Genomic DNA, 57136 nt, shown 5'->3' with positions numbered 1-57136 from the left:
CGAAAGGCTGAATTTTCAGCACCGCCACCAGAATGCCGTTCCAGAGGCCTGCCAGCACGCCGACGCCGAGCGACGCCAGAATCACGACGGCGAGACTGTGCCCGCCCACGGTCAGCGTCGCGGCGGTCGCGCCCGCAATCGCCATCACCGCGCCGACGGAAAGGTCAATCCCGCCGGTGGCGATGACCAGCGTCATGCCGATCGCGAGCAGCGCCACGGGCGCGGCGCGGTTGAGGATATCTATCGGGCTGCCGAAGAGCCGCCCGTCCTGAAGCACTATCTGGAAAAAGTGGTCCGCCACCAGGCCGTCGACCAGCAGCACCAGCATCAGCGCCGCGATTTGCGGCATGCCGGGCGGAAAGCGCAAGCGCCGCTTCGGCGCGCCCGTATCCGGTAATGAACGAGGCATCACGCGTAGCTCCTTATGCCGCAATGGCATTCATAATGGCGCCGACCGAGAGATCCTCAAGCGGGATCTCCGCCACCTGCTGGCGGTCGCGCAGAATAATCACCCGGTCGGCGTAGCCCACCAGCTCTTCCAGCTCAGACGAGATGACCAGCAGGGCCAGCCCGTCGGCGCACAGGGTTTCGATAAGCCGGATGATCTCCGCATGGGCGCCGACGTCGATGCCGCGCGTCGGCTCGTCGAGGATCAGGAACTGCGGTTTCGTCAGCAACCAGCGTGAGAGCAGGACTTTTTGCTGGTTGCCGCCGGAGAGGAATTCAATCGGCTGCTCCGGGCCCGGCGTGCGAATGCCGAGCTGACGGATAAAGCGGGCGGCAATTTCATCCTGCTCGCGCCGCGGGATCGGACGCAGCCAGCCGCGCTGGGCCTGTAGCGCCAGAATGATATTTTCGCGAACTGAAGCGGCGCCGATGATGCCATCGGTTTTCCTGTCTTCAGGGCAAAAGCCGATTCCAAGCCGTGACGCCTGCTGCGGCGAGCGCAGCGTCTGCGGTTTGCCTTTAATGGTGGCGGTGCCGCTGTCTGCCGGGTGGATGCCGAAGATGACTTCCGCCGTTTCGGTGCGTCCTGAGCCGAGCAGGCCCGCCAGGCCGACGATTTCGCCGGGGCGCACCTCAAACGTAAACGGCGCGATAACGCCTTTTTTGCCGTAGTCCTGGAATGCCGCGACCGGTTTTTCACTCAGCAGCGTGCGCCCGGCGCGCTGCAGCGCGTTACTGTCAAGTTCGCGCCCCAGCATCATTTTCACCAGTTCGATTTGCGGCAGCTCGGCGGTGTCGCGCGTGCCGACAAATTTCCCGTTACGCAGCACCGTGATGCGATCCGTAACGTCATAGACCTGATCGAGAAAATGCGTGACGAAGATAAGACTGACGCCCTGCGCGCGTAGCTGGCGCATCAGGGTAAAGAGCATCTCGACCTCTTTGGCGTCGAGGCTGGCGGTGGGTTCATCGAGGATCAGCACGCGCGCCGAGAGATCGATGGCGCGGCAGATAGCGACGATCTGCTGCATGGCGACCGAAAAGCGGTTCAGCGGCTCACGAACGTCAAGATGAAACCCGTAGGATTCGAGCAGCGCCGTGGCGCGCTTTTCCATCTCTTTACGGCGCAGCAGGCCAAAGCGGCGCGGCTCACGGCCAATAAACAGGTTGTCCGCCACCGACATGTTGGGCAGCAGGTTAACTTCCTGGTATACGGTGCCAATGCCGAGCTGTTGCGCGTGTGCGGTGTTGCGCGGCCGCACGGCCTCGCCGCCGAGATAAATGGTGCCGCCATCGGGCTGGTAAACGCCGGTCAGCGCTTTAATCAGCGTCGATTTACCGGCGCCGTTTTCGCCGAGCAGCGCCATGATTTCCCCGCGACGCAGGCTGAAATCGACATGGTCGAGGGCCTTTACGCCAGGAAACGTTTTGCTTAAGCCTTCCGTTCGCAGGATTTCCTGATGGTTATCGTTATTCATGGTCGGACTCTCCTGTCGCCTCAGGATGGCGGGTTGTTGGTTCACATGGCGTTGGTTGGGGCGCGGCGGGTGCGCTGCGCTTACCCGCCCTACAAGTTCCTATAGCGCTGGTTGGGCACGGCGGGTGCGCTACGCTTACCCGCCCTACAGGTCAAAAAGCGGGCCATATGTAGGGCGGGTAAGCCACGCGCACCCGCCGTCAGGGCCGTAAGAAGCGCATCACGCCGGTGAATCAATACCCCATCGTTTTCTTCTTCTCTAACATCTCTTTGGCGGTATCCGGCAGATACAGCACCGACTGGGTAATGGTCAGCTTCGGAGGCTGGGTACCGTCCTTCTTGAATTTCTCCAGCGCGTCAAACGCCGGACCCGCCATGTTCGGGGTCAGCTCCACGCTCGCGTTCGCCTCGCCGTCCACCATCGCTTTGAAAATATCCGGTACGCCGTCGATAGAGCCCGTCAGGATATCTTTGCCCGGTTTCAGCCCGGCCTCTTTAATGGCCTGAATGGCGCCGATCGCCATGTCGTCGTTATGGGCGTAAACCATGCAGATGTTTTTGCCGTTGTTCTCGGCCTTGATAAAGCTCTCCATGACTTCTTTACCTTTCGAGCGAGTAAAGTCGCCGGACTGAGAACGGATAATCTTGATGTTCGGCGCTTTGGAAATCGCCTCGGCAAACCCTTTCTTACGATCGATAGCCACGCTCGCGCCAACGGTGCCCTGCAACTCCACCACGTTGCACGGTTTGCCCGCGGCAGTTTTCACCAGCCAGTCGCCGATAAGCTTGCCTTCCAGCACGTTGTCGGCGGTGACGGTGGTCATGTAGAGCGACTTATCTTTCACATCAATGGAGCGGTCCAGCAGCATCACCGGGATCTCCGCGTCTTTCGCCTCTTTCAGCACCGGCTCCCAGCCCGTCGCCACCACCGGCGCGATAAAAATCGCGTCCACGCCCTGGGCGATAAACGAACGTACCGCTTTAATCTGGTTCTCCTGCTTCTGCTGACCATCGGCGACTTTCAGCGTGATGCCGCGTTTTTGCGCCTCGCTTTTCGCAACGCTGGTTTCCGCCGCGCGCCAGCCCGATTCAGAGCCGACCTGTGAAAATCCCACGGTTAACGGGGCAGCCAATGCCATAGACGACATGGCTGCCGAAACTGCTGTGACAACAAGTAAGCGCTTCCACATAAGGGTATCCTCGTAAGGTTATTGTTGGGTAAGAGTCCACCTCAGGCGAAACTATAGACAAGCGTGGATGTAACTGAATGCGTTACATCACAATTCAAAAAAGTAACGAAAAAGTTAAAAATCAGAAGACACGGGATTCCACGCCAGCCGTTATGCGGCGCGGCAAGCGCCAGCACGGCCCTGGACAAAAATTTTTAGCGTAAAAACGCCCGGAAATAGCGCTTTGTAAACGTTTTCAGTAATTTATTGAGGATGTAGCTGGCTTTATGGATTAACGTGTCATGGGAAAACGCTGAAAGCAGCAGCAGGCGCGCAGGCGAAAGAAAAGAGTCCACGACATTCCAGTGCAGTTGGCTATAATACCTGGCACTTGTTTGCCATACATTTTTAAGGAAACAGACATGAGCTTACTGAACGTACCTGCGGGCAAAGATCTGCCGGAAGACATCTACGTTGTTATTGAAATTCCGGCTAACGCTGATCCTATTAAATATGAAGTGGACAAAGAGAGCGGCGCGCTGTTCGTTGACCGTTTTATGTCCACCGCGATGTTCTATCCGTGCAACTACGGCTACATCAACCACACCCTGTCTCTGGACGGCGACCCGGTTGACGTGCTGGTCCCGACGCCGTACCCGCTGCAGCCGGGCTCCGTGATCCGCTGCCGTCCGGTTGGCGTGCTGAAAATGACCGACGAGTCTGGCGAAGACGCCAAACTGGTTGCGGTACCGCACACCAAACTCTCTAAAGAATACGATCACATCAAAGACGTGAATGACCTGCCGGAACTGCTGAAAGCGCAGATCACGCACTTCTTCGAGCACTACAAAGATCTGGAAAAAGGCAAGTGGGTTAAAGTGGAAGGCTGGGAAAACGCTGAAGCCGCTAAAGAAGAGATCCGCGCCTCTTTCGAACGCGCGAAGAAGTAATTCGCCGCGAATGAAAAAACACCGCCCGAAGGCGGTGTTTTTTTATGGGCGTTACGCCAGCGTTTCGTCCCGGTGCGCCGCCAGACGGAAGACGCTGACGGAATCCAGCAGCTTCTCGGCCTGATACTGCATCGACTGGGCCGCCGCGGCGGACTCCTGCGACAGCGCGGCGTTCTGCTGCGTCGAAGCGTCCATCTGCGTCACGGCGATATTCACCTGATCGATGCCGGTGCTCTGCTCGCGGTTCGCCATCGAAATGGTCTCCACCAGCTCGCTCACGCGCTGCACGCTTTTCAGGATATCTTCCATCGCGCTGCCCGCGCCTTTCACCAGACTGTTGCCCTCGTCGATACGGCTGACGGAGCGGTCGATCAGGTTACGGATATCCTGCGCCGCCGAGCTGGAGCGCTGCGCCAGCGCGCGCACTTCCGCCGCCACCACCGCAAAGCCGCGCCCTTCCGCGCCTGCGCGCGCCGCTTCGACCGCCGCGTTGAGCGCCAGAATGTTGGTCTGGAAGGCGATACCATCGATAACGCTGATGATGTTGCTGATTTCGGTCGAGAACTGGTGGATTTCACTCATGGTCTGCACCACGCGCTCAACCACCTGACCGCCCTGCCCGGCCACCTGACACGCATCGCGCGCGATATCGCTCGCAAAGCGGGAGTTTTCGGCGTTGTTTTTAACAACCGATGTCAGTTCTTCCATCGACGCCGCGGTTTCTTCCAGCGCGCTCGCCTGCGCTTCGTTGCGCGCCGAGAGTTCACGGCTGCCGGTGGCGATTTGCGTCGACGCGGTAGCGATGGTTTCGGTGCCGTTGCGCACGCCCGCCACGATGCGGGTGAGGTTGACGTTCATCTCCTGAAGCGCGCTCATCAGCTCTGCGGTTTCATCGCGACCGCTGATGGTAATCGCCGTCTGCAAATCGCCGGCGGCGACGTTACGCGCGATGGTCACGGCCTGCGCCAGCGGACGCGTAATGCTGCGCACCAGCCAGAAGGTGATCAGAATGCTCGCGATAAGCGTCAGCGCCATCGTGATAAGCAGCATGGTGCGGGTCTGCTCATACTGCGACAGGTTGCGCGCTTCGGTCTGACGGGTCAGCGCATCCGCCTGCTTCAGCGTTTTCGCCACTACCTCGTCAATCATACGGGTCGGCTCGCGATCGATGCCGCTCACCAGCTTATCGACGCGCTGGGCGCTCGTCGGGTCGGCAATGTTGTACTGCGCAATGGCCGCCAGATAGCTTTTTTCCAGCCCTTCGTGCAGCGCCATGGTCTGGCGGACTTCATCCACGTTCATACCAAGCTGCGGCAGAAGCGTGGTCAGGCGATTCAGCAGCGCCTGGGTTTTATCACTCTGATCGACAAACGCGGCTTTGTATTTATCAAACGCCGCCTGCCCCTGCGTGCCGCGCAGCAGGGTGTTTTTCCACTCCTGTACCTGAATTTTGAACTGCACCTGCGCGTTACGCGCGGTGTCGATGCTCTCTGCTATCACCTTTTCCGTGGCCATAATATTGTTATTTTGCTCAAGCCCGTCGGCGTTGATCATCAGGCCGCGAATGCCGATAAAGAGCACCGCGATAAGCAGTAACGCCGCCAGCAGACCGAGTCGTTGCCCGATTGTCAGGTGGTTTAATTTCATACGTTGTTTCCCATGGTGTAGGCGCGCCTGAAAGGAGGCGCTTCGGATCTATCGGCCTGCGAAATACGAGCTTTATGGGGGGCGAACGCGTGGAAATGGTAGCGGCAGTTAAGTACTTAATTAGTCACGCTAAAACTTTTATGGCAGTTTTATGACAGCGCGGATTTACGGGCGAATACCAGGGGGCATCGCTCACCCCTTGCGGTTTTTCTGCGTGGAAGAGCGGGACAATAAGGTAAGAGCCTTACGCAGCGCGTGGTAAACCGGCACGCCTTTTCTCATCATTTCGCCCAATAAAAAACCACGCCGGAGCGTGGTTTCAGGGAAGAACGATTTTACCTGTCGAGCCAGTTACCGCTCTCGATGCGGGTAAGCCCTTCGGTAGAACGCTGGTACACATACATCCAGGCGCTGCCGTACGGCGTCTGGATAAGCTGGCGTTTATACTCGCCGCGCGCAGTGCGCAACGCGTCCAGCTCCGCAAGCGTCGTGGCGTCGATACGATACACCTCGCCGACTACCGAGCCCTCTCCTGGCACTGCCCCAGGGTAGTGCCCCAGGCTGAAGAGCTGGTAGTTTTCGATGTCGTAATCGCCCAGCCACTGAGCGTTCGTCATCCAGTGGCTGTTGCCTTGTTTGCGTCGTAAACTGCCGTAGACAAATATTCGCATTGCTAAAACTCAAACTGATAGAGCACATCAAGTGCCTGATCTACGCCAGACACCGCTTCCAGATACAGCTTAGGCATCAGGCGATACCTTAGCGTGAGCGTCGCCAGCGAGTCAAAAATGCCCACGCCGTATTTCACCTGGAGACCCGGCAGTACATAGCCACTGACCACCACCTGGGAGGAATCGCCCACCCCTTCGGTGTCCAGCGCCAGATTGCTTACGCCAAACGTCTCGCCGATTTTACCCACAACCTGACCACTTTGTGCAACCCCCAGGCCAATTAGCATGGAAGTCATGGCGTCGCTGTCGCTCTGGCCGCTCTCAAGCCCCTGGCCGCGCAGAAGATAAGAGAGCGCCTCCTGCTGCGACATGGCCGGGTCGGAGAAGACTTCCACCTTCGGCTCGTCGGTTTCGCCAGTCACGCGCACGCCGGCTATTACGTCGTTCTCGGTGGCGTCAGGGTTGCGGATCGCCTCGATATTCAGCAGCGGCCTGTCCGGCGGGCCGGAGAACAGCAGCTCGCCTTTACGCACCAGCAGATCCTGGCCGTAAGCGTGGAAGCGCCCTTGCGGAATATTGATCTGCCCGTTCAGGCCCAGGCCCTGTTTATCCTGCGCCACTTTCAGATCGCCCGTAAGACGCGCTTTCAGCCCAAAAGCATCTATCCGCACGTTGTTTCCAACGTGAACGATAAGATTACTATTGATTGGGATGGATGCGCGCTGCTCCTCTTCCGGTTTCAGATTTTCATCGAGTAAAACTTCATCACTGGAGACGCCAACCGCGCTTTCCGGCAGATCGTGCACCACGATGCGCGCCCAGGGCACATCGACGCTGCCATCAAGCGTAATCAGGCTCGGCGTCGCCTCAAGCACCACATCCGGCGAGACATCCAGGCGCACCATCGGCGGTACGGTTATCCGCACGCGACTGCCGCGCGCCGCCACTCTGGCGCGCCAGTTATCGATCTGGCTCCAGTCGGCGTTACCATTAAGCGTGATTTCGCCCTGTTTTGTGCGTACCACGCCCTGCAACGTCGAGCTCATGCCGTTGAAGTTCATCGCCAGCTGGCTCGGCTGCATCTCGAACGGCATAAAGTTGCCTTCGATATCCACGCCGTTAAGTTGCATCTGGCCGAACAGTTGCGGCTGGCGGGCGTCGCCGCCAAGCCGCAGGTTCGCGCTCAGAATACCCGCCGCTTTCTCGCCGCGCGAAAAGACCGGATTGGCGATCGCCAGCGAGAAATTACGAATATTGATATTCCCGGAAAGGTTGCGGCGATCCTGCGGGTCCGCCACCTGAATATCGCCATCGAACTGGCCATTATTCGCCAGACGAATCAGCCAGTTGAGCCGCGCGCGGTTATTGCGCAGCTCGGCGTTCAGGTTCAGCGTGTCGAACGCCACCAGCAGCGGATTGCCGTTAACCAGTTGGGTCACGCGCACGCCGCGTCCGGCGAGCTGCACCTGCCCCTGCGGCAGTCCTTCTTTCGTCGTATCCCAGCTGACATCCGCTTTACCCGTAAAGCGCCCGCTCGCCTGGGTCTCTTCCGGCATAAACGGTTTGAGCATCGCGAGATCAAAACGGTTGAGGTCCACCTGCGCGCGCCCGGCGGCCCCCGCATCGATGGTTTGCGGGACGCACAGCTCGGCATTCGGGTTGCGCCAGCAGTGCGGGCCGATAGCGATTTTCTGCTCCTGACCGCGGTAATCGAGCGTCAGCGCGCGGCTCAGCGTCCACGGGCCGACCGGCGTGGCGAAGCGCGTATTATCTATCTCGCCGCGCCAGCGCATCGCCTGACGGTCAAAACTGCCGCGCAGGTCGAGCTGCCCGGAGACCGGTTCACCCTGCACGCGCAGCGCCATCTGGTGTGACTTCTCGTTACCTTTGGCCGCAAGCGTAATCAGCCGCAGGTTGATATCGCCCTGCACCAGACGCTCAACGCGCAGATCCAGCGAGCCGCCTATCTGATCGGTGGATTTCACATCGCCGAGCAGGCGCACCTGCGCGACGGAGAGTTCCTGCCAGCGCAGATTACGTGCGGTGACATCGGCGTTGAGTTCCGGCGCTTCAACATTACCGCGGATTTTCACCAGCCCTTTCGCCGTGCCGCCGAGGCCCGGCAGCGCGTTATCGAGCGCCGGGGCGTCAATCGTCGCGTCCAGCGCCAGGTCTTTAACGCCAAGCTCGCCCTTCACATCCGCTTTATTGCGGCCAAGCTCCAGATGCAGGCCAGGGATCGTCCACTGAAGATAACTGTTGCCCTTCAGCTGGCCGTCGACCTTCACCTTGTTCTGTTTGACGTTGCCCGCAAGCTTCAGCGCCGGCACGTCAAGCTGCCAGGTGCCGCCATAGAGGCTGCCGCGCAGCTTCATCAGCCCGTCGAGTTTCGATGGCCATTCCGGGTACTGCTTCGCGGTGTTAATGCCTTTCAGCGCCAGTTCACCGCGCCAGCTGATGGCCTGCTGCCAGTCGAGCAGCGCCGTCAGCGTGGTGTGGCCTTCGAGCGCCGCGACGTCCAGCTTATCAATGTTGATCTGCTGCTCATTGCCTTTGCCGTCGAGCGTAATGGTGGCGGGCGGCAGCTGATCGCCTTTCACGGCGGTACGGAACGACAGCGCGTAGTCGGTCATTTTGCCGGAGAACTTCAGCTTCAGATCATCCGCCTGATACTGCTTCGGGCCGGTCAGCGGCCAGTAGAGCTGCTCGCTGGTGATATCCAGATTGAGCGGCAGGCCCGCTTCGGCAAGCTTCGTCTGCCCGCGCAGCACCACATCCACCGGGCCGGAAAGATTGACGCCGAATTCCAGCTGGTCGCGCAGCGCGCCGCCCACTTTGAGCTTCACTTTCTCGCCCTTGAGCGGCTCCACGTTCAGCGTGCTGTTGAGCGTAATATCCACCGGCCAGTTGTTGCGCAGTTCCGCGCTGCCGGTGGCGTTCACCGTCCCCTGGTCAGAATCGATATCCAGCGTATCGAGCTTCGTGACGCCATCCACGCTGCTGATTTTCACCAGCAGATTGCTCACCGTGATATCGGTGTCGCCGGTAAGACGCAGCTGTTCGCCGTGAAAATTCTCCACCGTCAGGTTCAGCGGCAGATGCACATCGGCCATCTCCGGCAACACCGGTTTAGCGAAGAGTTCACGCAGCGTCTCGCCGAGGGGTTTTTCCTGCGGCTGCGGGTTGTTGACCTTCGGCTCGACCACCTCTTCCTGCGCGACATCCGCCGCTTTGGGCAACGCGATCAGCAGCCCCTGTAAGGAGGTGGGTTTGAGCGTCAGATTGCGGTCCTCCCAGGCCAGCCCCGAGCTGAAATCCATTACCGACACCCGCGTATCGTCGATTTTGATATTGACGTTATGCAGCGCCGCTCGGCTCAGCGTGATCGGGTACGGCGTGGAGAGGTCGAGCGGTCCGCTCTCTTCCTCTTCCACTTTCTTCGCAGGCGGCATTTTTTTGGTGTCGACGACCACGTTCACATCTTTCAGTGAGAAATCATTCACGCACAGGCTGCTGTCGCGCAGGCAGGCGAGCTTAACGGAAAGATGGATCTCCCCGGCGTTGACGTCCACGCCCGGCTGCTGGTAGCGCAGCGATGTCAGCGTCAGGTCACGCCAGCCGCCAGTGACGCGGCCGATCTCCAGCCCCGGCACCCAGCGATTCGCGGCGTTGAAAATCAGATGTAAGCCCGTTGTGGTGCCGATCAGAAACCCGACGGTCGCGATAAGCAGCACGATAACGGCCAGCACGGCGAGGCTGATTTTTTTCATACGACTCATAATTCAGGCCCCAGACCGATGTAGAACTGCAAACCATGCTCCTCTTTATCGCCGACCGGCACCGCGAAATCGAGCTTGATCGGGCCGACCGGCGACTGCCAGCGCACCCCGACGCCCGCGCCGGTTTTGAAATTGCTTTGCTTGATGTCGTTAACCGCTTCGCCGGAATCGACAAACACCGCGCCCCACCATTTGCCGGTCACGTTGTATTGATACTCCAGCGAGCCGGTGGCGAGTTTTGAGGCGCCGGTCAGCTTACCGTCGTCGTTTTCAGGCGAAATCGATTTGTACTTATAGCCGCGGATGCTGCGGTCGCCGCCCGCGAAGAAACGCAGATCCGGCGGCACGCGCTCGAAATCGTTGGTTTCAATCCAGCCCAGATTGCCGCGCGCCACAAAGCGATGCTTGTCGTAGAGCGTACGTATCCAGACGTTTTGCGCCTGTAGCACCACGAAATCGACATCTGAGCCCCAGGCGCTGTCGGAGTAGTCGATGGAATAGCGCTGCGAATCGCCCCACGTCGGCATCAGGCCGCCGCGTGAGCGGGTGCGGCTTAACATCACGCCCGGATAGAGCAGCATCGTGGTATGGGTGACGTTGGCCTGGGTAAAGTGATCCAGGCTCCAGCGCAGGTTGATGGCGCGCTGCCAGCCGCTGGAGAGATCCCAGTAGCGTGAAACCGCAAGTGTGGTGGAATCGGCTTCGGTATCGTTCAGATCGGTGCGCTTAAAGCCGCCCTGCACCAGATAATATTGCTCAAGCGGGTTCTTCAGCAGCGGTATTTTGTAGCTGAAATCGAGCTGCTGTTCCGGCGCGGAGATGCTGGTCGAGGTGGTCAGGCTGTGGCCGTAAGAGTTCGTCCACGGCTTGCGCCAGCTTGCTTTAAGGCGCGGCCCGACGTCGGTGGAGTACCCGGCGCCGACTTCCACGGTGTTTTTAATGCGCGGCGACACCACACCCCGCAGCGGCAGCACTTTGGTCTTCCGGGATTTTTCGAACTCCGGCGCCACGACGACCGAATTAAACCAGCCGGTGGCGGATAAACGGCGGCTCAGCTCCGCCACGTCGCTCGACTGGTAGTAATCGCCTTTTTTAAACGGCACAAGATTTTGCAGATACTCTTCGCGGATCTGCGAACCGCTGAAGGTGACATCGCCGAAGCGGTAACGCGGGCCGCTGTTGTAGTCGATATCCCAGAACGCCAGGCGGCGCTCTACCGAAACGCCAAGCTGGCTTTTAATAAATTCGCTGTCGAAGTAACCGCGACGCAGCGCCAGGCTGGTCAGCCCTTTTTTGAAACTGTCGTAGTCGTTATGGTTCAACACCGTGCCAATGGCGGGACGTTTTTTCAGCAGCGCCAGATAATCTTTATCGTCGCGCGCGCCGCCGCGCAGGATCACATTCGTTCCGCCGATAAGCACCGGCTTGCCGGGATTCACGCGCGCCAGTAAGACCTGACGCCGTCCGCCAGGCGGCGGTTCGCGCAGTTCAAAGTCAATAGTCGGTTCGTAATAACCCAGCGCTTTCAGCCCGTTGCGGATGGCGTCATCGACGCGCGCGCGAAAGCGGCGGTCCGGCGTCACTTCATCTACCTGAATGGTGGAAAGCTGAGCGCGGACGTTTTTTTGCAGCGCGCCGGTCAACCCTTCTACCTGCAAACGGACGGGCGCAGCGATCGAGGCGCTCGCCATCAGCAGCGTGGCCCAGCACAAGTTACGGATTAATGGCACGTTTTCTCCTGAATATCCCTTATTCCCACCCCTGGAAGGAAACCTGATGCCGCTCCGCGGCCTGACAAAACTCCGGTAAATGGAGTTGAAATAAAGACGATCACCCAAATATTTCTTATGTTTAATTTAGTCGTATTTAAAAGGTTTATTGTGGGCAAAGAGCCGCTTCGTGACAACCGCAGGCGAGAATTTGCACGCGCAACATTTTTCAGGAGGTCGGCCCCATGAGTTTTTTTGATAAGAAACAGATGATTACCGAAGAGGAAGCCCTGCCGGGACGCAACACCCGTATGCCAGTGGCCGCTTTACATACCGTCACCGGCCATTCAATGACCAATGTACCGGAAGGGATGGAGGTCGCGCTGTTCGCCATGGGCTGCTTCTGGGGCGTGGAACGACTCTTCTGGCCGCTGCCGGGCGTCTACAGCACCGCGGCGGGCTATACCGGCGGCTATACGCCAAACCCGACCTATCGCGAAGTGTGCAGCGGACAAACCGGCCATGCCGAAGCGGTACGCGTGGTTTATGACCCGAAAGTCATCAGCTATGAACAACTGTTGCAGGTTTTCTGGGAAAACCACGATCCGGCGCAGGGGATGCGTCAGGGCAACGACGTCGGAACGCAATACCGTTCGGCGATTTACCCACTAACGCCAGAGCAAGAGGCCGCGGCTCAAGCAAGCCTTGATCGTTTTCGCGCGGCGATGGAAGCGGCAGGCGACTATCGCCACATCACTACCGAGATAGCCCCGGCCACACCGTTCTACTATGCCGAAGACGAGCACCAGCAGTATCTGCATAAAAATCCGTACGGCTACTGCGGTATCGGCGGAATTGGCGTCTGTCTGCCGCCGGAGGCGTAACAATTCATCACTCATCGTTTTATCTGAATTTTTGATAAGTGATGAGAGGCGCTAAGTCGCGCGCCCATGGTATGCCTCAACCGACCCTGGTTACGGAGACATGCCATGAAACTTACCACGCTGTTACGTTCGTTGATCCCGGTTATCACCGGTCTTAGCGCTTTTTCCGCCTGGGCTGGCCCCCAGGCGCATGCGGTCTGCGCTTATCACCATACCGCAGGCGATGACGCCATCATGATGTACGGTATGCCGAACCACGCCATGCTGCATGACTTTTTCGGCAATACCCATACCGACGCTTATACCGACTACGTCCGGCTGCGAAACCAGCCGGAAACCACCTGCGACAACAAAGCGGACAGCTCCGCCTGGTGGGCGCCCACCATGAAGCTGCCTGACGGACAAATCGTTAAGCCTGCCTATCAGAAAACCTACTACCAAAGCACCAATGTCGATAAATACCCGCTGACGCCCTTCCCGCTCGGGCTGGAGCTGCTGGCAGGCGATCACCACGGCACCGGGCCTAACCGGCGCATCACATTCCTGTGCGGCAACGGCAAGGGCTATACCAATACGGCAGGCGAAGTGTGCGGGCTGCGCCAGCAAGGCGACGCGGTGCAGTTTAATATCGGCATCCAGTTCCCTAACTGCTGGGACGGCGTCAATCTCAAACCGGTGCGCGGCAGGATGAACGCCACCTACACCAACGACGCGGGCGCGTGCCCGGCGGAATTCCCGGTGAAGATCCCGACGGTCAATATGAACGTCGCCTGGGTGCTGCCGCAAATCACCTCGCTGGATACGGCGAAAATCGAGCTGTCGATGGATCCGCAGATGGATGGCGAAACGCGTACCGAAAAATGGGGCAGCATCTACACCGCGCACGGCGACTTTATGAATGGCTGGTCGGTAGAGTCGGCGCAGTTTATGACCGATGAATGTATGAATAACAATATGGACTGCGGCGTTAAGGTGCCGTTCAGCTACACGCGCGCCAGTGCCGATACGTATGTCAGCAGCGCGGAGCCGGGCCGTAACTTTGGCGACGATACCGTGTTGCAGGTGCAGGATGACTGGCGCAACGGCGGACGTACCGCCAATAAAGAGATCATGTCGCTGGTAAAATTCTCCATCCCGCCGCTGCCGGAAGGCTACTCCGAGGCTGACGCGGCGCTGTTTAAATATGAAGTGCGTATTTACGGCGGCAGAAATGCCGACGGTGCCGATCAAGTGTTCTTCTATCCGACCGACACGAAATGGGATGAACATACGGTGACCTGGAATAACCGCCCGGGCTGTAATTATGTCTCCGATGGCATTATGTATACCGGAAAGGCGCGGGACTATCGCTATGTGGACGTGGATAAAGCCGTGCGGGCCGCGCTGGCCGCCGGGAAAACGGAAATAGCCTGGTATATCGGCGGCGACCGTAAGAACAATAACTACACGTTCAACCCGGCTGGCACCAAAGAAAACCTGCTGCTGATGATCTCGGCGTATAAAACCACGCCGGAAATCTGATCCTTCGCCCCGCCGCCGCTTATCTGCGCGGCGGGCACTTTCTTCACCCGTTGCGCAAGCCCTCTGGCAGGCCCGCCGGGGCTTACGCTATACTACCCTTTGAATTTGCAGGCCTCCTTCTCTACAGATCTGCGTTCACCGTGTTTTCACACAATAATCAACTTCCCTTCCGAGGATCCGGCCATGGCTGGATAAGATATGTTAAACAGTATTTTACTGATACTTTGTCTCATTGGCGTCAGCTCCTTTTTCTCGCTTTCCGAGATCTCGCTTGCCGCCTCCCGTAAGATCAAACTCAAGCTGCTGGCCGATGACGGCAACATCAACGCCCAACGGGTGCTGAAGATGCAGGAAAACCCCGGCACCTTCTTTACCGTGGTGCAGATTGGCCTCAATGCCGTCGCCATTCTTGGCGGTATCGTGGGCGATGCGGCGTTTTCCCCGGCGTTCTACACGCTGCTGGTGCGGTTTATCTCTCCTGAGGCCGCCGAGCAGGTGAGCTTTATCCTCTCCTTTACGCTCGTCACCAGCCTGTTCATTCTCTTCGCCGACCTGACCCCGAAACGCATCGGTATGATTGCGCCTGAAGCCGTGGCTTTGCGTATCATCAACCCGATGCGCTTCTGTCTGTTCATCTTCCGCCCGCTGGTGTGGTTCTTTAACGGCATGGCGAATGTGATCTTCCGCATCTTCAAACTGCCGATGGTGCGCAAAGACGACATCACGTCCGACGATATCTACGCGGTGGTGGAAGCTGGCGCGCTCGCGGGCGTGTTGCGCAAACAGGAGCATGAGCTTATCGAAAACGTGTTTGAGCTGGAGTCGCGCACCGTGCCGTCCTCCATGACCTCCCGCGAAAACATCGTCTGGTTCGATCTGCATGAAGATGAGCAGAGCCTGAAGAACAAGGTAGCGGAGCATCCGCACTCCAAGTTCCTGGTCTGCAATCAGGATATCGACCACATCATCGGGTATGTCGACTCCAAAGACCTGCTGAACCGCGTGCTGGCGAACCAAAGCCTGTTGCTGACCAGCGGCGTGCAGATCCGCAATACGCTGATCGTGCCGGATACGCTGACGCTCTCCGAAGCGCTGGAAAGCTTCAAAACGGCGGGTGAAGACTTCGCGGTTATCATGAACGAGTATGCGCTGGTGGTGGGGCTAATCACGCTGAACGACGTGATGACCACGCTGATGGGTGACCTGGTCGGTCAGGGGCTGGAAGAGCAGATCGTCGCGCGCGACGAGAACTCCTGGCTTATCGACGGCGGTACGCCGATTGACGACGTCATGCGCGTGCTGGATATCGACGAGTTCCCGCAGTCGGGCAACTACGAAACCATCGGCGGCTTTATGATGTTTATGCTGCGCAAAATCCCGAAACGCACCGATTCGGTGAAGTTCTCCGGGTATAAGTTTGAAGTGGTGGATATCGATAACTACCGCATCGACCAGTTGCTGGTGACGCGTATCGACAACAAGCCGGGTGTGCTGACGCCTAAACTGCCGGACGAGGCAAAACGCCGCCTGAGCCTCAAAACACTAACGGCCCCATCGGGGCCGTTTGTCTTACTGCATACGCACAACGCTGTCGTTACGCCATCTCGGTCTGGAGACGCATAACCTGACGGTTGACTTCGGACATGACGGAGTAGTGCTGTTTGTCCTTCACTTTCGGGACGAGGATTTTGCCTTTATCAAACTCGAAAGCGCCAACATCCTTGATATACAACCGTCCACGAAACAGGATCTTCACGTACTTCGCCACCTGAAGCGGGTTGTAACGTTGGAAAATTTTCATTGTTCTCTCCTGCTGAATTACGCCCTCGTGGTACCACATTTGGACCATCATGATTAAGGCGCAAAATTTGTTGCCAGATGACTATAGACCAGTTCGTCGGGAGGACCCACTCTGCCTGACTTTATTTACGCTTTTATTACATTCTTTCAGAATTTTCTTTTCAAAACTCTAAAAAGCGCAGGAGAATGCCACTTTTTACGCGGGTTATGTGCGTTCGCCCGCAAACTGGCACTCTGGTTGCGTGAAAACAGAAAATTAACAATTAAGCTAAAAAGCAATGGACCCAAGTGGTCCGATCACCTGCAAAACAAAGAAGGAGCCACCTATGACCCTGCGCGGAATGCTGGCGCTGAGCTGCCTGCTGCTGCCGCTGATGGCCTCGGCACACAATTTCAAAGAGAACGAGCGCGTGCCGCCTGTCGGCATTAATGACAAAGGCGAACTGATGCTGAATAAAGATCAGTTTAGCTACAAAAACTGGAACAGCGCGCAGTTACCTGGAAAAGTGCGAGTGCTGCAACATATTGCCGGACGGACCTCAGCGAAAGAGAAAAACGCGGGGCTGATTGAGGCCATCAAAGCCGCGAAATTCCCGCATGACCGCTACCAGACCACAACGGTGGTCAACAGCGACGACGCTATCCCCGGCACCGGCATGTTTGTTCGCCACAGTATTGAGAGCAACAAACAGCAGTACCCGTGGTCGCAGTTTATCGTCGACAGCAACGGCGTAGCCCAGAAAGCCTGGCAGCTGGAATCGGGAAGCTCGGCGATTGTAGTGTTGGATAAAGACGGGCGCGTGCGGTACGCGAAAGACGGCGGGCTTACGCAGGAAGAGGTGCAGCAGGTGATGAACCTGCTGCAACAGTTACTCAGTAAATAGTGACCCGGAAGCTGGGGTTCAGGAACGATTCACGCGGCGTGTAATCCAGCGTTTTGCCCTGCCAGTCGTGAACCTGCGCCCCGGCGGCGACCGCCACGGCGTGGCCTGCCGCCGTATCCCAGACGTTGGTCGGCCCGAAACGCGGATAAAGCTGCGCCTCCCCTTCCGCCACCAGGCAGAATTTCAGCGATGACCCCACGGATGTGGTCTGGTGTTCGCCAAGCTGTTGCAGATAATCTTTAAGCTCGGCGTTGTCGCCGTGGGAGCGGCTTATCACCACGCGCGGCGGACGCGCGTCGCGCACCTGAATCTGCTTGCGCACGCCGCACTCTTCTTTCCACGCTTTGCCTTCCGCCGCGCTGTACATGACGTTCAGTACCGGCGCGTACACCACACCGAGCACCGGCTTGCCGTCTTCAATCAGCGCGATATTGACCGTGAACTCGCCGTTGCGCTTGAGAAACTCTTTGGTGCCGTCGAGCGGGTCCACCAGCCAGTAGCGCTGCCAGTGCTGGCGCACGTCCCAGCCTGGCGGATCTTCTTCGGAGAGCACCGGCACCTGCGGCGTCAGCGCTTTCAGCCCGGCGACAATCACCGCGTGCGCTGCGATATCCGCCGCCGTCACCGGCGAATCATCAACCTTTTGGGTGGCTTCCAGCGGCTTGTGACCCTCGTAGACTTCCATGATGGCGCTGCCTGCGTCGCGCGCCAGTTGGCAAATCTGTTCTAACATTGTCATCCACCTCTTTCTCGTTTCGCAGTCCGTCGCGGCTGCGGATTTAACACCTTGTTTTATCGATATGATTTTTATATCGCATTGCGTCTTGTTCCGCTATCTGTGAAGCGATTCCGGTTTCCCTGCTCTTTTTTCTGGCAGGATTCACATTTTTGTAAGCAACAAACGATAGATACATAAACTTTTGTGGCTTCGATCTGAAAAAGGACCTGCCTGATGATTAAGTTTAGTGCAACGATGATAGCCACGCTGGTCGCCGCCAGCGTGAACGCCGCCACGGTGGACCTGCGCATTCTGGAAACCACCGACCTGCACAGTAACATGATGGACTTTGACTATTACAAAGACGCGCCTACTGAAAAGTTCGGTCTGGTGCGAACCGCAAGCTTAATCAAAGCCGCGCGCCAGGAGGCCGCCAACAGCGTACTGGTGGATAACGGCGATCTTATCCAGGGCAGCCCGCTTGGCGACTACATGGCCGCCAAAGGCCTGAAAGCGGGCGACGTTCACCCGGTGTACAAAGCGCTGAACACGCTGGATTACGCCGTCGGCAACCTCGGCAACCACGAATTCAATTACGGTCTCGATTACCTGCATAAGGCGCTCTCTGGCGCGAAATTCCCCTACGTCAACGCGAACATCATCGATGCCAAAACCCAAAAGCCGCTGTTTACGCCTTATCTGATTAAAGACACCGAAGTAAAAGATAAAGACGGCAAGCCGCATACGCTCAAAATTGGCTATATCGGTTTTGTGCCGCCGCAAATCATGACCTGGGATAAAGCGAATCTCAGCGGCAAAGTCACGGTTAACGATATCACCGACACCGCCCGCAAATATGTGCCGCAAATGCGCGCGGAAGGCGCCGATCTGGTGGTCGTGGTCGCGCACTCCGGGCTTTCCGCCGAGCCATACCAGGCTATGGCGGAAAACTCCGTCTATTACTTAAGCCAGGTGCCGGGCGTTGACGCCATTCTTTTCGGCCACGCGCACGCGGTCTTCCCGGGTAAAGATTTCGCCGCCATCAAAGGCGCGGATATCGCAAAAGGTACGCTGAATGGCGTTCCGGCGGTGATGCCGGGCATGTGGGGCGATCATCTGGGGATCGTCGATCTGGTGCTGAATAACGACAGCGGCAAGTGGAAGGTGACGCAAAGCAAAGCCGAAGCGCGCCCGATCTACGACGCCCAGGCGAAGAAATCGCTCGCCGCTGAAGATCCGGCGCTGGTAAACGTCCTGAAAGCGGATCATGACGCCACGCGCCAGTTTGTCAGCCAGCCGGTCGGGAAATCCGCCGATCCGATGTACAGCTATCTGGCACTGGTGCAGGACGATCCGACCGTACAGGTGGTGAACAACGCCCAGAAAGCGTACGTCGAACACTTTATTCAGGGCGATCCGGATCTGGCGACGTTGCCGGTGCTCTCCGCCGCCGCGCCGTTTAAAGTGGGCGGCCGTAAAAACGATCCGGCAAGCTTTGTAGAAGTGGAAAAAGGCCAGTTGACGCTGCGCAACGCCTCCGATCTGTACCTCTACCCGAATACGCTGGTAGTGGTGAAGGCGACCGGCGCGGAAGTGAAAGCGTGGCTGGAGTGCTCCGCCGGGCAGTTTAACCAGATTGATGTCAACAGCACGAAACCGCAGGCGCTGCTGAACTGGGACGGTTTCCGCACCTATAACTTCGACGTTATTGACGGCGTAAATTACCAGATAGACGTGACGCAGCCCGCCCGCTATGACGGTGAATGTCAGGTGGTAAACCCGAAAGCGGAGCGCATTAAAAACCTGACGTTCAACGGCAAGCCCATCGACCCGAAAGCGACGTTCCTGGTGGCCACCAATAACTATCGCGCTTACGGCGGGAAGTTTGCGGGCACCGGCGACAGCCATATCGCCTTCGCGTCGCCCGATGAGAACCGCGCGGTGCTGGCCGCCTGGATTGGCGCCGAAACCAAACGCACGGGTGAAATCCACCCGGCGGCGGATAACAACTGGCGTCTCGCGCCGATTGCGAGCCGCCACAAGCTCGATATTCGCTTCGAGACATCACCTTCCGACAAAGCGGCGGCATTTATCAAAGAGAAAGCGCAATACCCGATGATCAGCGTTGGCAAAGACGATATCGGTTTTGCGGTGTATCAGCTGGATCTGACGAAATAACAGCGATCAGCGCCGGATGTGGCGGCAGCCGCATCCGGCGCTCACGCCAACCACTCCCCACGTAAGCTGGGTAAGGCGCAGCCGCACCCGGCATCCTGTCTTCATCCCTAAAACCCCGCGCTCAGGCCGCTTGCTCTCCACGGTTCGCCATCACCTGCGGCAGATTGACTTCTATCCAGTCGGCCAGCGCGGCCACCTTCTCGCTCACCGCCACGCCGAGCGGCGTCAGGCTGTACTCCACGTGCGGCGGCACCACCGGGTAAGAGACGCGGTCGATAAAACCGTCCTGCTCCAGCGCCTGTAACGACTGCGCCAGCATCTTTTCACTCACGCCGCCCATTTTCCGGCGCAGATCGCTGAAACGGTGCGTGCCGTCGCGCAGCGCCACCAGGATCAGCACGCCCCAGCGGCTGGTCACATGTTTCAGCACATCGCGTGACGGACACGCTTCGGCAAACAGATTGCCGTCGCGTAACTGCTCGCTCAGGGTAGGAAGGGTCATTTCATACTTACCTTTTTGTACGTACTTACTAAAAGTTAGCTTGAGTGATAGTGTGCCACAACACCCACCTGATACAAAGGAAAAGACCATGATTGCGATTACCGGAGCCACCGGCCACCTTGGCCAGTGCGTGATTGATACCCTGCTGAACACCGTGGCGGCGCAGGAAATTGTCGCGATTGTCCGTAACCCGGCGAAAGCCGCGGCGCTCAGCGCCAAAGGCGTCCAGGTTCGCGCGGCCGATTACGGCGACGTCGCGGCGCTTACCGCGGCATTCGCGGGCGTGGAAAAACTGCTGCTCATCTCTTCAAGCGAAGTGGGCCAGCGCGCGCCGCAGCACCGCAACGTTATTGACGCTGCGAAAACCGCTGGCGTTAAGCTCATCGCCTACACCAGCCTGCTGCATGCCGACCGCTCGCCGCTGGGGCTTGCCGACGAACATGTCGCTACCGAAAAGATGCTCGCGGAGGCCGGTATTCCTTACGTTTTGCTGCGTAACGGCTGGTATACCGAAAACTATCTGGCGAGCGTGCCGCCTGCGCTTGAGCACGGTGTATTTATCGGCAGCGCCGGCGACGGGAAAATCGCCTCCGCCAGCCGTCAGGATTACGCCGAAGCCGCTGCAAAAGTGCTGACGCTTGATAACCAGGCCGGTCGCGTTTACGAACTGGCGGGCGACAACGCCTGGACGCTTCGCGACCTGACCGCGCTGTTAACTAAAGAAACCGGCAAAACGGTCGCGTATCAGAATCTGAGCGAGGCGGATTTCGCCGCGGCGCTCGCGGGCGCGGGCCTGCCGGAAGGCTTTGCGAAACTGCTGGCGGATTCCGATATCGGCGCGTCTAAAGGCGGCCTTTTTGACGACAGCCGCCAGCTCAGCGCGCTTATTGGCCGCCCCACTACCTCGCTTGAAACGAGCCTGCGTGAGAGTCTGAAACCGTAATATTAAATCTGGCAGGCTGCTTTCCCTGTGCCTGCCGGATACAATGCGAGCGCCTGCCAAAGGCGCTCAAAACAATAAACCGAAAACAGGGATCTTCATGAAAGCACACCTTCTCACACTCCCGCTGCTGCTGTGCAGCGCCGCCGCGTGGTCCATGAGCTGTGATAACCCGCGCAGCCCGTATGACGTCACTTACTGCGCCGCGCTGGAAATGGTTCAGGGCGACCGCGATCTCAACCAGCAATATAAAAGCACCATGTCGGCGCTCTCGCCTGCGCAAAAACAGGTCGTGAAAAACGCCCAGATCTCCTGGCTGAAAGTACGCGATCACGAATGCGCGGAAGGCTCCACGCTGCTGCTCGGTTGCGCGAATGAGAAGATGGCCGCCCGTATTACGCTGCTGAAAAGCATTGAGCGTGAGTGCCGTAACGCCGGCTGCAACGATGCCGACCTCTCCCGCATCGAATAACCGTCAGGTTAATTAATTGTTAATTACGGTGGCGAAGGCCACCGTTGTTCTTATAATGGGGCCTTACCTTTCGTGGAGAGCCCTTGTGCAAGGCGTACCCGATCAGTTCACCGACGAACGCGACAGCGCCCGCTTCCGGCAATTGCCTGCCCTGCCAGGCGTTGAGCTTTATTACGCCTATATCGCGCAATACGCCTTTGAGCCCCACACCCATGAAGCCTTTGGCATCGGCGCTATCGAGCTCGGCGCCGAGCGCTTTCGCTATCGCGGCGCGCAGCACGTGGCGGCGGTCAATTCGCTGGTCACCATGAACCCCGATGAACTGCATACCGGCGAGGCGGCGACCCAGCAGGGCTGGCGCTACCGGATGATCTATCTGGAGCCCGAGACCCTGGCGCAACTCACCGGCGAGCGTCACTGGTGGTTTGGCGACGTGGAACGTCACGATCCGCTACGCGCTCGCCAGACCGGCGAGCTTATCGCCGCGCTCTGGTCAGCGCCGGATACGCTGGCGCAACAGGGGCTGTTGCTCGATCTTATCGATACGTTCCGCCCTTACGCGCGCCACCCGCCGCAGACCACCGAAGGCGCGCACCGTTTTGACCGGGTGCGCGATTTTCTCTACGAAAACTATATGCAGCCGCTGACGCTGGATGCGATAGCCGCCGAAGCGGCGCTCAGCCCTTATCATTTCCAGCGCCAGTTTAAAGCCCGCTATGACGTCACGCCGCATCAGATGCTGATGGCGGTGCGGCTGTGGCGCGCCAAACAGTTTCTCGCCGCCGGACTGCCTCCCGCCGAGGTCGCCGCCGCCGTGGGCCTTGCCGATCAGCCGCACCTCACCCGCGCCTTTACCCGTCGCTACGGCATAACGCCCGCACGCTACCAGAAACAGGTGGCGCGTTAGCCTCCCGCCCGCGTTGTGCCCGGCTATAATTCAGGCACATTTATAGGGGAGAAGACCGATGGAAAATCTGGCGGACTGGCGCTGGCTGAATGAACCCGCACGCTGGCGGCATGAAAGTGACGTTCTGCATGTCACGACCGATGCGCAAACCGATTTCTGGCAAACCACCTGGTATGGCTTTCAGCGCCATTCCGGGCATGTTTTTGGCGTGGAAGTGCCGGGCGGGTTTACGTTTCAGGTACGCGTGGAGGGCGATTTCACCACGCTGTATGACCAGGCGGGGCTGTTCCTGATGGCAGACGAGCAGCACTGGCTGAAGGCGGGGATTGAGTATAACGACGCGCAGCCGATGATTGGCAGCGTGCTGACGCTTGAGCGCTCCGACTGGGCGACCGGGATTTTCCCTGCGGCGCAAAAGCATTTCTGGCTGCGCCTGACGCACCAGAACCAGTGCCTGCGGCTTCAGTACTCCATTGACGGTGAAACCTGGCCGCTGCTGCGCCTGTGTCCGTTCCCGGACGCTGAACGCTATTTCCTCGGCGCGATGTGCTGTTCGCCGTCGCGCGCCGGGCTGGACGTCGTGTTCACCGATTTTCGCCTCGGGCCGCCCAACGGCAAAGATCTGCACGATCTGAGCTGATGCGCAGCAAGCTGGTACAAGACGTGCGTTTTCGCCCGCCGCTACACTCATGCGCTGAACAGCGACGTGGGTGGTAATGATGTTAACTGGCGTGTTATATGCCCTTCTGGCGGGGCTGATGTGGGGGCTGATTTTCGTCGGCCCCTTGCTGGTGCCGGAATATCCGGCGGTCTTGCAGTCGATGGGGCGCTATCTGGCGCTGGGCCTGCTGGCGCTACCGCTGGCGTGGGCCGGACGCCAGCGGTTAAAGCAGCTCGCCGGGCGCGACTGGCTGACCGCGCTGGCGCTGACCATGATGGGCAATCTTATCTATTATGTCTGTCTCGCGAGCGCCATTCAGCGCACCGGCGCGCCCGTTTCCACAATGATCATCGGCACGCTGCCGGTGGTCATTCCGGTTTTCGCCAATCTGCTCTACAGCCGTCGCGACGGCAGGCTGCCCTGGCGGCGGTTGTGCCCGGCGCTGGCGGCGATTTTCTGCGGGCTGGTTTGCGTTAATTTCGCCGAACTACGCCACGGTCTGCCGGGCTTCACGCCGGGCCGTTACGCGAGCGGCATCGCGCTGGCGAGCGTATCGGTCGTTTGCTGGGCGTGGTATGCGCTGCGTAACGCGCGCTGGCTGCGGGAAAATCCCGACAAGCACCCGATGATGTGGGCGACGGCGCAGGGACTGGTGACGCTCCCGGTATCGCTGGTGGGTTATGTTGCGGCGTGTGTGTGGCTTTCGGCCGATAACAGCGGTTTTGCGCTGCCCTTCGGCCCGCGTCCTGGCGTGTTTATCGCCCTGATGATCGTCATTGCGCTCTGCTGCTCATGGATTGGCGCGCTGTGCTGGAATATCGCGAGTCAGCGCCTGCCGACGGTGATTCTGGGGCCGCTTATTGTCTTTGAAACGCTGGCTGGTCTGCTCTATACCTTTTTGCTGCGCCAGAGTATGCCGCCGCTGCTGACCCTGACCGGCATTGCGCTGCTGGCGGCAGGCGTGGTGATGGCGGTACGGGTGAAAATCGTGCCGGTCGCGGCGCGCGTGACGCAAGAGGCGCCATAAAAAAAGGCCCGTCAGTGACGGGCCTTAAGGCTCAGAAGGTTTCCCAGTTCTCGCTGCCGCCTGCCGGCGCGGCTTTCAGGCTCGCCGCCGGGGCTGGCGCGCTGAAGGATGGCGCCTGCGGGGCAACGCTCGCCGTGCGGCTGTGGGCGCGGTTGAGTTTAAATACCGCGACCGCTTCGTTCAGTTTGCCTGCCTGATCTTCAAGGGCAGCGGCGGCGGCGGCGGACTCTTCCACCAGCGCGGCGTTCTGCTGCGTTACTTTATCCATCTCGGAGACCGCAAGGCCCACCTGATCGATACCGCGGCTCTGCTCATCGGACGCCGAGGCGATTTCACCCATGATATCGGTCACGCGCGTCACCGCGCCGACCACTTCTTTCATGGTTTCACCCGCTTCGCGCACCAGCTGTGAGCCCGCATCGACGCGGTTGCCGGAGTTTTCGATAAGCGCTTTGATCTCTTTCGCCGCCTGGGCGCTGCGGCTTGCCAGCGTACGGACTTCACCCGCGACGACCGCAAAACCACGGCCCTGCTCGCCCGCGCGCGCCGCTTCCACCGCCGCGTTGAGCGCGAGGATGTTGGTCTGGAACGCGATGCCGTCGATAACGTTGGTTATCTGGGCAATCTGGTTAGAGCTGGCGGCGATTTCATCCATGGTGCGGACCACGCCGTCCACCACTTCACCGCCTTTCAGCGCGGTTTCCGACGCGGTACGCGCCAGTTGCGTCGCCTGACGGGCGTTATCGGCGTTCTGTTTCACCGTCGCGGTCAGTTCTTCCATGCTGGCGGCGGTTTCTTCCAGCGACGCGGCCTGCTGTTCGGTACGCGAGGAGAGATCGTTGCTGCCTGCGGAGATTTCGCTCGCGCCGGTGAAGATGGTGTCGGTGCTGTCGCGCACGGTGCTGACCGTACGAGCCAGCGACTGCTGCATCTCGTGAACGTTGCGCGCCAGCAGCGCCATTTCGTTGTGGCCTTGCGCATCAATAGGCTGCGTCAGGTCGCCTGCGGCAATCGCGCGGATGTGGCTGATAACTTCATGCAGCGGCAGCAGCAGCACGCGGCGCATCGCCACCCAGCTGATGATAATCACGGCCAGCACCATCACCATAATCGCGGAGAGGATCCACAGAATGCGCTGGTAGTCGCTTTCGTTGTCCTTCACGCCCTGGCTTGAGAGCTTCGCCTGGTCAGCGCGCCATTCGCGATAGACTTCCTGCATGGCGTTTTGCTTCTGCTCGGCATTCTGCTTGAACATCCCTTCCAGATTGCCTTCGGCCAGGAACTTGTTCATTTGCGCAAGCGTCGAGGAGTAGATGCGGTACTGTTCTTCCAGACGGTCAACCAGGCGCTCATCCATACCCGGCGTTTCCGGCAAGCCAAAATATTTATCGTAGTGGCTTTTCGCGTCCGCCAGCTGTCGGCTGGCTGTCGTGACCAGCTCATTGAGCTGCCCACCGTTGATCTGGCTCGCCATATTGCCTTGCAGGCGCAGCATGCCGCGGTTAAGCGTGACGCGCGTCTGGTTGAGGCTTATCCAGGCGTCGGTAAATTCCGCCACGTTCTGGCTGGAGATTTGCGACACGTTAAAGTTGTCTTTGTCGTTATTGAGCGCGCTAATGAAAACGCCCGCGGCGATAAGCTGCATCGCGCCCAGCACGATCAGTACAGTAATTAAAAGGGTTATGACTTTTATACGTTTAAACATGAAAGACCTTTTTGCAGGTGTAATCCAGTGTGTATCTATCGGCAGGTCATTCAGGTTATTTAATCAGCGAGGCGGCAAACGGCGGGGTTTCCAGTTATTTCCTGATAGCGATCAGCCAGTTAGCCATAAAAATATTTTTGTGACACACCTCACATTTTAATCCCCCTCCTCTAAAGGGTTATAGCCTCGCCTTAAAGATGCATTTAATATGCATCTTATTAAATGATGAGTGAGGTACTGCTATGGCCTTCCGTGACCAACCCCTTGGCGAACTGGCGTTAACCATCCCGCGCGCCTCCGCGCTGTTCCGTAAATACAACCTGGATTTCTGCTGTGGCGGCAAACAGACGCTGCTGCGCGCGGCGACGCGCCAGGCGCTCGATCTGGATGTGATTGAAAGCGAACTGGCGGCATTAGCCGAGACGCCGCTGGAGAAGGACTGGCAAGCCGCGCCGCTTGCTGAGATCATCGATCACATCATCGTGCGCTACCACGACCGCCATCGTGAACAGCTGCCGGAGCTGATTTTGCAGGCCACCAAAGTAGAGCGCGTCCACGCCGATAAACCGGGCGTGCCGAAAGGGCTCGCGAAGTATCTGAGCCTGCTGCATGAAGAGCTGACGAGCCACATGATGAAAGAAGAGCGCGTGCTGTTCCCGATGATTAAACAGGGCATGGGCAGCCAGGCGACAGGGCCGATTAGCGTGATGGAGAGCGAGCACGATGAGGCGGGAGAACTGCTGGAAGTGATTAAGCACACCACGAATAATGTGACGCCGCCGCCGGAAGCCTGCACGACGTGGCGCGCGCTGTATAACGGTATTAATGAGCTGATTGACGATCTGATGAATCATATCAGCCTTGAGAACAACACCCTTTTCCCGCGTGCCCTCGCAGGCGAAAAATAAAAGGCGCCCTGTCGAGCGCCCCGGTAACTTGACCTTTTGGGCCCGATACGTGGGCCCTTTTTTATGGCTTAGCGGCGGAAGTTCGCCAGGCGTTTCTTGCCGATAAACAACCAGCACACACCCAGCACCACAAACCACAGCGGCGTCACCATCAGCGCCTGGCGGGTATCGTCTTCCAGCGTCAACAGCGCGATAACAAACACGAAGAACGCCATGCAGACCCAGCACATCACCTTACCGAGCGGCATTTTGTAGATCGATTTCTCATGCAGCTGCGGGCGCTGCTTACGGTATACCAGGTAAGAGCACAGGATGATGGTCCAGACGAACATAAACAGGATCGCCGACACGGTGGTGATCATCGTAAACGCGGTAATCACGTTCGGGTTGATATAGAGCATCACCACACCGCCCAGCAGGCAGATGCAGGAGAAGGTCAGCCCTTTCGCCGGTACGGCGCGTTTAGAGAGTTTGGCGAACGCTTTTGGCGCCACGCCGTCCTGCGCCAGACCGTAGAGCATACGACTGGTGGAGAAGACGCCGCTATTGGCGGAAGACGCCGCTGAGGTCAGCACCACGAAGTTAATCAGGCTCGCCGCCGCAGGCAGCCCCACCAGCACAAACAGCTCGACGAACGGGCTCTTGGTCGGTACGACGGAGCTCCACGGCGTCACGGACATGATGATAATCAGCGCGAAGACGTAGAACATGATGATGCGAATCGGAATCGAGTTGATCGCGCGCGGCAGCGATTTCTCCGGGTCTTTGGTTTCGGCGGCGGTGGTGCCCACCAGCTCAATACCCACAAACGCGAAGACCGCAATCTGGAAGCCCGCGAAGAAACCGCTCAGCCCTTTCGGGAACCAGCCGCCTTCATTCCACAGGTGCGCAAAGGACGCTTCAACGCCGGTCGGCGATTTAAAGTGCATCAGCACCATCACCAGCCCGACCACGATAAGCCCGACGATAGCGACGATTTTGATCATCGCGAACCAGAACTCCATCTCGCCGAACATCTTCACGGTGGCGAGGTTAAGAGAGAGCAGCAGCACGACTACCGCCAGCGACGCGACCCAGTCCGACAGGCCGGGGAACCAGAACTGCGCATAGGCGGTAATGGCCACGACATCCGCCATGCCGGTGACGACCCAGCAGAACCAGTAGGTCCAGCCGGTGAAATACCCCGCCCAGGGGCCGAGTAAATCGGCGGCGAAATCGCTGAAAGATTTATATTCGAGATTCGAGAGCAGAAGCTCGCCCATCGCCCGCATGACGAAAAACAGCATAAAGCCGATGATCATATAGACGAAAATAATCGACGGGCCGGCGAGGCTGATGGTTTTGCCGGAACCCATAAATAACCCGGTGCCGATAGCGCCGCCGATAGCAATCAACTGTATATGACGATTCGTAAGATTGCGCCGCAGCGACTGCTCAGCCGGCGCCTCAGCAGCGTCAGCCACTTTGATCTGATCTGACATGTTCTTTTCCTGTACCTGTCTGTGTTGTTGAGGCTCTGCTGGCCTCTATTTACGTGTCGAAATGACGATGTCACTGGAAAAACATCATCGATATTAGGTAAGAATCGGAGGGTTGAATACTAAGATTTAAATATAATGTTAATTTTATGTTTAAAATGGGTGGCAAATCACTTTCACTTCGCGAAATGCATCACAAAAATACCCGCAATCCGCGTATTATCAAAATAAAATCGCGTTATTTCACTTACGGAAAAACAAATCCCCGCCGCAGCGGGGATATGAAACCCTTACAGGATTTCCAGCAGTTCGACTTCAAATACCAGAGTGCTGAACGGCGGAATGGACGCGCCCGCGCCGCGCTCGCCATAGGCCAGGTTGTGCGGAATCGTCAGTTCCCATTTGGAGCCGACCGGCATCAGGGTCAGCGCTTCAATCCAGCCCGCGATAACGCCGCTGACCGGGAATTCCGCCGGTTCGCCGCGCGCGACGGAGCTGTCAAACACGGTGCCGTCGATAAGCTTGCCGGTGTAGTGCACGCGCACGCGATCCTTACGGGAAGGGATCGGGCCATCGCCCTGCGTCAGAACGCGGAATTGCAGGCCGGATTCGGTGCTGTTCACCCCTTCGCGCTCGCGGTTTTCGTCCAGATATTTCTGGCCTTCTACCGCCATCTCCTGCTGGCGTTCGCGACGCACGGCGTCGGCGCGTTCGTGGATTTCACGCAGCGCGCGATGCACCACGTCAACAGGAACGGCTGGCTGGTTGCCTTCCAGCGCGTCACGCAGCCCCGCCACCAGCGCTTCCGGCAGCAGACCCTGTAGGCCCGACTCGCGCAGTTGCTGTCCGACCTGTAAGCCAATGCCGTAGCTTGCCTGCGCTTCAATGGTGTCAAAAGAAGGGGTTGTCATGGGGTTATCCTTTCTCAATGGGAAAATTAGCGGGCAGCATAACAGCAGCGCCACGTTGGGTAAAATAATCCTCCGGCAAGGTGGTAAGGTCAGGGATGCCAGCGCGCTCACGAATGCGCGCTTTACTACCGGCATCAAACAGTTAGAACGCTATAATGGTACACTGGCGCGGCGAAGCGTTTGAGTGAATGAGGAGAAGACATGCCCGGACGAATTAAACCGTTGCTGGCGCAGGTATGGCATGCCCCGGATCACCTCCGGCTGATGGACCCGCTGCCCCCCGCGCACCGACGCGGCATTATTCTTTGCGCGGCCGTCATCGCGCTGTGCTTTTTATGGCCTTCTCCCGATGAGCCGGAAACCCCGCCGCGACGCGACGCGCAGCTGGACTTCAACCACACCCCGGAAGCGCCGGTGCAGCCGCAGGTGGTCGCGCCATCCGGGACGCCGGAGGAAAACGTCCAGCAGCCAGCTTCCAGCGCGCCGGTGCAACCGTTCCAGAATAACGATATTGAACAACAGTGGCGCACCTATCGCGTGGAATCCGGCAAAACGCTGGCGCAGCTGTTTCGCGATCACAGCCTTCCGCCGGAAGATGTGTACGCGATGGCTAAAGTGGAAGGCGACGGCAAGCCGCTCAGTAATCTTCAGCAGGGGCAGATGGTGCAGGTGCGGCAGAACGCCAGCGGCGTGGTAACGGCGCTGACTATTGATACCGGCGATAATCAGCAGGTGCTGTTTACCCGCCAGCCGGACGGCAGTTTCCTGCGCGTGCGCTGAGATTTCAGCGCGTCAGAAAAGCAAAACGCCGGCACAAGGCCGGCGTCTTTACGTGCAGTTGAGTAAAAACTTACTCAGCAACCACGTTTACAGTCAGTTTAGCGAATACTTCGCTGTGAACCTGGAAGTCCACTTCGTGTTCGCCAGTGGTACGCAGAACGCCGTTCGGCAGACGAACTTCGCTCTTAGCCACGTCAACGCCAGCTGCAGTTACAGCGTCAGCGATGTCGCGAGTACCGATGGAACCGAACAGTTTACCTTCGTCGCCCGCTTTGGACGCGATGGTAACAGAGCCCAGCGCATTGATTTTCTCTGCGCGAGCTTCAGCAGCGGACAGAACGTCAGCCAGTTTGGCTTCCAGTTCAGCACGACGTGCTTCGAAGAACTCAACGTTTTTCTTGGTAGCCGGCACAGCTTTGCCCTGCGGAACCAGGAAGTTACGAGCGTAGCCCGCTTTAACGTTTACCTGGTCGCCCAGGCTGCCCAGGTTTGCTACTTTATCAAGCAGAATAACTTGCATTACCTTATCCTCTCAAAGTCGTATTAATGGACCGTGACCGATTACTGATGACGATCAGTGTACGGCAGCAGGGACAGGTAGCGAGCGCGTTTGATAGCGCGAGCCAGCTGACGCTGATATTTTGCACGGGTACCGGTGATACGGCTCGGGACAATCTTACCGCTTTCGGTGATGTAGTTTTTCAGCGTAGCGATATCTTTATAGTCGATCTCTTGAACGCCTTCCGCGGTGAAACGGCAGAACTTGCGACGACGGAAATAACGTGCCATTTGGCTAGTCTCCAGAATCTATCAATTCAATCTGCTCGGCATGCAACACCATTTTGCTCAGTCCGTTCTTTGCCTTGTGGCAACTGATGAACCCCTGAACGGTGATTTGCGTGCCGACCGTTATACTGTGAGTAATGGCCTGGTTCTCGTGCCCGCTGATTATTACAGGCATCTGGCACCACGCCTGCCGGTGGAAACCGGCCTCCTCCTGCACAGAACGATGCTCAAGCACGAACTGGCAATGAGGAATTCCTGATGGGCTGACCTTTCGAAGGGGTGCCCTGCACACGGTGCCGGACAACACCAGACGGTTGGCCATCAGAATTACTCTTCAGAATCCCCAGCTTCAGCATCATCAGCGGTTTCGTTAGCGAAATCATCGCGACGCTCACGGCGCTCGTCTTTCGCTTTAACCATCGGAGAGGCTTCAGTTACGGCGTGTTTGGTGCGCATAACCATGCTGCGGATAACGGCATCGTTGAAGCGGAAGGTAGTTTCCAGCTCATCGATAACTTCCTGCGGCGCTTCAACGTTCATCAGAACGTAGTGGGCTTTGTGCAGTTTGTTGATCGGGTAAGCCAGCTGACGGCGGCCCCAGTCTTCCAGACGGTGGATCTTGCCTTCTGCACCAGTGATGGCAGCAGAGTAGCGCTCGATCATGCCCGGAACCTGTTCGCTCTGGTCAGGATGGACCATAAAAACGATTTCGTAATGACGCATCGAATTGCTCCTTACGGATTATTCAGCCTCCTGTCTGGGTCAGCCGCGGCCCGGGGAGGCAAGGAACGTGATTAAAGGGCGGCTGAAAAATTGACGCGTCATTCTAATGGCGGACCATGACAAACACAAGGCCGCTGGTAAAAAAAGCCGCAATCCCGGTTTGCGCGGTCTTTAAAGATGGCGAAGGAAAAACGCGACCGTCGCGTCCAGCGCTTCCGGCGTAATCCGGTGCTTCACGCCCGGCTGCCACTGGCAGGTCAGGTTTTTATCAAGCGCCCGTTCACGCAGCGCGTCGGCTAAGCGCAGGCTTTGCGCCGCCGGCACAACGTCATCGTCTTCGCCATGCCACAGCAGCAGCGGGCGGTCCGCCAGACGCGGCAGCTGGCTTTGCGCGTCCCAGGGTGCCAGCGCGGCCCTCACTGTTTCAGCTTCAGCGGCATCCGGCGGAAAAAGCGTATGGGAGAGCGAGGTAAACCAGCCGGAGCCCATCAGGCTTGCGACGCATTTCACTTGCGGATGATGCGTCATGATGCCAAGCGCGGTCATCCCGCCCATTGACGCCCCGCCGACCGCAAGCCTGCCGTCAGCCACCAGCCCTTCATTGATAATCGCGTCACGCAGCGCCGGGTATTCCGTCAGCGTTTCGTGAAGGATTTGCCAGAACTGCGTCATCCGCCTTTGCGCATCGCCGCTAAAGCGCGCGCCGTGATCGGGCGCATCCGGCATGATCACCCGGAACCCGGCCTGCGCCAGCGCGACGGCGAAATAGCTGTAGACCGTTTTGGACGACGCAAAACCGTGATAAAACAGCACCGTCGGCAACGCCTTGTTACCCATTCCCGCAGGCGTCGCATGCAGCACCTCATTATCCGCAAAACGGCGGGTCGAAATTTCAATCATACTTATCTCCTGCAAAACGTCTTTTTGGCCGACAGGCCATGATGCTAAAACCAGCGCAACGCATGGATTTTTATCATGTTGAGAGCCAGATTACGCTTTTGCGATTTTTCATGCTCAAAAGCGCGCCTTAGTCGGCAGAACCGGCACAGGGCGGGTCCTTATTCCCTTACACTTACTACAATTAATGCCTGAGGTAACGAGAATGCATATGCGACGGCTCATCCCTTTATTGATGGTGGCGACATTAACCGCCTGTAGCGCCCTGCAGGGCACGCCGCAGCCTGCGCCGCCGGTGGCGGATCACCCGCAAGAGATCCAGCGCTACCAGACGCAGGGGCTCGTCAAAATGGGCACCGTCACGACGCTGCAGTATGGTTCGCCGGATGACGCGCTGCGCGATATCGCCGCACAGGCAGGCGCCGCAGGCGCGGATTACTATCAGGTCATCGCCAATGATGACACTCTGCTGCCTGGCCGCTGGCACGCCCAGGCGATTTTGTACCGAAAGTAAGCGTAAGCCGTCGTTTTATTTAGCGAAATTTACACTGCCTTTGCGTGCATTGATCGTACCTGCTGCACAATAACTTTCGGACTGCGCCGGGAACCGGAGCGCTGCATTTATCGAAAAGGTGTAAGGGAGCTGACAATGAAACGATCGCTGGCATTAACGTCGCTGTTGTTATCTGCGGGTCTGATTACCACTTCTGCGCAGTCTGCTGAAGAGGTCAATGCCGACAGGGTCACTGGCTTAAATGAAATTGGCGTGATTTCGGTGAATGATATTTCCGGCACGCCGCAGGAAATTGAAAAAGTCATTGCCTATAAAGCGGATGAACAGGGCGCTGCCTATTATCGAATTATTCAGATGCATGAAAATCAGCGGCCCGATAACTGGCATGTACAGGCAATTATCTATAGTTGAACGTTCTTTAGCTAAATTTCGGTTTTTATTTGGCTTTGCCATGATCTAAATCAAAATAGATTGAAACAAACAGTTACATTTACCTATTAAATATTACTGCTCAGCTGCCGTTGAAGGTGCCAAATACTCGTGCACAAGAGCTTATTTATGACACTTTCATTTCAACGCTGGGGACTGGGCGCGAAGCTCTCATTCCTTACGGGCGTCGCGGTAGCGGCCCTTTTTTTATTGTTCACCTTCGCATTAAGTCACAAAGCCAGCGAGCAACTGGAAGCGCTGGCGCTTGAAGATCTGCATAACCAGACCACAAGCGTGGTGGATATGGCGCAGATGTTCGACAGTAGCCTCAATGAAGAGGTGGCAAGCTTCACGAAACTCTTCAACAGCTTTATTCCGCAACCTATCAGCCGTGATGAAAGCCAGATGCAGAGCATCAACGGCATCAGCGTGCCCATGCTCAAGGGCGGTGACACCTCCCTGCATGAAAACAACGCGCTGCCCGACGACTTTCTGACCCGTACCGGGGCCATCGCCACGCTGTTTGTCCGCAGCGGCGATAACTTCGTACGCGTGGCGACATCGCTGCGTAAAGAGGACGGCAGCCGCGCTATCGGCACGCAGCTCGATACCGCAAGCCCGGCGTTCGCGCCCGTGATGAAAGGCGAAACCTACCGCGGCCTGGCGCTGCTGTTCGGCAAACGCTACATCACGCAGTACGAACCGGTGAAAGACGCCAGCGGCAAGGTTATCGCGATTTTGTTTGTCGGGGTGGACATCACCCACTCCTGGCAGGTGATGCGCAATAAAATCCTGAACCGCCGTCTGGGCGAAAGTGGTCACTTTTACGTGATCAACCGCGCGCCGGGCAAAACCTACGGCCAGTTCCTTTTCCACCCGAGCGACGAAGGTAAACGCCCGGCATGGCCGGACGCCATCTTAAAACCGGTACTGACCGAGCAGCAGGGCACGCTGGAGATGGAAAAAGAGGACGGCCGCACCGCCCTTCTGAGCTTTACGCAACTGCCGGGCTGGAACTGGGCGATTGTCGGCGAAGTGGATAAAGCGACGCTGCTCAGCGGCGTGACCAGCATGCGCAATCAGTTCCTTGCGGCGGGCGTTATCGTCTCGCTGCTGTTTGCCGCCGCCTTTGTCTGGACCGTACGCCGCTGGCTCACTACCCCGCTGCGCAACGTCATTACGCTTGCGCGTCAATACGCCGCAGGCGATCTGCGAGAGACTATCGATACGCGTCGCCAGGATGAAGTGGGCCAGCTTATCGACGCCATTAACGGCATCGGCAACGGCTTACAGCAGATTGTGAATCAGGTCCGCGACGCCGCAGGCGATATCAGCCACGGCACCCGCGCGCTGGCGTCCGACAGCGGCGAGATCAGCGAGCAGATCAACAAGCAGGCGAGCAGCGTCGAGGAAACCTCGGCGAGCATGGAACAGCTGGCGGCCACCGTGTCGCAAAACGCCGCCAACATGGAACAGACGCAAAGCCTGGTGAAAGAGGCGTCCGACGCCGTTCAGCACGGCGGCGAAACCGTTAGCAACGCGGTCACGACCATGAACGACATTCGCAGCGCCTCACAGCGCATCGCGGATATCACCCATGTGATTGAGTCTATCGCCTTCCAGACCAACATTCTGGCACTGAACGCCGCCGTAGAAGCGGCGCGCGCTGGCGAGCACGGTAAAGGCTTTGCGGTCGTGGCGCAGGAAGTGCGTGCGCTGGCGGCACGCAGCGCCAACGCCGTGAAAGAGATAGAACAGCTCATCAGCGACACGCTCGCTAAAGTCAGCGAGGGTCACGCGCTCTCTGAGCAGACGCGCAAGGCGATGGAAGCCATCATCAGCCGTATCGGTCAGATCAATCAACTGGTGACGGAGATCAACCACGCCTCGCACGAGCAGTCTGCCGGTATTGGTCAGGTGAATATCGCCATGCATCAGATTGGCGAAGCCACCCATATCAACGCCGAGCGCGTGACGCGCAGCGAGCAGACCGCGCAGGTGTTGCGTGAGAAAGGCAACCACCTGAACGAACTGGTGAGCCTGTTCCGCCTGAAGGCGTAATCAGCCCGCCCCACCCGTGGCGCGCAGCAGCGCCTGCGCCAGCACCGGCTCCGCCAGCGGAGTGTCGCCACGGGTATCCAGCATCATCCGGCACCAGGCCTGCGCGAGCGGCGGCGTCAGCGAACGCAGCACCTGGGCGCCGGTCGCCAGTAAAAAGAGCTGCGTGGTAATGGCGCGCCCGGCCGCTTCATCGGGCCTGCGTAATTGCCCCGCCAGCTGTCGCCAGGCGCGGTCGAAATGCCGGTCCTGCCCTTTTACCGCGTCAAACTCATTGCTCAGCATCTCCAGCACGCCTGGCTGGCGCGTCAGTACGCGCAATACGTCAAGGCACATGATGTTGCCGGAGCCTTCCCAGATACTGTTAACCGGCATTTCACGGTAAAGGCGCGGCAGTTCGCTCTCTTCGCAATACCCGATGCCGCCGAGCGCCTCCATCGCCTCCGCCACAAATGAAATACCGCGTTTGCAGACGCCATATTTCGCGGCGGGCGTGAAGAGGCGGGCGAACGCCACCTCGTGCGGCGATTCGCGCTGCTCCCACGCGCGGGCCAGACGAAACAGCAGCGCGGTGTGCCCTTCCAGCTCCAGCGCCATGCGCCCGAGCACCTGGCGCATCAGCGGCTGATCGATAAGATTCTTGCCGAACGCCTGACGCTGATGCGTGTGGTAGAGCGCTACCGCCAGCGCGCGGCGCATCAGCCCATGGCTGCCAAGCGCGCAGTCAAAACGCGTCATGCCGCCCATACGGAGGATCTGGCGCACGCCTTCGCCCTCTTCACCCAGCAGCCAGCCGAGCGCGTCGAGAAACTCTGCCTCGCTGCTGGCGTTCGAGCGGTTGCCGAGTTTATCTTTCAGACGCTCCAGCCGCACTGCGTTGCGCTGTCCGTCCGGCAGAAAGCGTGGTACGAAGAAACACGAAAGGCCGCCTTTGGTTTGTGCGAGCACCAGATGCGCGTCGCTTTGCGGCACCGAGAAAAACCATTTATGGCCCACCAGCCGGTACGCCTCGCCGGGGCCGCGCCCTGCTACAGGTTCCGCACGGGTAGTATTACTGAGCACATCCGACCCGCCCTGTTTTTCCGTCATGCCCATGCCGATAAGCAGCCCGCGCTTTTGGGCGCCGGGTAGCAAATGGGAATCATAGCGATCGCTTGCCAGCGGCGTCCGCCAGTCGGCGAATAGCGGCGGCAGATGGGCCTGTAACAGCGGCGTGGCGGCGAATGTCATGGTAATCGGACATAACGTGCCTGCTTCCACTTGCGCGTGCAGAACGAAACGCGCGGCGCGGGCGACCAGCGCGCCATCGCGCGCCGTCTCAAGCCACGGCAGATTGTGAACCCGGTTAGCGCACAGCCCCTGCATCAGCAGATGCCACGCCGGATGAAAGCGCACGTCGTCGAGACGTTCGCCGCGCGCGTCATAGCGCAACAGCTCTGGCGGATTGGCGTTCGCCAGTCGTCCCAGCTCCAGCGATTCCGCTGTGCCGAGCTGCTGGCCGATACTTGCGAGCAGCTCCGCGTCCCAGCCCGCGCCTTCGCGCAGCACCGCCTCGCGTAGCGCCGTATCGGAAAGAAAAAGATTGCTGTTATTGAGTGCGACGGGCTGATTGAACACCGTGTGGGTTTGCCAGTGCATAATCCCTCTCCTTACCTGTGACCACTCGGTTAAGTATGGAGGGAGAGGGAAAAGAAACCGCCCGCTTGCTTCACAAAAGCGAAAACCCGTCAGCCAGCGATATAGTGAGGGATGAAACGCGAGGTGTCTTTGGTGATAAGCGAGCCATCTTCGCGAATGCCGATGCCCGCAGGCTCATCGCCGACGATCCAACTGCCGAGCAGCGTATAGCTGTCGCCAAAGCGCGGCAGCGCCTGAAACGCCTGCCAGATAACGGGCTCGTTGCCGTAATCGCCTTCTTCATGAGCCAGCACCTGGTCGGCGTTATCAAACAGCGTCACGTTGCCGCCTTCGCGTGAAAACAGCGGTTTGCGAACGTACCCTGCGTAACCGGAAAGCGCCTGCGCGACGTCATGCCGCTCGCGCGCGAAATCGTCGTTAAACCACGCCGGTAACAGGTTGGGATGGCCGGGAAACTGCGCCCAGAGCAGCGGCAACAGCCCTTTATTGCTGAGAATGCTTTTCCACAGCGGCTCATACCAGCGCTCGGCGCGCTTACAGAGCAGCGGGCCGTTGTCGTCGCGCATCATCCACTCCAGCGGATAGAGCTTAAACGCCTGCCGGATGACGTTATCGTCCATATCCGTCAGCACGCCGCCAAGGCCAAGACCGATCTCTTCGATATAAATAAAACGCGTCTCAAGGCCCGCCTGCCGCGCGCAGTCTTCCAGGTACAGCACCGTGCCGCGATCCTCTTCGGACTCCTGACAGCAGCTGAAATAGAGCGGCTCAGGCGTCGCTATCTCAGCAAGACGCGCGATGAGCTTCTCCTGGAGGCTGTTGAACTGATCGGCATCGCGCGGGATAACGCCCTGGCGGCGCGCATCCTCCAGCCACTGCCACTGGAAATAGGCGGATTCATAGAGCGAGGTGGGCGTATCGGCGTTGTATTCCAGTAACTTTACCGGCCCCTGCCCGGTCCAGACAAAATCCATGCGCCCGTAGAGCGACGGATCCTGGTCTTTCCAGCTTTGGGCGATGGCGTCCCAGTAAAGCTCAGGAATGGCGAGCCGCTCCAGGATACGCGCATCGCGCACGGCGCGGTCGACCACGTCAAGGCACATCTCGTGCAGTTCCGCGGTGGGCGCTTCTATCTGCTCTTCAATCTGGCGCAGCGTAAAGCGGTAGGCGCGGCTTTCATCCCAGTAGATTTCATCATCGATGATATGAAAGTGAAAACCGTGTTCGTGCGCGATACGCGCGAGATCCGGGCGCACCGGCGTCTGATGGCGCAGCATTTAGCCTCCCCAGCTACTGCGGGAGCTGGATGAGCGGCCAAAGCCGCCGCGGGAAATCGTTGTGGCGCTGCGGGTCACGGTGCTGTGACTGCTGGCGCTGGCGCCGGAGCGCTGCCCGCCGCGCCAGACATAATCGCCAGACGCGTTTTGCCAGACGGGGCGCGTGTAGTAGTAGTGATAGCCGGAGCTTGAGGTGTAATACGACGATGAGGAGTCATCCAGCTCGCGCTTTTTGTCCCTGTTGCTCGCCAGCAGGAAGCCCGCCATCATCGGCACCCAGGTTTTCGCCGCGCTGTCGTAATAGCAGTTATTGCCATACGCGGTGCTACAGGCGTCCCAGGTGAGCTTCGGCGGGATATCTTTTTCAAATTCGGCTTTGGCGGTATTCCAGGCGTTGGTGCAAAGATCGGCCGGATTCCCGTCCTCACGGCACTCCTCGGGCGTCGAGTAATAGACCCCGTCGCCGTCATTGTCGTTATCGCCAGAATCCTGACAGGCTTTGAGGCCGAAAAACGCCGCGCCGCCCATGATGGCGAGCGTGAGTATTTTCGGCCCTTTTCGTTCCGGCTCCGGGCGTGGAAGAAATTTCAGATCCGAGGTATTCGCAACCGGATGTCCACTTTTTTTCTTGCCACGTCTTTTCCTTGCTGCCGTCATATCCTTCCTTGTGATTGCCTTTTACCAGGTCATACAGGCCGCGTTCAGAATACCGCCCGCCAGCGACGCCACGCCCATAAATATGGCGGCCGCAACGTTACGGTTAATAATTTTCTCGCTCAGTTTCGGCATGTATAAACGCACGCCGCCGTAGATTATAAGCTGGACGACGAGCGCGATCGCCCCCCAAATCAGATAGTCTGTAATGCTGACGGAGTTGATCGCCGCACTGGCGAGCGGCACCACATAGCCTAAAATCGCGCCGCCGAACGTAATCGCCGCCGCGCTGTTATTCTCTTTGATTAATGTCCACTCGTCATGAGCGGTAATGCGGGTGTAGATGAACATGAAACAGTTAATCATCGCCAGCCCGATAAAAAAGTAAGCGCAAAACGCCATCAGTCCGTGGAATGTCTGCACGGTTGCATCTCCTGAGTCCAGTTAGAGGTATTGATTAAACAGGCAAATAGCCTGTGGCGCTTATAGTAGCAGCGGAGTTTATCGTTTCTGGCGCTTTAATAAAACTTTACACAGGCGGGGCGGGAAACGTCAGGCAATAAAAAACCCTCCGCAGAGGGTTTCAAGATTAGCTGCGCTGACGCACGGCTTCGAAGAGGCAGATGCCGGTCGCCACCGAGACGTTCAGCGAAGAGACGCTGCCCGCCATCGGGATGCTGATAAGCTCATCGCAATGTTCACGGGTAAGACGGCGCATCCCTTCCCCTTCCGCGCCCATTACCAGCGCCAGGGGGCCGGTCATTTTGCTCTGGAAGAGGGTGTGATCCGCTTCGCCCGCGGTGCCGACGATCCAGACATTCTCTTCCTGCAACAGACGCATGGTGCGCGCGAGGTTCGTAACGCGGATCAGCGGCACGCTTTCCGCCGCGCCGCAGGCGACTTTTTTGGCGGTCGCGTTGAGCTGCGCGGAGCGATCTTTTGGCACGATCACCGCATGCACGCCCGCCGCGTCGGCGCTGCGCAGGCAGGCGCCGAGGTTATGCGGATCGGTCACGCCGTCCAGGATCAGCAGGAACGGCTGGGCGTGCGCCGCGAGCAGATCCGGCAGATCGTTTTCGCCATACTGACGCCCCGGCTTCACGCGCGCCACGATGCCCTGATGCACCGCGCCATCCGCTTTTTCATCCAGCCACTGGCGGTTTGCCACCTGTACCGGCACGCCCTGCGCTTCCAGCGCGTGGATCAGCGGCAGCAGACGTTTGTCTTCACGTCCTTTAAGAATAAACACTTCCTGAAAGCGCTCGGGCGCGCTTTCCAGCAGGGCCTGCACCGCGTGGATGCCGTAAATCATTTCACTCATGAATGGTACTCGTTATGGGCGGCGAGCCGCCCGGTGTTAGGCAATACGTGATCAATCGGGCCTGGCGTGCAGGCCCCGCGATTACTCGTCGCGCTTTTTCTTCGCCGCGCGCTTCGCTTTGGTCGCGGCCGCGATTTTTTGCGTCTTCGCCGACGGTTTTTTACCGCTTTTCGCCGGTTTGTCGCTCTTCTCCGGTCGAGCGGCGCCGCCCTCTTTCGTTACCTTTCCGCGCCCTTTCTCGTTACGAAAGGCTTCGTTAGGCTCGAAATTCTGACGTTTGCCGACCTGACGGCGGCTGCGATTTTTACCGCCACCGCCACCATTCCCGCCCCTCTTCTCGCGCTCGCGCGCGGTTTTACCCACGTTACGCGGTCCGCGCTCGCTGGAGATCAGCGAGAAGTCGATTTTGCGCTCGTCCATGTTAACCGCTTCGACTTTCACTTCGACGCGATCGCCCAGGCGGTACGTCTGACCGCCGGATTCGCCGATCAACCGCTGACCGACCTGATCAAAGCGATAGTAGTCGTTGTCCAGCGACGAGACATGCACCAGGCCGTCGATGAAGAGATCGGTCAGGCGCACGAAGAAACCAAAGCCGGTGACGCTTGAAATCACGCCGGAGAAGGTCTGTCCGACCTGATCCTGCATGAAGTCGCACTTCAGCCAGTCCGCCACTTCGCGGGTGGCTTCATCGGCGCGGCGTTCGGTCATGGAACAGTGCTGGCCCAGTTGCAGCATCTCTTCCATGGTGTAGTGCCAGCCGCCGCTCTCGGTAGTGTTGCCTTCGTGACCCTGCTCTTTCGCTATCAAATATTTGATAGCGCGGTGCAGCGTAAGATCCGGGTAGCGGCGAATCGGCGAGGTAAAGTGCGCGTAGGATTGCAGCGCGAGGCCGAAGTGGCCGCGGTTTTCCGGATCGTAAATCGCCTGCTTCATCGAGCGCAGCAGCATGGTTTGCAGCATCTCGTGATCGGGACGATCGGCGATGGAATCCAGCAGCGCGGCGTAATCGCGCGGCTCCGGCTTGTTGCCGCCCGGCAGCTCAAGGCCCAGCTCCGCCAGCACAGAACGGAACGAGGTAATCGCTTCGTTGGTCGGACGGTCGTGAATACGGAACAGCGCCGGCTCTTTATGCTTCTCGACAAAGCGCGCCGCCGAGATGTTGGCGAGGATCATGCACTCTTCGATAAGCTTATGCGCGTCGTTACGCTGGGTCTGCTCGATACGATCGATACGGCGCTCGGCGTTGAAGATAAACTTCGCTTCTTCGCTCTCAAACGAGATGCCCCCGCGCTCGGTGCGCGCCTCTTCCAGCGCTTTATACAGCGTGTGCAGCTCTTCGAGATGCTTCACGAGCGGCTGATACTGGCTGCGCAGATCTTCATCGCCCTGAAGGATATGCCACACCTTGGTATAGGTCAGGCGGGCGTGCGAGCTCATCACCGCTTCATAGAATTTATAACCGGTGAGGCGGCCTTTGGCGGAGATGGTCATTTCGCAGACCATACAGAGGCGATCCACCTGCGGATTCAGCGAGCACAGGCCGTTGGAGAGCACTTCCGGCAGCATCGGAACAACCTGCGACGGGAAGTAAACCGACGTGCCGCGGTTGCGCGCTTCGTTATCAAGCGGCGTCGGCGGGCGTACATAGTAGCTGACGTCGGCGATAGCCACCCACAGGCGCCAGCCGCCGCCGCGTTTTTTCTCACAGAATACGGCATCGTCAAAGTCGCGCGCGTCTTCGCCGTCAATGGTGACGAGCGGCAGGTTGCGCAAATCAACGCGCCCTACTTTGGCCTCTTCAGGCACTTCTTCTTTCAGGTGCGCAATCTGTTCTTCGACGGCTTTCGGCCAGACGTAAGGGATTTCATGGGTGCGCAGCGCCATATCGACGGCCATGCCGGTGCCCATGTTGTCGCCAAGCACTTCCACTATCTTGCCGATAGCTTTGGTGCGGCGGGTCGGGCGCTGGGTCAGTTCGACGACCACCACATAACCCATGCGGGCTCCCATCACCTCTTCCGGCGGGATCAGGATATCGAAGCTCAGACGGCTGTCGTCCGGCACGACGAAGCCGACGCCCGCGTCGGTGAAATAGCGTCCGACAATATTGCTCTGCTTGGGCACGAGCACGCGCACAATGCGCGCTTCGCGGCGGCCTTTACGGTCTGAGCCGAGCGGCTGCGCCAGGACGATATCGCCGTGAATACAGGTTTTCATCTGCTCCGAGGAGAGATAGAGATCGTCTTTACGTCCTTCGACGCGCAAAAAGCCGTAACCGTCGCGATGGCCGATCACGGTGCCTTTTTGCAGATCAAGACGTTCCGGCAACGCATAACACTGGCGACGGGTAAAAACTAACTGGCCGTCGCGCTCCATGGCGCGCAGGCGGCGACGCAGCGCTTCCAGCTGCTCCTCGCCTTCAATACCGAGTTCGGACGCCAGTTCATCGCGGTTAGCCGGTTTTTCACGTTTTGTTAAATGCTCGAGGATAAATTCCCGGCTCGGGATGGGGTTGGCGTACTTTTCAGCTTCTCGTTCCTGAAAAGGATCGTGTGACATAGCGGTTCCTCCGTTGTCATCAGTGGCGCGAATGCGTCATTCCACCAGCAATAATTTGTAGAGCGGCTGGTTTTCCTGCACTAAATCGGCCAGCGTGTAGTTATCCAGTTCCTGAAGAAAACGCGCCACTGCGTCACCCAGCACCTGTTTCAGGCGACACGCAGGGGTGATGTGACAGAACGCGCTACTACAGTTCACTATAGACAGGGGCTCCAGCTCACGCACCACATCCCCAATGCGGATGGTTGCGGCTGGTTTGCCAAGGCGGATCCCGCCGTTTTTACCCCTCACGGCGGTGACATAGCCCGCACGACTAAGTTGGTTGATAATTTTGACCATATGATTGCGGGATACGCCGTACACCTCAGTGACTTCAGAAATGCTGGTCATGCGGCCTTCCGGCAAGGACGCCATATAGATCAAAGCCCGTAGCCCGAAATCGGTAAAACTCGTTAACTGCACATCAACCTCAGAATATGGGAGGGGAAAAACGCGGTTCGCCCAGAGGGCGATATGTTGATGATAAACCAGCCAGATGTCAGGCGGCTAATTTATTTGAAAAAGGCGGGTAAAAACCGGGTAAACAAAGGGCGCGTTTGCCGCGCCCTGATAGTGTTATGCGTCGAACGGATCGCGCAGGATCATGGTTTCGGTACGATCCGGACCGGTAGAGATGATGTCGATCGGCACGCCGGTGACTTCTTCAATACGTTTGATGTAGTTCAGCGCCGCCTGCGGCAGGCCGTCACGCTCTTTCACGCCGAAGGTGGATTCAGACCAGCCCGGCATGGTTTCGTAAATCGGCTCGATACCTTCCCAGTCATCCGCCGCCATCGGGGTGGTGGTGACTTCGCGGCCATCCGGCATACGGTAAGCGACGCAGATTTTCACCTCTTTCAGCCCGTCCAGAACGTCCAGTTTGGTCAGGCAGAAGCCAGACAGGGAGTTGATCTGCACGGCGCGGCGTACCGCTACCGCATCCAGCCAGCCGGTACGACGGCGACGGCCCGTGGTGGCGCCGAATTCATTGCCTTTTTCACACAGGAATTCGCCGATGTCGTCGAACAGCTCGGTCGGGAACGGACCTGCGCCAACGCGCGTGGAGTAGGCTTTGATGATGCCGAGCACGTAGTCCACATAACGCGGGCCAATGCCGGAACCGGTCGCTACGCCGCCTGCGGTGGTGTTGGAAGAGGTCACATACGGGTAGGTGCCGTGGTCGATATCCAGCAGCGTGCCCTGCGCGCCTTCAAACATGATGAAGTCGCCGCGTTTACGCGCCTGATCCAGCAGGTCGGAAACGTCTACCACCATGCTGGTCAGCACGTCGGCAATCGCCATGACGTCGTCGAGCACTTTCTGGTAGTCAACCGCTTCGACTTTATAGAAGTTCACCAGCTGGAAGTTGTGATATTCCAGCACTTCTTTCAGTTTGTCAGCGAAGGTGGCTTTATCGAAGAGATCGCCCACGCGCAGACCGCGACGTGCGACTTTATCTTCATAGGCCGGTCCGATGCCGCGACCGGTGGTGCCGATGGCTTTGGCGCCGCGCGCTTTCTCACGTGCGACGTCGAGCGCAACGTGGTAGTCGAGGATCAGCGGGCAGGCTTCGGATAACAGCAGACGTTCGCGAACCGGGATCCCACGGTCTTCCAGTTCCTTCATCTCTTTCATCAGCGCGGCAGGCGACAGCACGACGCCGTTACCGATGATGCTGGTGACGTTATCGCGAAGAATGCCTGAGGGAATAAGATGGAGGACGGTTTTTTCACCGTTGATTACGAGAGTATGGCCGGCGTTGTGACCGCCCTGGTAGCGCACAACATATTTAGCCCGTTCAGTCAGAAGATCGACGATCTTCCCTTTACCTTCGTCACCCCATTGGGTGCCCAGTACGACGACGTTGTTACCCATTTTTCAAAATCACCGTTTGCTTAAAAAAGGATTCTAACACCAGCTTTGCTGATGTTCAGCCCTTTTTGTATACAAATTTCGTCGATTTTGCCCGATTTTTATTCAGTTAATCGTTTTCCTCAACATGTAGTAGATCACTATCCCGGCAACCACAAGACCACCACCGAAACGGCGCAATAAAGTGTCCGGCATTTGCGTCATAGAGAGGATCATCCGCCGCCACAGACGTGGAAAAAGCAGCGGTCCAAGCCCTTCAACCACCAGCACCAGCGCTAACGCCAGTAAAACCGTTGTATTCATTGTGCGTAAAACCTGCATAAAAAAAGAGCCGGTGATAACCGGCTCTTGTTAAGGGTTAGGGCTTAGCGTGCGCTATTGGCCGGCGTTTTCATATAGCGGAAGAAATCGCTGTCCGGGCTCAGCACCATGACGTCCTGATTGGAGTTGAAGCTGTTTTCATACGCACGCAGGCTACGGATAAAGGCGTAGAAATCCGGATCCTGGCTGAACGCGTCCGCGAACAGTTTCGCGGCTTCGGCATCGCCTTCACCACGCAGGATACGCGCCTGACGTTCGGCTTCTGCAAGCGTACGGGTCACTTCGTAATCCGCCGCCGCGCGCAGTTTTTCCGCTTCTTCCTGGCCCTGCGAGCGGTGACGACGGGCGACCGCTTCACGTTCAGCGCGCATACGGTTGAAGATAGCCTCAGAGACTTCCGCCGGCAGGTTGATCTGCTTGATACGCACGTCAACCACTTCAATACCGAGCGCCGCCATGCTGTTCGGGTTGATAACCGGCACTTTGCCATTGGTTTCTTCGGTTACGCGTTTCGCCGCAGAAGCGATAGCGTCATCCGCCGCTGGCGTTTCGACTTCATCTTCAGTACCCGCAGAACCGGAGTTCAGCGCTTCGCGTACCTCAGAAGTCAGGCGACCACGGGAATCGGTAACGATGTCTTTGACGTCAAGACGACCGATTTCAGAACGCAGACGGTCCGAGAACTTACGTTTCAGCAGGACTTCCGCCTGAGAGAGATCGCCGCCGCCTGTCGCCAGGTAGTAACGACTGAAATCGCTGATACGCCATTTGATATATGAATCGACGATCAGGTCTTTCTTCTCTTTGGTGACGAAGCGGTCCGCCTGGTTATCCATGGTCTGGATACGGGCGTCCAGCGTCTTCACCGACTCGATAAACGGCAGTTTAAAGTGCAGGCCAGGCTCGTACACTTTCGGCTTGTTATCGTTGTCGCGCACGACTTTACTGAATTGCAGGATGATGCCGCGCTCACCCTCTTTCACCACAAAAATCGAGGTGTAAAGCACCACCAGCACGATGATGATTACCGCAATGACTGACTTACGCATCGTTATTCACTCCCTTCGCGCTGGTAATCGTTACGCTGCGCGTTGGCACGGCGTTGATCCATAATATCGCCACGGCCAGAGGACGCGCTGTTGCTCGCGCCGCTGTTGCCGCTGCCGGAGGCCGGCGGCAGACGCAGCAGCGGGTTGCCGCTGTTGTTGTCGTCGCTCGCGGCAGGCGCGGAACCGCCTTTCAGCATCTGATCAAGCGGCAGCACCATCAGGTTTCCGCCTTTGTCATTGACCAGCACTTTACGGGTGTGGCTAAGCACTTTTTCCATGGTTTCGATATACAGACGCTCGCGGGTGATTTCCGGCGCGGCTTTATATTCCGGCAGGATCTTCGCAAAGCGCGCCACTTCACCCTGCGCTTCCAGGATGGTCTGCGTTTTATACGCGCGGGCTTCTTCCAGCGTACGCTGCGCCTGACCGTTCGCGCGCGGCTGGACTTCGTTGGTGTACGCTTCCGCTTCACGGATGTATTGCTGCTCGTTTTCACGTGCGGCAATCGCGTCGTCAAACGCGGCTTTCACTTCTTCCGGCGGACGAGCGGCCTGGAAGTTGACGTCCAGCAGCGTAATGCCCATGTTGTACGGACGAATGGTTTCTTCCAGCTCGCGCTGGGTATCGCTACGAATAACGGTACGGCCTTCCGTCAGAATGCGGTCCATAGTGTATTTGCCGATAACGCCGCGCAGGGCGCTGTCGGTTGCCTGACGCAGGCTGTCGTCGGCGTTGGCGACGCTAAACAGGTAGCGACGTGGATCGGTGACGCGGTACTGCACGTTCATCTCAACGCGCACCACGTTTTCGTCAGAGGTCAGCATAATGCCGGAGGCAGCCAGCTCGCGCACGGCTTCCACGTTGACCGGCACCACTTCATCGATAAAGGTCGGTTTCCAGTTAAGACCAGGCTCAACCAGATGACTGAATTTGCCAAAGCGCGTCACAACGCCGCGCTCAGCTTCTTTAATGGTATAAAACCCGGTGACGGCCCATAAGATGACCGCAGCGGCCGCGACGATGCCTACAATGCGCCCACCGACCGGGCTGCGCGGCTCTTGCGAAGAACCGCCGCCTTTACCACCGCCAATACCGCCCAGCTTTTTACTGAGCTTACGGAAGATATCATCCAGATCCGGCGGCCCTTGCTCGCGACCACCTTTATTTCCCCCAGAGTTGCCGCCAGGCTTGCTGCTTCCCCACGGGTCGCGGTCCTGTCCGTTATTACCGGGCTGATTCCACGCCATGTTTATGCTCCATATTTGTTATGCGGTGATATACCTTTCGTTCTTCAGGCGGCGTGATGCCGTGCGTTTTCGCCATGCCAGGAGCGAAAAGCGCGGGCGTCATTACCCCGCCTGAGTCCATCCGGGTACCCCCCAAAGGGGAATATTTTCAGGCTTCGGCCAGCCGGTTAGACCACGTAGTCAACCAATGCCGGTTCCTGTTTACAGAGGCGACGCCAGTCAACAATCGGCATGCGAACGTGCAACCCGACGCAACCGTCCTCCTCCATCCACTCTTTTTCGATCGCCTGAAGCTGGTAAAACCGGCTCCGCAGACGTCCGGCTTCCGGCGGAAGGCGCAGCGCATGCTGGACTATTTCGCCGGAGAGACGTTCCGTCAGGGCCTGGAAAAGCAGTGGCACGCCCGCCCCCGTCTGTGCGGAAAGCCACACGCGGATGGGCACATTCTCGTCGTTTCTGTCGATACGCGGCTCGAAATCCTCCAGCATGTCGACTTTATTCATCACCAGCAGCGTCGGGATCTCGTGGGCGTCTATCTCTTCGAGCACGGTATTAACCGCCTCGATGTTTTCCGCCATGCGGACATCCGCGGCGTCAATCACATGCAGCAGCAGCGTCGCCTGACGCGTCTCCTGCAGCGTGGCTTTAAACGCGGCGACCAGGTCATGCGGCAGATGACGGATAAACCCAACGGTATCCGCCAGCACCGTTTCGCCGACATCCGCGACGTCTATGCGGCGTAAAGTCGGGTCGAGCGTGGCGAACAGCTGATCCGCTGCATACACCTCAGCCGTGGTGATTTGGTTAAACAGGGTGGATTTGCCGGCGTTGGTGTAGCCCACCAGAGAGACGGTGGGAATATCGGCTTTGGTACGCGACCGACGTCCCTGCTCTCGCTGCTTCTCGACGCGCTCCAGCCGCGAGAGGATCTGAGTAATACGGTTACGCAGTAAGCGACGGTCGGTTTCCAGCTGGGTTTCACCCGGCCCGCGCAGGCCGATACCGCCTTTCTGGCGTTCAAGGTGAGTCCAGCCGCGCACCAGTCGCGTAGCTAAATGGCGCAACTGCGCCAGCTCAACCTGCAGCTTACCTTCATGGGTACGCGCACGTTGGGCGAAAATATCAAGAATCAGGCCGGTGCGGTCGATAACGCGACACTCGCACAGACGCTCCAGGTTACGTTCCTGGGCCGGGGTCAACGCATGATCAAAAAGGACAACTGACGCCCCAGTGGCTTTGACTGCATCGGCAATCTCAACGGCTTTACCTTCACCAACAAAATACTTTGGGTGCGGCGCTTTACGGCTACCGGTAATCACCTGTAATGCTTCGACACCGGCGGAAGAGACCAGGGATTCGAATTCCTGGAGGTCTTCCATATCTTTGTCTTGCGTAAAATAGATGTGTACCAGCACCGCCTGCTCACCGGCATCATAACGGTCAAACAAGCGTAAACCCTCTTAAAATACCAGCGGGGAACACAGACGAACTGGTCCCCCGACATGGAGCAACAGCCAGGCCTTACTCGGCGTCTTCGCTATCCTGAGAGGCAGCGGAAGATGGCTGTGCGTTGTTGCTGTGATGGTAGTTGTTCGAACCGCCACCCGCGTTGTTGCTATGGTGAGAAACCGGACGAGACGGCACCACGGTCGAGATCGCGTGCTTGTAAACCATCTGGCTGACCGTGTTTTTCAACAGGATCACGAACTGATCGAAAGATTCAATCTGACCTTGCAGCTTAATACCATTCACCAAATAAATAGAAACTGGAACACGTTCCCGACGCAGAGCGTTGAGGAACGGATCTTGCAAAGATTGCCCCTTAGCCATTCTATCTTTTCCTTATATGCTTGTTGTTTATACTCTTGAACCCTTGGGCTCTGAAAAACTGCGTAAAAATCCGCGCACGATACGGTTCAATTGTACACATTCATTGTTGCTTCGCACCAATAACCTGTAACACATCGCTGTACGCCTGTTCAGGCATTTCACTGTCGAGCCAGTGTACGCCTTCCCAACCGCGCAGCCAGGTCATTTGCCGCTTCGCTAACTGTCTCGTGGCGCAAATACCTCGATAAACCATTTCGTCATATGAAATTTCACCCGCCAGATAAGACCACATCTGCCGGTAACCCACACAACGAACGGAAGGCATGTCCGTATGCAAATCTCCACGGGCAAATAACGCCCGGACTTCTGCCTCAAAACCTGAAGCCAACATCTGGTGAAAACGCTGCTCAATGCGCTGATGGAGCAGTTCACGGCTCGCCGGGGCGATGGCGAACTGATGCACCTGATAGGGCAGAGCTTCTCCTGACGTCTGCGTCAGTTCCGTTAAAGTTTTACCCGAAATGAAAAAAACTTCCAGTGCCCGGGAAAGCCTTTGCGGATCGTTGGGATGGATTCGCTGCGCCGCGACAGGATCTATTTCCTGAAGCTTGCGGTGTAATGCGTCCCATCCCTGCTCTGCGGCCTGTCGTTCAATCTCCGCTCTGACGGTCGGATCCGCTGACGGAAGCGGCGAAAGCCCTTCCAGCAGCGCCTTAAAGTAGAGCATGGTGCCGCCCACCAGCAATGGTATGCGCCCGGCGGCGACAATATCCGCCATCTCTTTTAGCGCATCGCGGCGGAAATCGGCCGCGGAGTAAGCCTGCGCGGGATCGATAATATCCAGCAAGCGGTGCGGCGCCTGCGACAATTCGTGCGCATCAGGCTTGGCGGTGCCGATATCCATGCCCTTATAGACCAGCGCGGAATCCACGCTAATCAACTCCACCGGCAGCGTCTGGCGCAGGCGAATGGCTAACGCCGTTTTGCCCGATGCCGTCGGCCCCATCAGAAAAATCGCCTTCGGAAGGCCAGTTTTACTTACGTCATTCATGTGTCAGGGCATTCATCGCCGGTTGTAAATCAATAAGTTGCAATAAACCACCCGGCGGCGTTTTCACCATCTGCGGACACAGCCTTTCGAGCTCCGCCAGCGTCGCGATGGCTTGCGCGACGCTCCACGGTTGCGCGATAACCAGATGGCGGGCAAGCCATCCGGCAACAGCGGCGTCGTCAGCGTTTGGTTGCTGCGCCAGGTAGCCTATCAGTTCAGGAATCAAGATTTGTAAATTTTGTTGGCGTAAGGGTAAAGGCACTGCACGAATTGTCACGTGATGTCCGTCGAGGACGATTTCAATACCCAGACGCGCCAGTTGCGGCTGCGCGCGCGTCATCACCTCACGCTCATCGCCGGAAATTTTCAGACGAACCGGAATCAGCAGCGGCTGTGCGCAGGGCGCTTCATCGCGCGGCAACAGCTGCGCCTGCTTGAGACAACGCTCCGCCACGCTCAAGGCCAGCAGCATTAACTTACCGTCGCGCTCAAGCAAAGCCACGTTTTCAGATACCAGCGTCAGTACGCGCCCAAAACTGTGCGAATGCCCCTCCAGCGCAGGCGCAGGCGGCGCCGTTTCACGCATTGTGGCAATCGCGGGCGCGACAGGCGGCAGCGTGACGGCGGGCGTCTCCAGCAGTTGCTTATACAGCGCGCCTTGCTGTTTCTGGTAGCCCGGCGTCGCATTCGGCCAGCCGCCGTTGCTGGCGCCGTTGCGCCCGGCGCCTGTACCGCCGCCCGCTGACGCACCGCCGGAGGCATAACGCGGCGCATCGCTTTCGCGGATGGTTGCGCGTTCACGCTCGCGCGGCGCCGGGTCGGCGAACTGGTTTTTCCCCGCCGCGACGCGGTTTTCCGGCTGCCAGCGCGGCGCGTCTTCGGCAGGCTCATTCAGCGAGAGCGGGTTTGCCGCCTGCTGCTGAAGCACGCTCACCACACCCTGATAGATAAAATCGTGCACCAGCCGCGACTGGTGAAAACGTACCTCATGCTTGGCGGGATGTACGTTCACATCCACCTGATGCGGATCGATTTCCAGGTACAGCACATACGCAGGCTGCTGATCGATGCCGAGTTTATCTTCGCAGGCCTGACGAATCGCGTGATTGATCAACCGGTCGCGCATCATACGGCCATTCACATAGCAATACTGGACTTCGGCCAGCGCCGCCGTGGTGGCTTTCGGCTCCGCCACCCAGCCGCGCAGCGCCAGATCGCCATGCTGCCACTCAATAGCCAGCGCCTGCTCAAGAAACGCCGGGCCGCAAATGCTGCCCAGACGTCGCTCGCGCGGCGCGTTGCCCTGTACGGCCCGGTACTGGCGCATCATTTTGCCGTTGTGGCTGAGGTTAATCGTTACGTCAAAACGCGCCAGCGCGATACGCCGCACCACTTCGTCAATGTGCGTGAATTCGGTTTTCTCGGTGCGCATGAATTTGCGCCGCGCGGGGGTGTTGTAGAACAGATCCAGCACTTCAAGCGTGGTGCCGACCGGGTGCGCCGCGGGTTTGACGGTCACATCCATATCACGGCCTTCGGCGTAAGCCTGCCAGGCTTCCTGCTGATCGGCGGTGCGTGAAGTCAGCGTGAGACGGGATACCGAGCTGATACTGGCCAGCGCTTCGCCGCGAAAGCCGAGGCTGATAATGGCTTCGAGATCGTCCAGCGAGGCGATTTTACTGGTGGCGTGACGCGCCAGCGCCAGCGCCAGCTCGTCTTTCTTAATGCCGCCGCCGTTATCGCGAATGCGGATAAGCTTCGCGCCGCCACGCTCGATATCGATATCAATGCGCGTGGCGCCAGCGTCGAGGCTGTTTTCCACCAGCTCTTTCACGACCGACGCAGGGCGCTCCACCACCTCGCCCGCGGCGATCTGGTTCGCAAGCTGCGGCGGCAGAACCTGAATCGGCATGAATTCTCCTTACTGAATCACGGTGACCTGGCTTGTGGCGTTGTCAGCGGAGCGGGCGGTCTGCCCCGTTCCGCCGTCACCCTTTGGCGCGGCCTGGAGCGGATGTGCAATAAAGTAATTGCGCAGCCCCTGATAAATCGCTTCGGCGATTTGCTGCTGATAATCGTCGCTTGCCAGCAAGCGCTCTTCGCCGTTATTGCTGATAAAACCCGTTTCTACCAGTACCGACGGAATATCGGGCGAGCGCAGTACGCCGAGACTTGCGTGTTCCGGCCGGCGTTTATGCAGCGAGCCCACCCGCTGAAGCTGCCCCAGCACGCTGGTGGCGACATCATAACCGACGCGCTGCGAATGGCCGAACTGCAAATCCAGCACCGCCTGGCTCAGGTACGGGTCCGCCTGGCTGTTAGCCAGCACGTCGCCCGCGCCGCCGAGCAGTTCCGACTGTTTCTCGTGCTGCTCCAGCCAGCTCGCCATTTCGCTGTTGGCGCGGCGGTTAGAGAGCACCCAGACGGACGCGCCGGTGGCGTCGCGGTTAGGCGCGGCGTCGGCGTGAATCGACACGAGCAGATTCGCGTTTTGCTGGCGCGCCACATCGGAGCGGCCCATCACCGAGATAAAGTAGTCGCCGTCGCGAGTCAGCACGCCTTTGAACATCGGATCGTCATTGAGCAACATACGCAACTTGCGGGCGATGGCGATGGTGACATTTTTCTCGCGTACGCCGCCGGGGCCGATAGCGCCAGGGTCCTGACCGCCGTGTCCGGCGTCGATAGCCACCACCACGCGATCGGATGTCGTCGCCTGGCTGACGCTGCGCCCCGGCCGCGTCACGGTATTGCTGCCGACGACGCTGGTGATACGGTCGTTATCCGAGCGGAACGGGTTGCGCGCAGGCTCGGACGATCGAACGGGTGCGGCGACAGGCTCACGCTGCGCCACTACGGGCGGCGGCGGAGGCGGCGGCTCATCGGCATCGATCGTGAAGACGACGTTATAACCCGCGCCCTTTTGCTGCTTCACGGCGCGGGCTTTACCGTCTTTAGTTAAATCGACTACCAGGCGCAGCGACTGATTATCGTTGGGCTGACCGGCGCGAATACTTTTGACCAGGTTTTCGCCGCTAAACATCAGCGGCAGCCCCTGAATCACGCCTGTCTGTTTAATATCAAGGGCGACGCTGCGCTTACCCTGCTGCGAGTAAGCGTATTCAGGATCGCCCATAAAACTTAAGGTGATCCGCGCCTGGCCATCGCCGTTGGAAACCTGAATATCGGATAGCGTCGCCCCGAATGCGGGCGCGCATATCGCCAGCAGAAGCGCCACTACCCAGTTTTTCATGCGTGTGATCATCCTGTCGTCCTTGCGTTCAGGCGAGGCGAGCCAGCAGCGCGTCGCCGGCGGCGGAGACCGCTTTCACCCGCGCTTCACGCCCCTGATCCTGCCATGACAAGTGGATTTCGATGTCTGGCGGCGGCAACACGCCCGCCCCCTGCTGCGGCCATTCGACAAGACAAATAGCGTCATCGGTGAAGTAATCGCGGATGCCCATAAACTCCAGCTCTTCCGGATCGGCCAGACGATAGAGATCGAAGTGATAAACCATTCTGTTTTCCAGCGTATAAGGCTCTACCAGCGTGTACGTCGGGCTTTTGACATTGCCCTGATGACCACACGCCTGCAGGAACCCACGGCTGAACGTGGTTTTGCCCGCGCCCAAATCGCCATAAAGATGGATAACGGTCGCGCCTGTGCAGGCGCGTGCCACGCGTGCGCCAAGATCGAGGGTAGCCTGCTCTTCGGGTAAAGGTATAACGCGATTAATCATGATTCTGGTCTGTGTCTATATCCGGGTTAACAAAACGATAGAGCGTGGAAAACAGATCGGTCGCCAGCATGCCGCGCGTGCCAAAGCGCTGCGCGAGCGCATCCGCCGCCGCGCCGTGGGCCACGCCGCCTGCGCAGGCGGCGTCATAGGGGTTAAGCCCCTGCGCCAGCAACGCGCCAATAATCCCTGAAAGCACGTCGCCCATGCCGCCCGTGCCCATGCCGGGATTGCCGACATCGATAATGCCGCATTCGTCCTGCGGCCCTGTTACCACCGTTCCCGCGCCTTTCAGCACCACGCAACCCCCGTAGCGCTGCGCCAGCTCTCTGGCGCTAAGTAAGCGGTCACTCTCAATTTCTGCCACGCTACGGTTAAGCAGCCGCGCGGCCTCGCCGGGGTGCGGCGTCAGAATGCGATTGTGACTGGTATCGGGAGCGATTGCCAGAAGGTTAAGCGCGTCCGCATCCCACAGCATCGGTTTGTCGCACTGGCGCACTTTCGCCAGCGCCGACTTGCCCCACTCCTGCTGCCCGAGCCCCGGCCCGATGACCACCACGTCGGCCCATTCCAGGCTCGCGTCGAGCGCGTCGCTGGTGAGTTCATGCACCATCAGTTCCGGGCGTGCGGTGACAAGCGGCGCAATGTTTTCCGCGCGAGTAAGTACTCGCACCAGACCTGCGCCCGCACGCAGCGCCGCCTCGCCGGTCATGCGGATGGCACCTGCGGTGCCATGATCGCCGCCGATAATCACCAGCTTGCCGTTATCGCCTTTGTGCGAGCCTGCGCGACGCGGCCTGAGCCAGCGGGAAAGCTGCGTGGCGTCGAAGCGCGCATACGGCGCCTGTTGCCCGGCAAGCCACGCCTCCAGCCCCAGCGCGTGATAATGCAGTCGCCCGACGACGTCGCGAGCGCGGCCAGTGAGCAGGCCCGGTTTGAGCGCGATAAACGTCACAGTGTGCGCGGCATGGATGACCGCGCCCGGCGCGCCGCCGGTTTGCGCCAGCAGGCCGGAAGGAATATCAAGCGCCACCACGGGCGCGCGATGCTGGTTCGCGTGTTCAATCAGCGTGGCGACGTTCTCACGCGGCGCCTGCGAAAGCCCGGTGCCGAGCAGCGCGTCGATGATCAGATCGCAAGTCTCCGGCAGCGGCGTGTGCGGCGCATGGATTTCGCCGCCTGCGCCGAGCCAGGCCTCACGCGCGGCCTGCGCCTCTTCCGGTAAGGGTTTGTCGCTCTCCAGCGCCAGCAGCGTTACCTCAATGCCCGCCGCCTGCGCCAGGCGCGCCACGACATAGCCGTCGCCGCCGTTATTGCCGTGGCCGCACAGCACCAGCCAGCGCTGGCTGTGCGGATACGCCGCGCGCGCCACCTGGAACGCCGCATCGCCCGCGCGTTGCATCAGTTCGTATAACGTCAGCCCGAGGCTGTCCGCCGCCTCACGCTCCGCCGTACGCAGCCAGTCTGCGGGCCAGACGGAGTGTGGTATACTGGCGTCGTTTTTGTTCATCCCGTGGTCCGTCATGTCTGAACCCCTCGATCTCAATCAGTTAGCGCAAAAAATTAAACAATGGGGTGCCGAGCTCGGTTTCCAGCAGGTTGGTATTACCGATACCGATCTCAGCGCCAGCGAAGGCGCATTACAGGCGTGGCTGGATAAACAGTACCACGGCGAGATGGAGTGGATGGCGCGTCACGGTATGTTGCGCGCCCGCCCGCATGAGCTACTGCCCGGCACGCTGCGCGTTATCAGCGTGCGCATGAATTATCTGCCCGCCAATGCGGCCTTTGCCAGCACGTTGAAAGATCCCTCGCTCGGCTACGTAAGCCGTTACGCCCTGGGGCGCGATTACCATAAGCTTTTGAGAAACCGGCTGAAAAAACTCGGCGAAACGCTGCAACAGCATTGCGCGTCGCTGAATTTTAGACCTTTTGTCGACTCCGCGCCCATCCTTGAACGTCCTCTCGCCGAAAAAGCGGGCCTCGGCTGGACCGGCAAACATTCCCTGATCTTAAGCCGCGACGCCGGGTCGTTTTTTTTTCTTGGCGAGCTGCTGGTGGATTTGCCGTTGCCGGTGGATAAACCCGTGGAAGAAGGCTGCGGGCGCTGCGTGGCCTGCATGACCATCTGCCCCACCGGCGCGATTGTCGAGCCGTACACGGTCGATGCGCGCCGCTGTATTTCCTATCTCACCATTGAGCTTGAAGGCGCCATTCCGGAAGAATTTCGCCCGCTAATGGGCAACCGCATCTATGGCTGCGACGACTGCCAGCTGATTTGCCCGTGGAACCGTTTTTCACAGCTCACCGACGAAGCGGATTTCAGCCCACGCCAGGCGCTGCATGCGCCGAAGCTGATTGAGCTGTTTAGCTGGAGCGAAGCGCACTTTCTGAAAGTTACGGAAGGGTCGGCGATCCGCCGCATCGGCCACTTACGCTGGCTGCGTAATATTGCGGTCGCGCTCGGTAATGCGCCCTGGGATGAAGCCAATATCACGGCGCTGCAACAACGCAAAGGTGAGCACCCACTTCTTGATGAGCATATTGACTGGGCGATTGCGCAACAAACAGACAAACGTAATGCGTGCGTGGTGGAAGTGCAGTTGCCGCAGAAACAGCGGCTGGTCAGGGTGATCGAAAAAGGATTGCCGCGCGACGCCTAAAGGCGTTTCGCTGTGAATAAAATTAAAAAAGTCTTGTCATTCAAGGGCCCTGTTTATCAAAAAGCCTCAAAAATAACATTTGGTAATAAATTATTTGTTTTAAATATCAATAAGATAAATAAAAGATGTGAATAAAATTATCATTCCTGCTCACAGGATAACTTTCTGCGATCTGTGGATAACTCTGTTCAGAACTCTTTGGGATAAACGTAAAAAACCCGCCGTAGCGCGCTTTATCGCTGTGGATAATTTGTACAATCGAGGAGATTTGGAGCGGGAAACGAGACTCGAACTCGCGACCCCGACCTTGGCAAGGTCGTGCTCTACCAACTGAGCTATTCCC

53 protein-coding genes and 1 pseudogene (1 of these 54 cut by a window edge) are annotated in these 57136 nt (G+C 58.4%); 18 read left to right on the top strand and 36 right to left on the bottom strand.

Going from position 1 to position 57136, the window contains the following annotated elements:
• From ytfT to ytfQ, 3 genes are all read right to left on the bottom strand, one after another.
• Nucleotides 1–412 carry the start of a galactofuranose ABC transporter, ATP-binding protein YtfT gene (gene ytfT / locus AACV31_RS15390; protein ID WP_105581152.1) on the bottom strand. Its footprint begins 614 nt before the window's first position, so only the first 412 of its 1026 coding nucleotides appear in the window; its start codon is at nt 410–412; its stop codon lies beyond the left edge, outside the window.
• A gap of 10 nt (nt 413–422) precedes the next feature.
• On the bottom strand, nt 423–1925 hold the full coding sequence (ytfR, locus tag AACV31_RS15385) for a galactofuranose ABC transporter, ATP-binding protein YtfR (RefSeq protein WP_165155540.1): 1503 nt from the start codon (nt 1923–1925) through the stop codon (nt 423–425).
• A gap of 232 nt (nt 1926–2157) precedes the next feature.
• Complete coding sequence (gene ytfQ / locus AACV31_RS15380) at nt 2158–3114, bottom strand: galactofuranose ABC transporter, galactofuranose-binding protein YtfQ (RefSeq protein WP_032804944.1); 957 nt, start codon at nt 3112–3114, stop codon at nt 2158–2160.
• A gap of 401 nt (nt 3115–3515) precedes the next feature.
• Between ytfQ and ppa the strand changes: the two genes are divergently transcribed.
• Nucleotides 3516–4043: an inorganic diphosphatase gene (gene ppa / locus AACV31_RS15375; protein WP_007678689.1), complete on the top strand. Its 528-nt coding sequence runs from the start codon at nt 3516–3518 to the stop codon at nt 4041–4043.
• A 51-nt stretch (nt 4044–4094) separates the two neighbouring features.
• Here the strand turns inward: ppa and AACV31_RS15370 are convergent, their stop codons facing one another.
• The 4 genes from AACV31_RS15370 to tamA form a co-directional block, all read right to left on the bottom strand.
• Nucleotides 4095–5690: a methyl-accepting chemotaxis protein gene (locus tag AACV31_RS15370; RefSeq protein ID WP_165155542.1), complete on the bottom strand. Its 1596-nt coding sequence runs from the start codon at nt 5688–5690 to the stop codon at nt 4095–4097.
• 335 nt (nt 5691–6025) lie between these two features.
• Nucleotides 6026–6361 carry a gamma-glutamylcyclotransferase family protein gene (locus tag AACV31_RS15365; RefSeq protein WP_007764339.1) on the bottom strand — a complete coding sequence of 112 codons (336 nt, stop codon included), beginning with the start codon at nt 6359–6361 and terminating at the stop codon, nt 6026–6028.
• A 2-nt stretch (nt 6362–6363) separates the two neighbouring features.
• Entirely contained in the window at nt 6364–10140 is a 3777-nt protein-coding gene (gene tamB, locus AACV31_RS15360; protein ID WP_165155544.1) for an autotransporter assembly complex protein TamB, read from the bottom strand.
• Nucleotides 10137–11870 (bottom strand): autotransporter assembly complex protein TamA, encoded by a 1734-nt coding sequence (gene tamA / locus AACV31_RS15355; protein WP_007764345.1) that lies wholly within the window; start codon nt 11868–11870, stop codon nt 10137–10139. The genes tamB and tamA overlap by 4 nt, the downstream gene beginning before the upstream one ends.
• Before the next feature lie 224 nt (nt 11871–12094).
• On the opposite strand from tamA, the gene msrA reads away from it, so the two are divergent.
• From msrA to AACV31_RS15340, 3 genes and pseudogenes are all read left to right on the top strand, one after another.
• Entirely contained in the window at nt 12095–12733 is a 639-nt protein-coding gene (msrA, locus tag AACV31_RS15350) for a peptide-methionine (S)-S-oxide reductase MsrA (protein ID WP_007764346.1), read from the top strand.
• A gap of 105 nt (nt 12734–12838) precedes the next feature.
• Nucleotides 12839–14254 carry a CBM96 family carbohydrate-binding protein gene (locus tag AACV31_RS15345; protein WP_165155546.1) on the top strand — a complete coding sequence of 472 codons (1416 nt, stop codon included), beginning with the start codon at nt 12839–12841 and terminating at the stop codon, nt 14252–14254.
• Between the two features lie 198 nt (nt 14255–14452).
• Nucleotides 14453–15775, top strand: a pseudogene (locus tag AACV31_RS15340) (hemolysin family protein); the annotation flags it as partial.
• 73 nt (nt 15776–15848) lie between these two features.
• Here the strand turns inward: AACV31_RS15340 and AACV31_RS15335 are convergent.
• Nucleotides 15849–16055 (bottom strand): DUF1107 domain-containing protein, encoded by a 207-nt coding sequence (locus AACV31_RS15335; protein WP_004387562.1) that lies wholly within the window; start codon nt 16053–16055, stop codon nt 15849–15851.
• Nucleotides 16056–16380: 325 nt separating this feature from the next.
• On the opposite strand from AACV31_RS15335, the gene AACV31_RS15330 reads away from it, so the two are divergent.
• A complete protein-coding gene (locus tag AACV31_RS15330) occupies nt 16381–16938 on the top strand; it encodes a YtfJ family protein (RefSeq protein ID WP_041923953.1) in 558 nt (185 codons plus the stop codon).
• On the opposite strand, the gene cysQ is transcribed toward AACV31_RS15330, so the two are convergent.
• Nucleotides 16928–17671 carry a 3'(2'),5'-bisphosphate nucleotidase CysQ gene (gene cysQ, locus AACV31_RS15325; protein ID WP_007764356.1) on the bottom strand — a complete coding sequence of 248 codons (744 nt, stop codon included), beginning with the start codon at nt 17669–17671 and terminating at the stop codon, nt 16928–16930. The two genes, AACV31_RS15330 and cysQ, sit on opposite strands and share 11 nt — an antisense overlap.
• Before the next feature lie 219 nt (nt 17672–17890).
• On the opposite strand from cysQ, the gene AACV31_RS15320 reads away from it, so the two are divergent.
• Nucleotides 17891–19834 carry a bifunctional 2',3'-cyclic-nucleotide 2'-phosphodiesterase/3'-nucleotidase gene (locus AACV31_RS15320; protein ID WP_165155548.1) on the top strand — a complete coding sequence of 648 codons (1944 nt, stop codon included), beginning with the start codon at nt 17891–17893 and terminating at the stop codon, nt 19832–19834.
• 121 nt (nt 19835–19955) lie between these two features.
• On the opposite strand, the gene AACV31_RS15315 is transcribed toward AACV31_RS15320, so the two are convergent.
• Entirely contained in the window at nt 19956–20336 is a 381-nt protein-coding gene (locus AACV31_RS15315; protein ID WP_105537704.1) for a winged helix-turn-helix transcriptional regulator, read from the bottom strand.
• An 88-nt stretch (nt 20337–20424) separates the two neighbouring features.
• Here AACV31_RS15315 and AACV31_RS15310 point away from each other — a divergent pair, with 88 nt between their 5' ends.
• The 5 genes from AACV31_RS15310 (at nt 20425) to AACV31_RS15290 (ending at nt 24343) form a co-directional block, all read left to right on the top strand.
• Nucleotides 20425–21279 carry an SDR family oxidoreductase gene (locus tag AACV31_RS15310; RefSeq protein WP_165155550.1) on the top strand — a complete coding sequence of 285 codons (855 nt, stop codon included), beginning with the start codon at nt 20425–20427 and terminating at the stop codon, nt 21277–21279.
• 97 nt (nt 21280–21376) lie between these two features.
• Nucleotides 21377–21748: a lysozyme inhibitor LprI family protein gene (locus tag AACV31_RS15305; RefSeq protein WP_165155552.1), complete on the top strand. Its 372-nt coding sequence runs from the start codon at nt 21377–21379 to the stop codon at nt 21746–21748.
• Nucleotides 21749–21833: 85 nt separating this feature from the next.
• Nucleotides 21834–22655 (top strand): AraC family transcriptional regulator, encoded by an 822-nt coding sequence (locus AACV31_RS15300; protein WP_165155554.1) that lies wholly within the window; start codon nt 21834–21836, stop codon nt 22653–22655.
• Nucleotides 22656–22713: 58 nt separating this feature from the next.
• Nucleotides 22714–23295, top strand: coding sequence for a DUF1349 domain-containing protein (locus AACV31_RS15295; protein WP_165155556.1), 582 nt, complete (start codon nt 22714–22716; stop codon nt 23293–23295).
• A 79-nt stretch (nt 23296–23374) separates the two neighbouring features.
• Complete coding sequence (locus AACV31_RS15290) at nt 23375–24343, top strand: DMT family transporter (RefSeq protein ID WP_165155576.1); 969 nt, start codon at nt 23375–23377, stop codon at nt 24341–24343.
• Between the two features lie 31 nt (nt 24344–24374).
• Here the strand turns inward: AACV31_RS15290 and AACV31_RS15285 are convergent, their stop codons facing one another.
• Nucleotides 24375–26048, bottom strand: coding sequence for a methyl-accepting chemotaxis protein (locus AACV31_RS15285; RefSeq protein ID WP_105537708.1), 1674 nt, complete (start codon nt 26046–26048; stop codon nt 24375–24377).
• 242 nt (nt 26049–26290) lie between these two features.
• On the opposite strand from AACV31_RS15285, the gene ytfE reads away from it, so the two are divergent.
• The gene (gene ytfE / locus AACV31_RS15280) at nt 26291–26956 is read left to right on the top strand and encodes an iron-sulfur cluster repair protein YtfE (RefSeq protein ID WP_075199450.1); all 666 of its coding nucleotides are present in this window, start codon (nt 26291–26293) and stop codon (nt 26954–26956) included.
• A gap of 68 nt (nt 26957–27024) precedes the next feature.
• On the opposite strand, the gene cycA is transcribed toward ytfE, so the two are convergent.
• Nucleotides 27025–28437 carry a D-serine/D-alanine/glycine transporter gene (cycA, locus tag AACV31_RS15275; RefSeq protein WP_007764376.1) on the bottom strand — a complete coding sequence of 471 codons (1413 nt, stop codon included), beginning with the start codon at nt 28435–28437 and terminating at the stop codon, nt 27025–27027.
• A gap of 287 nt (nt 28438–28724) precedes the next feature.
• Nucleotides 28725–29345, bottom strand: a complete 621-nt coding sequence (fklB, locus tag AACV31_RS15270; RefSeq protein ID WP_007702034.1) for an FKBP-type peptidyl-prolyl cis-trans isomerase — start codon at nt 29343–29345, stop codon at nt 28725–28727.
• On the opposite strand from fklB, the gene AACV31_RS15265 reads away from it, so the two are divergent.
• Together AACV31_RS15265 and AACV31_RS15260 are read left to right on the top strand one after the other, a co-directional pair.
• A complete protein-coding gene (locus AACV31_RS15265) occupies nt 29344–29529 on the top strand; it encodes a hypothetical protein (RefSeq protein ID WP_032806830.1) in 186 nt (61 codons plus the stop codon). The genes fklB and AACV31_RS15265 overlap by 2 nt on opposite strands.
• A gap of 17 nt (nt 29530–29546) precedes the next feature.
• Nucleotides 29547–30125, top strand: a complete 579-nt coding sequence (locus AACV31_RS15260) for an OapA family protein (protein WP_007764383.1) — start codon at nt 29547–29549, stop codon at nt 30123–30125.
• Nucleotides 30126–30195: 70 nt separating this feature from the next.
• Here the strand turns inward: AACV31_RS15260 and rplI are convergent, their stop codons facing one another.
• The 5 genes from rplI to yjfP form a co-directional block, all read right to left on the bottom strand.
• On the bottom strand, nt 30196–30645 hold the full coding sequence (gene rplI / locus AACV31_RS15255; protein ID WP_007764384.1) for a 50S ribosomal protein L9: 450 nt from the start codon (nt 30643–30645) through the stop codon (nt 30196–30198).
• Between the two features lie 41 nt (nt 30646–30686).
• Entirely contained in the window at nt 30687–30914 is a 228-nt protein-coding gene (gene rpsR, locus AACV31_RS15250) for a 30S ribosomal protein S18 (protein ID WP_000135199.1), read from the bottom strand.
• Between the two features lie 4 nt (nt 30915–30918).
• Nucleotides 30919–31233: a primosomal replication protein N gene (gene priB / locus AACV31_RS15245; protein WP_015742584.1), complete on the bottom strand. Its 315-nt coding sequence runs from the start codon at nt 31231–31233 to the stop codon at nt 30919–30921.
• 5 nt (nt 31234–31238) lie between these two features.
• A complete protein-coding gene (rpsF, locus tag AACV31_RS15240) occupies nt 31239–31634 on the bottom strand; it encodes a 30S ribosomal protein S6 (RefSeq protein WP_001216673.1) in 396 nt (131 codons plus the stop codon).
• Between the two features lie 171 nt (nt 31635–31805).
• A complete protein-coding gene (gene yjfP, locus AACV31_RS15235) occupies nt 31806–32534 on the bottom strand; it encodes an esterase (RefSeq protein ID WP_161589516.1) in 729 nt (242 codons plus the stop codon).
• Nucleotides 32535–32742: 208 nt separating this feature from the next.
• Between yjfP and bsmA the strand changes: the two genes are divergently transcribed.
• From bsmA to AACV31_RS15220, 3 genes are all read left to right on the top strand, one after another.
• Nucleotides 32743–33045: a biofilm peroxide resistance protein BsmA gene (gene bsmA / locus AACV31_RS15230; RefSeq protein WP_161589517.1), complete on the top strand. Its 303-nt coding sequence runs from the start codon at nt 32743–32745 to the stop codon at nt 33043–33045.
• A 135-nt stretch (nt 33046–33180) separates the two neighbouring features.
• Nucleotides 33181–33456 carry a DUF1471 domain-containing protein gene (locus tag AACV31_RS15225; protein ID WP_007702069.1) on the top strand — a complete coding sequence of 92 codons (276 nt, stop codon included), beginning with the start codon at nt 33181–33183 and terminating at the stop codon, nt 33454–33456.
• A gap of 147 nt (nt 33457–33603) precedes the next feature.
• Nucleotides 33604–35535: a methyl-accepting chemotaxis protein gene (locus tag AACV31_RS15220; RefSeq protein WP_075199447.1), complete on the top strand. Its 1932-nt coding sequence runs from the start codon at nt 33604–33606 to the stop codon at nt 35533–35535.
• On the opposite strand, the gene AACV31_RS15215 is transcribed toward AACV31_RS15220, so the two are convergent.
• The 18 genes from AACV31_RS15215 to nnr form a co-directional block, all read right to left on the bottom strand.
• Complete coding sequence (locus tag AACV31_RS15215) at nt 35536–37170, bottom strand: isovaleryl-CoA dehydrogenase (RefSeq protein ID WP_165155558.1); 1635 nt, start codon at nt 37168–37170, stop codon at nt 35536–35538.
• A gap of 89 nt (nt 37171–37259) precedes the next feature.
• Nucleotides 37260–38447: a glutathionylspermidine synthase family protein gene (locus AACV31_RS15210; protein WP_165155560.1), complete on the bottom strand. Its 1188-nt coding sequence runs from the start codon at nt 38445–38447 to the stop codon at nt 37260–37262.
• Nucleotides 38448–39104, bottom strand: coding sequence for a DUF1190 domain-containing protein (locus tag AACV31_RS15205; protein WP_015742590.1), 657 nt, complete (start codon nt 39102–39104; stop codon nt 38448–38450).
• A gap of 21 nt (nt 39105–39125) precedes the next feature.
• Nucleotides 39126–39524 (bottom strand): DUF350 domain-containing protein, encoded by a 399-nt coding sequence (locus AACV31_RS15200; protein ID WP_007764406.1) that lies wholly within the window; start codon nt 39522–39524, stop codon nt 39126–39128.
• A 166-nt stretch (nt 39525–39690) separates the two neighbouring features.
• A complete protein-coding gene (rlmB, locus tag AACV31_RS15195) occupies nt 39691–40422 on the bottom strand; it encodes a 23S rRNA (guanosine(2251)-2'-O)-methyltransferase RlmB (RefSeq protein ID WP_015742591.1) in 732 nt (243 codons plus the stop codon).
• A gap of 81 nt (nt 40423–40503) precedes the next feature.
• Entirely contained in the window at nt 40504–42984 is a 2481-nt protein-coding gene (rnr, locus tag AACV31_RS15190; RefSeq protein ID WP_161589519.1) for a ribonuclease R, read from the bottom strand.
• A 36-nt stretch (nt 42985–43020) separates the two neighbouring features.
• A complete protein-coding gene (gene nsrR / locus AACV31_RS15185) occupies nt 43021–43446 on the bottom strand; it encodes a nitric oxide-sensing transcriptional repressor NsrR (protein WP_004385299.1) in 426 nt (141 codons plus the stop codon).
• 153 nt (nt 43447–43599) lie between these two features.
• Nucleotides 43600–44898 (bottom strand): adenylosuccinate synthase, encoded by a 1299-nt coding sequence (locus AACV31_RS15180; protein WP_007764441.1) that lies wholly within the window; start codon nt 44896–44898, stop codon nt 43600–43602.
• Nucleotides 44899–45000: 102 nt separating this feature from the next.
• Complete coding sequence (locus tag AACV31_RS15175) at nt 45001–45198, bottom strand: DUF2065 domain-containing protein (protein ID WP_007764444.1); 198 nt, start codon at nt 45196–45198, stop codon at nt 45001–45003.
• Nucleotides 45199–45260: 62 nt separating this feature from the next.
• Entirely contained in the window at nt 45261–46265 is a 1005-nt protein-coding gene (gene hflC, locus AACV31_RS15170) for a protease modulator HflC (RefSeq protein ID WP_007764447.1), read from the bottom strand.
• Between the two features lie 2 nt (nt 46266–46267).
• Complete coding sequence (hflK, locus tag AACV31_RS15165; RefSeq protein WP_007764448.1) at nt 46268–47512, bottom strand: FtsH protease activity modulator HflK; 1245 nt, start codon at nt 47510–47512, stop codon at nt 46268–46270.
• A gap of 167 nt (nt 47513–47679) precedes the next feature.
• Nucleotides 47680–48960, bottom strand: coding sequence for a ribosome rescue GTPase HflX (gene hflX, locus AACV31_RS15160; protein ID WP_007764451.1), 1281 nt, complete (start codon nt 48958–48960; stop codon nt 47680–47682).
• Between the two features lie 73 nt (nt 48961–49033).
• Entirely contained in the window at nt 49034–49342 is a 309-nt protein-coding gene (gene hfq / locus AACV31_RS15155) for an RNA chaperone Hfq (protein ID WP_004385293.1), read from the bottom strand.
• A gap of 100 nt (nt 49343–49442) precedes the next feature.
• Nucleotides 49443–50393, bottom strand: coding sequence for a tRNA (adenosine(37)-N6)-dimethylallyltransferase MiaA (gene miaA, locus AACV31_RS15150; protein ID WP_032806834.1), 951 nt, complete (start codon nt 50391–50393; stop codon nt 49443–49445).
• On the bottom strand, nt 50386–52305 hold the full coding sequence (gene mutL, locus AACV31_RS15145; RefSeq protein WP_165155562.1) for a DNA mismatch repair endonuclease MutL: 1920 nt from the start codon (nt 52303–52305) through the stop codon (nt 50386–50388). Before mutL ends, miaA begins: the two co-directional genes overlap by 8 nt.
• Nucleotides 52306–52314: 9 nt before the next feature.
• A complete protein-coding gene (gene amiB, locus AACV31_RS15140; RefSeq protein WP_165155564.1) occupies nt 52315–53658 on the bottom strand; it encodes an N-acetylmuramoyl-L-alanine amidase AmiB in 1344 nt (447 codons plus the stop codon).
• Nucleotides 53659–53674: 16 nt separating this feature from the next.
• On the bottom strand, nt 53675–54133 hold the full coding sequence (gene tsaE, locus AACV31_RS15135) for a tRNA (adenosine(37)-N6)-threonylcarbamoyltransferase complex ATPase subunit type 1 TsaE (RefSeq protein ID WP_007702130.1): 459 nt from the start codon (nt 54131–54133) through the stop codon (nt 53675–53677).
• Nucleotides 54126–55655, bottom strand: coding sequence for a bifunctional ADP-dependent NAD(P)H-hydrate dehydratase/NAD(P)H-hydrate epimerase (nnr, locus tag AACV31_RS15130; RefSeq protein ID WP_165155566.1), 1530 nt, complete (start codon nt 55653–55655; stop codon nt 54126–54128). Before nnr ends, tsaE begins: the two co-directional genes overlap by 8 nt.
• On the opposite strand from nnr, the gene queG reads away from it, so the two are divergent.
• The gene (queG, locus tag AACV31_RS15125; protein ID WP_146376452.1) at nt 55654–56793 is read left to right on the top strand and encodes a tRNA epoxyqueuosine(34) reductase QueG; all 1140 of its coding nucleotides are present in this window, start codon (nt 55654–55656) and stop codon (nt 56791–56793) included. The two genes, nnr and queG, sit on opposite strands and share 2 nt — an antisense overlap.
• The last annotated feature ends 343 nt before the right edge of the window (nt 56794–57136 follow it).

The organism is Cronobacter sp. EKM101R, assembly GCF_963888145.1.
Classification (GTDB): domain Bacteria; phylum Pseudomonadota; class Gammaproteobacteria; order Enterobacterales; family Enterobacteriaceae; genus Cronobacter; species Cronobacter turicensis.
This window is presented reverse-complemented; position numbering and strand designations above follow the sequence as displayed.

Excerpts from the sequence above, each read along its gene's own strand:
- ytfR (WP_165155540.1), bottom strand. The coding sequence starts at position 1,925 with ATGAATAACGATAACCATCAGGAAATCCTGCGAACGGAAGGCTTAAGC.
- ytfQ (WP_032804944.1), bottom strand. The coding sequence starts at position 3,114 with ATGTGGAAGCGCTTACTTGTTGTCACAGCAGTTTCGGCAGCCATGTCG.
- ppa (WP_007678689.1), top strand. The coding sequence starts at position 3,516 with ATGAGCTTACTGAACGTACCTGCGGGCAAAGATCTGCCGGAAGACATC.
- AACV31_RS15370 (WP_165155542.1), bottom strand. The coding sequence starts at position 5,690 with ATGAAATTAAACCACCTGACAATCGGGCAACGACTCGGTCTGCTGGCG.
- AACV31_RS15365 (WP_007764339.1), bottom strand. The coding sequence starts at position 6,361 with ATGCGAATATTTGTCTACGGCAGTTTACGACGCAAACAAGGCAACAGC.
- tamB (WP_165155544.1), bottom strand. The coding sequence starts at position 10,140 with ATGAGTCGTATGAAAAAAATCAGCCTCGCCGTGCTGGCCGTTATCGTG.
- msrA (WP_007764346.1), top strand. The coding sequence starts at position 12,095 with ATGAGTTTTTTTGATAAGAAACAGATGATTACCGAAGAGGAAGCCCTG.
- AACV31_RS15345 (WP_165155546.1), top strand. The coding sequence starts at position 12,839 with ATGAAACTTACCACGCTGTTACGTTCGTTGATCCCGGTTATCACCGGT.
- AACV31_RS15335 (WP_004387562.1), bottom strand. The coding sequence starts at position 16,055 with ATGAAAATTTTCCAACGTTACAACCCGCTTCAGGTGGCGAAGTACGTG.
- AACV31_RS15330 (WP_041923953.1), top strand. The coding sequence starts at position 16,381 with ATGACCCTGCGCGGAATGCTGGCGCTGAGCTGCCTGCTGCTGCCGCTG.
- cysQ (WP_007764356.1), bottom strand. The coding sequence starts at position 17,671 with ATGTTAGAACAGATTTGCCAACTGGCGCGCGACGCAGGCAGCGCCATC.
- AACV31_RS15320 (WP_165155548.1), top strand. The coding sequence starts at position 17,891 with ATGATTAAGTTTAGTGCAACGATGATAGCCACGCTGGTCGCCGCCAGC.
- AACV31_RS15315 (WP_105537704.1), bottom strand. The coding sequence starts at position 20,336 with ATGACCCTTCCTACCCTGAGCGAGCAGTTACGCGACGGCAATCTGTTT.
- AACV31_RS15310 (WP_165155550.1), top strand. The coding sequence starts at position 20,425 with ATGATTGCGATTACCGGAGCCACCGGCCACCTTGGCCAGTGCGTGATT.
- AACV31_RS15305 (WP_165155552.1), top strand. The coding sequence starts at position 21,377 with ATGAAAGCACACCTTCTCACACTCCCGCTGCTGCTGTGCAGCGCCGCC.
- AACV31_RS15295 (WP_165155556.1), top strand. The coding sequence starts at position 22,714 with ATGGAAAATCTGGCGGACTGGCGCTGGCTGAATGAACCCGCACGCTGG.
- AACV31_RS15290 (WP_165155576.1), top strand. The coding sequence starts at position 23,375 with ATGTTAACTGGCGTGTTATATGCCCTTCTGGCGGGGCTGATGTGGGGG.
- AACV31_RS15285 (WP_105537708.1), bottom strand. The coding sequence starts at position 26,048 with ATGTTTAAACGTATAAAAGTCATAACCCTTTTAATTACTGTACTGATC.
- ytfE (WP_075199450.1), top strand. The coding sequence starts at position 26,291 with ATGGCCTTCCGTGACCAACCCCTTGGCGAACTGGCGTTAACCATCCCG.
- cycA (WP_007764376.1), bottom strand. The coding sequence starts at position 28,437 with ATGTCAGATCAGATCAAAGTGGCTGACGCTGCTGAGGCGCCGGCTGAG.
- AACV31_RS15265 (WP_032806830.1), top strand. The coding sequence starts at position 29,344 with ATGGGGTTATCCTTTCTCAATGGGAAAATTAGCGGGCAGCATAACAGC.
- fklB (WP_007702034.1), bottom strand. The coding sequence starts at position 29,345 with ATGACAACCCCTTCTTTTGACACCATTGAAGCGCAGGCAAGCTACGGC.
- AACV31_RS15260 (WP_007764383.1), top strand. The coding sequence starts at position 29,547 with ATGCCCGGACGAATTAAACCGTTGCTGGCGCAGGTATGGCATGCCCCG.
- rplI (WP_007764384.1), bottom strand. The coding sequence starts at position 30,645 with ATGCAAGTTATTCTGCTTGATAAAGTAGCAAACCTGGGCAGCCTGGGC.
- rpsR (WP_000135199.1), bottom strand. The coding sequence starts at position 30,914 with ATGGCACGTTATTTCCGTCGTCGCAAGTTCTGCCGTTTCACCGCGGAA.
- priB (WP_015742584.1), bottom strand. The coding sequence starts at position 31,233 with ATGGCCAACCGTCTGGTGTTGTCCGGCACCGTGTGCAGGGCACCCCTT.
- rpsF (WP_001216673.1), bottom strand. The coding sequence starts at position 31,634 with ATGCGTCATTACGAAATCGTTTTTATGGTCCATCCTGACCAGAGCGAA.
- yjfP (WP_161589516.1), bottom strand. The coding sequence starts at position 32,534 with ATGATTGAAATTTCGACCCGCCGTTTTGCGGATAATGAGGTGCTGCAT.
- bsmA (WP_161589517.1), top strand. The coding sequence starts at position 32,743 with ATGCGACGGCTCATCCCTTTATTGATGGTGGCGACATTAACCGCCTGT.
- AACV31_RS15225 (WP_007702069.1), top strand. The coding sequence starts at position 33,181 with ATGAAACGATCGCTGGCATTAACGTCGCTGTTGTTATCTGCGGGTCTG.
- AACV31_RS15220 (WP_075199447.1), top strand. The coding sequence starts at position 33,604 with ATGACACTTTCATTTCAACGCTGGGGACTGGGCGCGAAGCTCTCATTC.
- AACV31_RS15215 (WP_165155558.1), bottom strand. The coding sequence starts at position 37,170 with ATGCACTGGCAAACCCACACGGTGTTCAATCAGCCCGTCGCACTCAAT.
- AACV31_RS15210 (WP_165155560.1), bottom strand. The coding sequence starts at position 38,447 with ATGCTGCGCCATCAGACGCCGGTGCGCCCGGATCTCGCGCGTATCGCG.
- AACV31_RS15205 (WP_015742590.1), bottom strand. The coding sequence starts at position 39,104 with ATGACGGCAGCAAGGAAAAGACGTGGCAAGAAAAAAAGTGGACATCCG.
- rlmB (WP_015742591.1), bottom strand. The coding sequence starts at position 40,422 with ATGAGTGAAATGATTTACGGCATCCACGCGGTGCAGGCCCTGCTGGAA.
- rnr (WP_161589519.1), bottom strand. The coding sequence starts at position 42,984 with ATGTCACACGATCCTTTTCAGGAACGAGAAGCTGAAAAGTACGCCAAC.
- AACV31_RS15180 (WP_007764441.1), bottom strand. The coding sequence starts at position 44,898 with ATGGGTAACAACGTCGTCGTACTGGGCACCCAATGGGGTGACGAAGGT.
- AACV31_RS15175 (WP_007764444.1), bottom strand. The coding sequence starts at position 45,198 with ATGAATACAACGGTTTTACTGGCGTTAGCGCTGGTGCTGGTGGTTGAA.
- hflC (WP_007764447.1), bottom strand. The coding sequence starts at position 46,265 with ATGCGTAAGTCAGTCATTGCGGTAATCATCATCGTGCTGGTGGTGCTT.
- hflK (WP_007764448.1), bottom strand. The coding sequence starts at position 47,512 with ATGGCGTGGAATCAGCCCGGTAATAACGGACAGGACCGCGACCCGTGG.
- hfq (WP_004385293.1), bottom strand. The coding sequence starts at position 49,342 with ATGGCTAAGGGGCAATCTTTGCAAGATCCGTTCCTCAACGCTCTGCGT.
- miaA (WP_032806834.1), bottom strand. The coding sequence starts at position 50,393 with ATGAATGACGTAAGTAAAACTGGCCTTCCGAAGGCGATTTTTCTGATG.
- mutL (WP_165155562.1), bottom strand. The coding sequence starts at position 52,305 with ATGCCGATTCAGGTTCTGCCGCCGCAGCTTGCGAACCAGATCGCCGCG.
- amiB (WP_165155564.1), bottom strand. The coding sequence starts at position 53,658 with ATGATCACACGCATGAAAAACTGGGTAGTGGCGCTTCTGCTGGCGATA.
- tsaE (WP_007702130.1), bottom strand. The coding sequence starts at position 54,133 with ATGATTAATCGCGTTATACCTTTACCCGAAGAGCAGGCTACCCTCGAT.
- queG (WP_146376452.1), top strand. The coding sequence starts at position 55,654 with ATGTCTGAACCCCTCGATCTCAATCAGTTAGCGCAAAAAATTAAACAA.
- nnr (WP_165155566.1), bottom strand. The coding sequence starts at position 55,655 with ATGACGGACCACGGGATGAACAAAAACGACGCCAGTATACCACACTCC.